Below are 54,993 nucleotides of genomic sequence, written 5' to 3'. Positions count from 1 at the left end.
ACAATCGTTGCACGCTCACGCCAACCTTCCAGGCTCGCACCATGAACATCCAGCCAGACCTCATCGCCCGCGCGCGGCAAGCGCTCGAATCAACCGCCCTGGCCACGCTGGCGCTGGCGCCGCTGGCCATGCAGTCGGCTGAGGCCGTGACGCTGGATACCGGCAATCTCACCGTGGACCGCAGCGGCGCTTATTTCTACAACTCCTCGGGCTATTTCGCTGACTGGCGGGGCCAGCCCACCGGCGCAGCGCAGGTGCAGGCCAACCCGGATGGCTCGACCAAGCTCTTCGGCACCGCCACCGCGAGCCCTGGTCAGTTCCTGGCCCACAACTGCTACACCGACCCCTACACCGGCTGCTCTTGGTATGAGGACCGCGGCATCGCCCTGGTCTGGTCGGGGACCCTGACCAGCCCAGCGGCCGTGGGCGACCGCTTGGCCATCACCGTGGACTTCACGGTGACCCTGCCGGACGTTGGCGGCTCGTGGAGGCTGGGCGCCACGTTGTCGGACAACAACCTGAACAACACCAACGGGTTCTCGTTCGGCAGCGGCAGCGCCAGTGGCTGGGAGTCCGAAGGCGGCACTTACCACGTGCATGGCGTCCTCCTGACCGACCCCATCTACTACCTGCCCGAAGACCCCGCCGCCCCGATCTACTGGGGTGTGGTGCTCAGCGGCACCGCGAACGCCCCGTGGAATGAGCGCTATTACTCCGAGACCTACAACCAACGTGTGACGCCCTACCGCTCGGTCACGCTGACCGTGCCGGACCACTCCATCGACATCACCCACGTCGACGCCAACTACACCTACGACGGCCCGCTCGGCCTGGTCTCGGCGCCGGTCCCCGAGCCCACCACCTGGCTCTTGATGGGCCTGGGGCTGGCCTTCCTCGCGACGCGCTATCGCAGTCAGGATGGCGGTCGCGCCTGAATCCAGGGCTGGCTTGAAGAGCAGCTCGGCGCCGGCAAAGCGCCGGCTGTTGCTGGCGCTGCCGCAATCGCTGTATGACCTGAGCAGCGGCGCTGCTGTCTCCACACGCCTGTTGGTCTACCAACTGGCTGCGGCCGGATGGGCCGTGCACGCCTTGTGCACCTCGGCCACCGAGTCGGGGCAGTTGGGCCTGCCGCCCGAGGGCGCGCGCTGGCCGGCCGTGTGCCGCACAGCGCTGCCGGCTGGCAAGGCTGGGTGGCCCCCACGCTGGCTGATCGACGACGACGGCCTCCAGGTCGAGCTCTGGGAGTTGCCCGCTGGCACCCGCCAGCAGTGGGCCGAGCAGGTGGGTGATGCCTTCGATGCCCGCATCCTGCAGTTGCTGCAGGAGCTTGCGCCCCAGGTCTACCTCAGCTACGGCGCCGAACAGCGCGACCACCGCCTGGCCCAGGCCGCACGCGCCGCAGGCAGCCGCGTCGTGCTGGCCCTGCACAACCTGGCCTATCTGCAACGGCCGCTCCCGGTGCATGACGCCCTGCTCATGCCCTCGGACTGGCTGGCGGCCCGGTATCGCGGCGTCTCGGCACAGCCCTTTGGCACCTTGCTGCCTCCGATGTGGCCGGCCGACACCGCCGTCTCCCGGCATGACCCGGTGTTCTTCACCTTCTTCAACCCGGAGGCGGCCAAAGGCGCCGAGCTGGTGCTGCGCCTGGCGGCTGCCTTGCCCGAGCTGCCCTTTCTCATCGTGGGGGGGCGCGCCGGGCCGGCGGCGGTGGCCGCGCAGGCCCGCGCCATTGGGCTGGACGCTGCGGCGCTGACGAACGTCACGCTCTCGCCCGGCGGCGTGCCGGTGCGCGAGCTGCTGGCCCTCACACGTGCCGTGCTCGTGCCCTCGCTGGTGGAAGAGGCCGCCGGCCGCGTGGCCGCCGAGGCGCTGGCCAATGGCATCCCGGCCTTGGTGTCAGACAGCGGCGCCCTGCCCGAGATCGCGCAGCCAGGCAGCCAGGTGCTTGCGCTGCGCCGGGCCGCAAACGGCCTGGCGCGGGTGGATGCTCAGGCGGTTGAAGACTGGGCCGCTGTGCTGCGCTGCTGGGGCACCGAGGCGGGCTGGCAGGCGGCGGCCGAGCATGCACAGGCCAGCGCCGGGCGCTGGGACGCCGCCGCGCAGACGGCGCGCGCCAACGCGTGGTTCAGCGGCCTGCTGTAAACCTGGCTACGGCCGGCTGGGTGGTGCCCCGGCATCGCCGCCGTCACCCCCCAGTGCCCGCCACAAGCCCACCAGGTTCTGCGCCTGCACGCTTTGCGTCTGCACCAGCGCCTGCTCGGCGGCAAAGGTGGAGCGCTGGGCGTCGAGCAGGTCGAGCGAGTTGGTGATGCCGGCGTCAAAGCGCGCCTGGGCCAGGGTGGTGCGACGGCGCTCGGCGCTGAGCTGGGCGAGCTGGGCCTCACGCTGCTCGGCCAGCAGGCCGCGGGCGGCCAGGGCGTCGGCGACCTCGCGGAAGGCGGTCTGGATGCCCTTTTCGTACTGGGCCAGCGCGGTCTCGCGGGCGGCGCGCACCTGGGCCAGATTGGCGCGGTTGCGGCCGGCGTCAAAGAGCGGCATCACCAGCTGGGGCGCAAAGCTCCAGGCCGAGTGCTTGAAGAGGTCGGAGAGGTCGCCGCTGGCGCGGCCCACGCTGCCGGTGAGGGTGATGCGCGGGTAGAAGGCGGCGCGGGCGGCGTCGATGTTGGCGTCGGCGGCCTGGAGCTGGGCTTCGAGCTGGCGCAGGTCGGGGCGGCGCTGCAGCACGCTGCTGTCGATGCCGGCGGGCAGCTCGGTCAGCGGGGCCAGGTCTTCGAGCCGGCCCAAGGGGGGAGGCAGGTCGGTCGGCAGGGCGCTGCCGACCAGCAGCACCAGGGCGTTCTCGTCGAGCGCCTGCTGGCGTCGCACCTGGGCCAGGGCCACGCGCGCGGCTTCCAGCAGGGACTCGGCGGCGCGCAGGTCCAGCTCGCTGGCCACGCCGCGCTCAAAGCGCTGGCGCGTGAGGCGCAGCGAGGCCTCGCGGCCGGTCAGGGTGTCCTGGCTGATGCGGCGCAGCGCGGCATCGCTCTGCAGCGCGATCTCGGCATTGACGACGCTGGCGATCAGGCTGGTGCGCACCGCTTGCTGAGCGCTGCTGGAGGCCAGCACCTGGGCCGCAGCGGCAGCGTCGAGGCCGCGCAGGCGGCCGAAGACGTCGAGCTCGTAGCCGCTGACCTGCAGGCCGGCGGTGTAGAGGCTGCTGATGCCGCCGCTGGCCGTGGGCTGGCGTGAGCCGGTGAGGCCGGCGTTGACCGTGGGCCAGAGGTCGGCGCCGCGCGCGGCTGCCACGGCACGGGCGCTCTCGACATTGAGGGCCGCAATGCGCAGGTCGCGGTTGTTTTGCAGCGCCAGCTGGATCAGCGCAGGCAGGCGCGCGCCCTGGAAGGCCTGGGCCCAAGGCAGGCCGGGTGTGGCGGCCTGCGGGGGCTTGCCAATCTGGGCGGCCGGCAGGGCGGCGGGCAGGGCCTCTTGGGCGCTGGTGTGGCGGGGCTCGGCGCCGGGGCCGAGCGCGCAGGCAGTCAGCAGCAAGGCCGGCAACAAGAGCAGGGCGGGGCGGCGCATCAGGCGTCTCCTTCGCGGGTGGGGGCTGCTGGGTGGGCTGCTCCAGTGGTCTCGGCATCGGGCTCGTGCGCATCAAAGCGCCGTTGCCGCTCGCTGCCCGGGAACAGGCGCCGCGTGACGACAAAGAACACCGGCACCAGCAGCACCGCGAGCATCGTGGCCGTCAGCATGCCGCCGAGCACGCCGGTGCCGATGGCGCGCTGGCTGGCCGAGCCCGCGCCACTGGCCAGCACCAGGGGCATGACCCCGAGCATGAAGGCCAGCGAGGTCATCAGGATGGGCCTGAAGCGCAAATGCGCCGCCTCGCGCACGGACTCGACAAGGCCATGGCCGCGCGCATGCAACTCCTTGGCGAACTCGATGATCAGCACCGCGTTCTTGGCCGCGAGGCCGATGATGGTGATCATGCCGACCTTGAAGTAGACGTCGTTCTCCAGCCCGCGCAGGTCAGCGCCCAGCACGACCCCGAGCACGCCGAGCGGCACCACCAGCAGCACGGCGAGCGGGATGGACCAGCTCTCGTACAGCGCCGCGAGGCACAGGAAGACCGACAGCAGCGAGAAGCCGAACAGGATCACCGCCGTGGAGCCCGACAGCTTTTCCTCGCGCGAGATGCCCGTCCACTCGTAGGCAAAGCCGGGCGGCAGCTCGGCGGCGATGCGTTCCATCTCGGCCATGGCGGCGCCGGTGCTCACGCCCTTGGCAGGCTCGCCCGCGATGCGGATGGCCGGGTAGCCGTTGTAGCGGATGGTTTGCACCGGGCCGGTCACCCAGCGCGTGCTGGCAAAGCTGGCCAGCGGCACGGGCTGGCCGGCGCCGTTCAGCACATGGAGCTGCAGCAGGTCCTCGGGCCGCATGCGCGCCTCGGCCTCGGCTTGCACGACCACACGCTGCATGCGGCCGGCGTTGGGGAAGTCTCCCACATAGCTGGAACCGAGCGAGGTGCCCAGCACCGCATTGAGCGCGGCGATGGACACGCCCTGGGCCAGGGCCTTCTCGCGGTCGATGTCGAGCTGCAGTTGCGAGGCGTCTTCCAGGCCGTCGGGCCGCACGGCAGCCAGCAGCGGGCTCTTGGCCGCGGCCGCCAGCAACTGGCCGCGCGCGGCCAGCAGCTCGGCGCGCGAGTGGTCGCCGCGGTCCTGCAGCCGGAAGGCAAAGCCATTGGCGCGCCCCAGGTCGCGGATGGGCGGCGGGCTGACCGGGAAGATCACCGCGTCGCGGATCTTGGACAGCGCCGGGAAGGACCGTGCCACCAGCGCCTGTGCGCTGTGCTCGTCGCCCTTGCGCTCGTTCCAGTGCTTGAGGCTGACGAAGCCCAGCGCCGCGTTCTGCCCCGAGCCGGCAAAGCTGAAGCCGACCACGCTGATCATGTTCTCGACCTCAGGCTGCTTGAGCATGAAGTCCTCGACCTGCTGCATCACCGCCAGCGTGCGCTGCTGCGCCGCGCCGGGCGGCAACTGCACATTGACGAGGATGTTGCCCTGGTCCTCGTTCGGCACGAAGGAGGTGGGCAGGCGCAGGAAGACCCAAGACGCCGCAACAATCACCGCCAGGTAGACGATGGCCGCGCGGCCGGTGTGCTGCACCAGCGTGCCCACCCAGCCCTCGTAGCGCGCGGCCAGGCGCCCAAAGCCCCGGTTGAAGCGGCCGAAGAAGCCGCGCTTTTCCAGGTGGTGGCCGGCCGCCACGGGCTTGAGCAGCGTGGCGCACAGCGCCGGCGTGAGCGTCAGCGCCATGAAGGCCGAGAAGGCAACGCTGCTCACCATCACGGCCGCAAACTGCCGGTAGATGTTGCCGATGGCACCGCCAAAGAAGGCCAGCGGCACGAAGACCGAGATCAGCACCACCGTCACGCCGACGATGGCGCCGGAGATCTGGCCCATGGCCTTGCGCGTGGCGGCCAAGGGCGGCAGGCCCTCGGTGCTCATCACGCGCTCGACGTTCTCGACCACCACGATGGCGTCGTCCACCACGATGCCGATCACCAGCACCATGCCGAACATGGTCAGCACATTGATCGAGAAGCCCAGCGCCAGCAGCGTGGCAAAGCTACCCAGCAGGGCCACGGGCACGACGAGGGTGGGGATCAGCGTGTAGCGGATGTTCTGCAGGAACAGGTACATCACCAGGAAGACCAGCAGCACCGCTTCCAGCAGCGTCTCGACGACCTGCGAGATCGACAGATCAATGAAGAGCGAGCTGTCGTAGGGGATGGTGGCCTTCACGCCCTCGGGGAAGTAGGGGCGCAGCTCCTCGACACGCTGCTTGAGCAGCTTGGCCGTGGCCAGGGCATTGGCGCCCGGCGCGGGCAAGACGCCGATGCCGACCGAGGCCTTGCCATTGATGCGCGTGGTGCGGCCGGCATAGCTCTGGGCGCCCAGCTCGATGCGGGCCACGTCGCGCAGGCGCACGGCCGAGCCGTCGGGATTGGCGCGCAGCACGATGCCGCCGAACTGCTCGACCGTGCTGAGCTGCCCGCGCACCACCACGGTGGCGTAGAGCCGCTGGGCATCGACATTGGGCAGGTCACCCAGCGTGCCCGAATCGACCTGGGCGTTCTGCGCCCGGATCGCCTCGTTCACGTCGGCCGGCGAGAGCCGGTAGCCCACGAGCTTGGCTGGGTCCAGCCAGATGCGCATCGCGCGCTCGGCGCCAAACAAATTGGCCTGGCCCACGCCCGGCACGCGCTGGATCTCGGGCAGCACGTTGCGGGCCGTGTAGTCGCCCAGCTCGAACACGTCGCGCGAGCCGGTGTCGCTCGACAAGATGATGAAGAGCAGGAAATTGGGGTTGGCCTTGTCTACCCGCACGCCCTGCTGCACCACGCTGGACGGCAGGCGCGGCGTGGCACGGGCCAGGCGGTTTTGCACGTCCACCTGGGCCAGGTCGGGGCTGATGGCGGGGTCGTAGGACAGGGTGATGGAGCCGCTGCCGTCCGACTGGGCCACGGCCTCCATGTAGAGCAGGCCGGGCGAGCCGTTCATCTCGCGCTCGATGGGCGCGATGACGGCGTCCTCCAGCGTGCGGGCGCTGGCGCCGGGGTAGACGACCGACAGCACGATGGACGGCGGCGCCACCGGCGGGTATTGGTTGATGGGCAGCTGCGTGACGGCAACACCGCCGAGCACGGCGATGAAGAGCGCGATCACCCAGGCGAAGACCGGGCGATGGATGAAGAACTGGGCCATTGCCGCTCCTCAGCGCGACGCGGCGGAGGCAGGCGCCGAGGCGGCCGCTGGCGCAGCGGCAATCGCGCCCGTGGGCACCCAAGGCACAGCACGCACCTTGGCCCCCGGCTTGACGCGCTGCAGGCCGTCCACCACCACGCGGTCACCCGCCTTGAGGCCCGACATCACCAGTGCGCGGCCCGGCTGGCCGGGGCCGGTCTGCACCGGCTGGACGCTGAGCTGCTCATCGCTGCCCACCACCAGCACCGTGTCGCCCTTGGGGCTGCGGGCCACGGCCTGGTCGGGCAGCCACAGGCCACCGGGCACCTCGGCCTGCGCCACGCGGACGCGCACGTAGAGGCCTGGCAGCAGCTGGCCCTTGGGGTTGGGCACCTCGGCCCGCAGGGCGATCTGGCCCGAGCTGGGGTCCACGCTCAGGTCCGAGAACAGCAGCTTGCCGCGCAGCGGGTAGGGGCTGCCGTTGTCCATCAGCACCTGCACGGCGGCGGCGTCCTTGCCGCCGGCGCGCTGCAGCCGGCCCTGGGCCAGGGCCTCGCGCAGGCGCATCACCTCGGCGGCGGGTTGCGTGAAGTTGACGTAGATCGGGTCGATCTGCTGCACCACGGCCAGGGGCGTGGCCTCGCCTTGGCCCACCAGGGCGCCTTCGGTCACCAGGGCGCGGCCGATGCGGCCGCTGATGGGTGAGGTGACGCTGGCATAGCCTAGGTTGATGCTGGCCGTTTGCACGGCGGCCTTGGCGGCGGCGACCTCGGCCTTGGATTGCTGGAAGGCCGCCTGCGCGCTCAGCGCCTCTTGCTGGCTGACGGCCTGGGTGCTGACGAGCTGGGCATAGCGCTCGGCCAGTGCCTGGGTCTGGGTGAGGTTGGCCTCGGCCTTGGCTTGCGCGGCCCGGGCACTGTCGAGCTGCGCCTTGTAGGGGGCGGCGTCGATCGCAAAGAGCGGCTGGCCGGCCTTGACGTCGCTGCCCTCTAGGAACAGGCGCTTGTCCAGGATGCCGGCGGCGCGGGCGCGCACCTGGGCCACGCGGTAGGCCTCCAGGCGCCCCGGCAGCTCGGCCACCAGCTCGGCAGCGCCGGGCTGTACGGGCACGACGCCCACCTCGGGCGGCGGCGGGGCCTTGGGGGCGGCCGCAGGTGCACTGCTGCCGCCGCTACAGGCACTCAGCAGCAGGCCAAGGGCGCCCAGGCAGAGGCTCAGGCGAGGGGAGAAACGCAGCAAGGCGCCCACAGGGGCGCGGCAAGGCAGAGGCATGGCAGCTTCAGGGGCAGGGGTGGTGGGCACGGGCCGCAGGACGCGGCCGGCGCCGCCACTCTAGCGCGCCCTAGTGAAGCAGTGTGAAGCTGGGGCCATCAGCCCGCCAACGCGGGCTCAGTGGCGGACCAGCGCCGCACGCGGCCGGCGGCGCAGCGCGCGGTGCAGCAGCACCAGGCTGGCCAGGGCCGTCAGCGTGAGCCACAGGCTGCCGGGCTCGGGCACGCGCTGGCTCAGGCGCACGTTGTCCAAGTTGCCACCCAGGGTGTCGCTGCGGCCCACGGCGCTGAAGCTCAGCACATTGGGGCCGCTTTGGGCCACCACGCTGAAGCGGTGCTCGCTCCAGAGATTGCCCGCGCCGCCGTCACCGGTGAGCGTGCCGCCCAGTTGCAGGCCGTTCCAGTAGACCTGGATGCCATTGGTCGCGGCAGCCTGGAACTCACGCGGCGCGTACCAAAAGCTCAGGTCATAGGCCAGGCCGGCGGCCAGGCCGTTCAGGGTCTGGCCGATGGTGGTGTTGCCGTTGGTGTCTAGCTCCAGGTAGTTGCCGCCGTCCTGCGCGGCGCCGGCCACGTTGTTACGGACCTCGAAACCAGTGCCCGGCCCGGCCAGCCAGGTCCAGCCTGGCATGCTGTTCACCTGTGCCCAGGAGCCATTGCCCACCGGCGTGGCCTCGAAGCTGCCATTGACCAGCAGGTTGGTCGGCACCGGCGCAGCCTGCGCGGTGAGGCTGGCGGCCAGCAGCGTGAAGAGGGCGAGGGCACGACGCATGGAGAACTTCCCATCGAGGCAGTGACGATGGCGCTGATTCTGGAAGTCCCCCTCGGAAACCCTGCGTGCAGACGGCACACCCCGCCACCGCACCCCCCGGGAGCTGGTGGGGTGGGTGTGATGCATGGCACGGAATGCCGCTAGCCGTTTGGCGTGGCACGTGCGGCGGCTTGGGCGGCCAGCTCGGCCCGCATGCGCTTGAGCTTCTCGCGCGGGTCTTCGCGGCCCGAGCCTTCGTGCAACTTCATCTCGGCGATGAAGCGGCTCGGGATGCCGGCGATGGTCTCGCGGCCCTTCTTGCGGCGGCGCAGGGTCGAGACGGCGAGCGTCTGGCGGGCGCGGGTGATGCCGACGTACATCAGCCGGCGCTCTTCCTGCAGGCGCTCGGGCGTCATGTCGTCGTCCTCGACCTTGAAGGGCAGCAGGCCCTCGTTGACGCCGGCCAGCAGCACGTGCGGCCACTCAAGGCCTTTGGAAGCGTGCAGCGTGGTGAGGGTGACCTGGTCCTGCTCGTCGCCGCGCTCGGCGATGCTGAGGATGATGCTGATGGTCTGGGCCACTTGCAGCACGGTCTGCTTCTCGCTCTCCTGGCCGCCATCCTCGGGCAGGCCGCCGCAGCGCTTGGCGATCCAGTCGATGAAGTCGATCACATTGCTCCAGCGCGCGGCGGCGACCTTCTCGTTCTCTTCGCTGTCCGTCAGGTGCTGCTCGTAGCCGATGTCGAGCAGCCACTCCATCAGCAGGGTGCGGGCGGCCTCGTGGCCTTCCGCGTGCCGGGCGCGGTACTCCAGGTCGTTCACGTAGCGGCCAAACTCGTGCAGCGAGCCGATGGCGCGGGTCGAGAGCGCGGAGCTGAGCGACTCGGCAAACAGGGCCTCGAACATGCTGCACTTCCACTTGGCCGCGAACTCGCCCAAGCTGCCCAGCGTCTGGTGCCCGATGCCGCGCTTGGGCGTGGAGACGGCGCGCAAAAAGGCCGGGTCGTCGTCCTGGTTGACCAGCAAGCGCAGCCAGGCGCACAGGTCCTTGATCTCCGCCCGGTCAAAGAAGCTCTGGCCGCCCGAGACCTTGTACGGGATCTGCGCGCGGCGCAGCGCCTGCTCAAAGATGCGGGCCTGGTGGTTGGCGCGGTAGAGGATGGCGAAGTCGCTGTAGTTGGGCGCCTTGCCCTCGGCGCGCAGCGCATTGATGCGGGCCACCGCGCGCTCGGCCTCGTGCTCCTCCCCGTCGCACTCCAGCAAGGCAATGGGCTCGCCATCGCCGTACTCGCTCCAGAGCTTTTTCTCGTAGATCTTGGGGTTGCCGGCGATGACGTTGTTGGCCGCGCGCAGGATGGCGCCGGTGGAGCGGTAGTTCTGCTCCAGCGGGATGACCTTCAGCAGCGGGTAGTCCGAGGGCAGGCGCTTGAGGTTCTCGATCGTGGCCCCGCGCCAGCCGTAGATGGACTGGTCGTCGTCGCCCACGGCGGTGAACATGCCGCGATCGCCCACCAGCGATTTCAGCAGCTCGTACTGCACGGCATTGGTGTCCTGGTACTCGTCCACCAGCACGTAGCGCAACTTGTCCTGCCACTTTGCGCGGGCTTCCGCGTCGGTGGTCAGCAGCTTGAGCGGCAACTGGATCAGGTCGTCAAAGTCCACCGCCTGGTAGGCGGCGAGGCGCTCTTGGTAGCGCGTCATCACGGCGGCAGCGGCGCGCTCGTTGTCGTTCTTGGCGGCAGCGGCGGCCTGCGCGGCGTTCAGGCCCTGGTTCTTCCAGAGAGAGATCGTCCACTGCCACTGGCGGGCGGTGTTGATGTCGGTGGTGCCGCCGGCATCCTTGAGCACCGAGAGCACGTCGTCGCTGTCGAGGATGGAGAACTGCTCCTTGAGCCCGAGCCGCGAGCCCTCTTCGCGCAGCAGGCGCACGCCCAAGGAGTGGAAGGTAGAAATGGCCAAGTCCTTGGCGGCTTTGGGGCCGACCAAGGACTTGGCTCGTTCGCGCATTTCTTGCGCGGCTTTATTGGTGAACGTGATCGCCGCGATCTGCCGAGGCAGATAGCCGCCCTCCAGCAGCCGGGCGATCTTCGTCGTGATGACACGCGTTTTGCCCGAGCCCGCCCCGGCAATGACGAGGCAGGGGCCGCTCAGATGATGAACGGCTTCTAGCTGGGCTGGATTGAGACTGGCAGGCGGGGACGACGACATGGGCGCGGCATCATGCCACCCCGGGTCGCGACACCCTTAACCGCCGGTACGGGGGAGGTCGGTTTCTTCGAAACCAAAGAATTCGCAGAACAGTTGGTAGAGGGACATGGCTGGCTCCGGTGCGTTGAACTCGGAACCAACTTTCCTCCCTAGAACCGAAGTCGAATACCTAGCAACCTGTACAGGTCGTTGCCCTCAAAGGATGCCCAGGTTGACGCACTTGAGCACCGCCTGGTGCTTGCTGGCCACGTCCAGTTTGCGCATGGCGTTCTGCAAATGGAAGTTCACCGCCGAGGCGCTGATCGACAGGATCTGCCCGGTCACGTAGGCGCTCTTCCCATCCATCGTCCATCTCAGGCACTCAAGCTCACGAGGGGTGAGGTTCGGCCTGGGCTCGGGTGCCTCCAGCTCGTCGTCAAAGATCTGCTGCGCGGCGTACTGCGCGTGGACCGCGAGGAGCTGCAGGTCTGCCAGCATTCGAGTCAGCTTTGACTCGCTACGCGGCAGGTTCTTCGGGCGATCAACGCCCAACAAGAAATGGCGGTCGTTGGGCAGATGCAAGCCGACAGAGATCCCCGTGCAGTAGCCAAACGGAGCTTGCTCTTCCCACAGGTCGCCAGCCCCTGCGTCGGCGTACAGCTTCTGGTCGTAAATGAAAGGCACGCTCGACTGCATCAAGCGGTGCAACACGGGGTCGGTGCGCGCCTGATCGAGATTTCTTGAGATTTCGAGAAATGCTGCCGGTGTGTTGGCGACCGAGCGAATCACGACATCCGGAGCGTTGAAAGGTCCCTTCATCAACACCGCCGAAACCAGCCCAAATTCCATGCGCTCCGCCATGCGCACGAGCTGGTTTTGCAGCTCCGGCGCCGAGGTCGCGAGGCCAACGTTGGTGTAGTCCTGGAGTCGGATCTCCATGAGTCTCGTTTGGCAAGGTTGCTAGGTTGCCGCTGGGGGCGGGGCTTCTCAAACTCCCCCTCACCTCGACATCAAAGAAGGAGGTCGTATGTCGAAGTTTTCGCTCAACGATGTTATCTCTTGGGGAGAGACATCAGAGCCCATTTTGTTTAATGGCCCCTGGACTGCGTGCTTGCGTCACGTCCAGACGCAAGGCCTGGCACCTGATGGCGAGCCCTCGCGGGCAGAGGGCATCACGGTGTGGGAAGCGCGCTGGCATGGGCGGCGCGTGGGCCTGGCCTGGCGCTGGCTGCGGCGCGGGCATCGGGTGGTGGCGCTGGCCGACCCGATGCAGATCGCCGCCAATGTGCCGCTGGCTTGGGCGGATGGCCTCGTGCTGCCGGCCGAGCGTGCCATCGTGGAGCTGAACAACATCGTGCACGGCCTGGCCTGGCAGGCCCAGGTGTGCCACGAGTTGGATGGCGGGGCGCAGCCGCGTCGTGCGCGTGTGGCCCTGCGGCCGGGCGAGCACCGGCGCCCCGAGGTGGTGGCTTCTAGCGCAGACCTGCTATCCCCTGCGTGACGGCGGGTTGCGGCGCGGCTGCGTAAGCTGCGGGTTTTGATCCAAGGGGGGCTCAAGGCCCCCCACTCGTTTCATATGCCCACCCTGTTTGACCCTGCCCGCTTCGGCGACATCGCGCTCGCCAACCGCATCGTGATGGCCCCGCTGACGCGCAACCGCTCGCCGGGCCAGGTGATTCCGCCGCTGGCGGCGACCTATTACGCGCAGCGTGCAACCGCTGGTCTCCTGATCAGCGAGGCCACACAGATCCGGCCCGATGGGCAGGGCTATTTCGACACCCCCGGCATCCACTGCCCCGAGCAGATCGCCGCCTGGCGCGTGGTGACGGACGCCGTGCACGCCGCTGGTGGCCGCATCGTGGCCCAGCTCTGGCACGTGGGGCGCATCTCGGTGCGCGCGCTGCAGCCTGCTGAAGCCGCGCCGGTGTCGTCCACCACGCGCGCCGCCCAGACGCGCACCTATGTGCGCCGTGGCGAGCTGGTGCCGGTGGACGCGCCGCGCGCCCTGGCCCTGGAGGAGCTGCCGCAACTGGTGGCCGACTATGCGCAGGCCGCGCGCAATGCCATCGCGGCGGGCTTTGATGGCGTGGAGATCCATGCCGCCAACGGCTATCTGCTGGCGCAGTTCCTGAGCGACAGCACCAATGACCGCAACGACGCCTATGGCGGCCCCATCGAGCACCGCGCGCGGCTACTGGTGGAGGTGATGCAGGCGGTGTGCGCGGCCATTGGCTCCGCGCGCACCGGCATCCGCCTCTCGCCGGTGACACCGGCCAATGACATCGGTCAGGACAGCGACCCGCAGGCGCTCTACAACTACGTGGGCGAGCAACTGGGCCGGCTCCAACTGGCCTTCGTGCACGTGATCGAAGGCGCCACGGGCGGCCCGCGTGACAACGCACCGTTTGACTACCAAGCCCTGCGCCAACGCTGCCAGGCGCCCTGGATCGTCAACAACGGCTACACGCGCGAGCTGGCGATGGTGACCCTGGCCGAGGGCCTGGCGGACGCGGTGGCCTTTGGCCGTCCCTTCATCGCCAACCCCGACCTGGTCGAGCGCATCCGCCGCGACGCACCCTGGGCCGCCGTCAAGCGCGAGACGCTGTACGGCGGCATGGAAGAGGGCTACACCGACTACCCGGCGCTCGCGGGCTGACCGCCAGGTTCTGTCCGCCGCCGCTCGCCGGAGGCGGGTGGCGCCTTGGGGCGCGGCGGCGTTGGGGCGGGGCGCGCGTAGTCGGCCGGTGGCTTCATCCAGGCCGCGTCGGGCTCGCCGCGCTTGAGCTTCTCCAGCCGGTAGATGACGTCGCCGCTGCGCGGGTCGCTGTCGCGGCTGGAGACCACGAGCATCAGCTCGGGGCTGCGCCAGACTTCGCGGGTGCTGACGATGGGGCGCTCATTGCCGATCTTGCCGGCCTCCAGCGTCCAGGTGGTGCGCTCGCCGTTGACCTTGACGCCGTCGATCTCCTTGGGCGGCAGCGCGGTGGTGACGGCCTGGCCGCGCGGCAGCAGGTTGGCCAGTCCACCCAGATCGCCCAGCGGCAACGGCGGCGTTGGCGGCAGTGGGGGCATGGGCGGCATCGGTGCCTGCATGCGTGGCAGGTCAGACAGGCGCAGCACGCGCACATCGCGCCGGGTCTCGACCCCGCTGGCGCCAGGCGCGGCCGGCGTCACGGTGTCGCTCTCGATCACGACGCCAGGCTCGCCGCCGGGGCGCACGACGCGGCGTTCCACCCGCAACTGACCTGGCTGGCCCGGTTGACCTGGTTGAGCGGGCTCGCCCATGACACCCCGCCTGGCCTGCTCGGCGATCTCCTTGGCCCATTCGCGCCAGCGCTCGGCCTGCTCACGGATGGCCTGGGGTGCCAAGGGCGCTGTGCCGTTGGCGGTGAAGACCTGGGTATGGATGGCCAGGCGCCGCGCGGTCTTGGCCTCGGGGTCGAGCACCCAGCTCTCCTTGGCCACCGGGTCGTTGAGGTAGATGAGGCGCGCGCCGCCCTCGCGCTGCAGCTCGCGCCGCGTGCGGCCTTCGCCGTCGCGGCAGAGTTGGGTGCTTTGCTTCTTGCTGATGCGGTTGCCGTCGGCCAGTGTCTGGACGCGCTCATGAACGGCGGTGGCGCAGTAGGGCGCGCCCTTGACGACGCCTTCCGTCACGAGTTCATGCCAAGCCAGGGCCGTGGCGCCTTCGCTGCCCAGCAGTTCGAGCTGCGGCGCCGGGCCCTGGGCCAGCAGCGGCAGGGTCAGCGTGAGGCGGTGGGGCGCCTCCAGCGGCAAGGGAGGTGGTGGGGCTGGCGTTGCCTCGGGCGTTTGGGATGTCTGGGATGTCTGGGACGTCTGGGACGTCTGGGACGTCTGGGCGCGCAGGCTCAGGGGCGCGCAGGCCAGCGCCAACAGGGTGGCACTCAGGGCGGCATGCAGCACGGTGGGTCGAATCGCGGCAGGGCGGGACATGGGAACAACTCCTTCAGGGCAGGATGCGGACAGCCAGCAGGCGTCCGGTGGAGGGGTGGACCATCAGCTCGGCGCGCAGGCTTTCGTCGGCGCGTGAGGCGTCAAAGGGCAGGCCCAGCTGCGCCAGTTGCTGGCGTGGCAGCTCGGCCGGCATCAGCCAGACGGGCAGCTCGCGCTGCTCGGCCAGGGTGCGGCGCCATTCGTCTTGTGAGACCACGGGCATGAAGCCGCTGTCCCAGCCCTGCTGGGCCGCGCGGCGGGGCCCGGGTGGGCCCAGCACCAGCAGCACCAGGGCGGTGGCCAGCAAGCCGGCCGAGGTGGCCAGCCAGCGTTGCCAGCGGTGGGGTGCAATGGCAGCCGCCACCGCCGTGCCAGCAGTGGCGGTGACGGCGGGCGCTGCCGGGCAGGCTGCCTGCAGCTGCGCCAGCACGCGGGCGTCGGCGGCGGGGTCGGGGGCCGCCTGGGCCAGCGTGTGGCGGGCCGTGTCCAGGGCGGCCAGCGCCTCGGGCACCGGGCCGGGCGCGCGGGGCAGGTCGGACAAAGGGTCTGCGTTCATGGTCGTACTCCTTGGGCCCCTAGCACGGTGGCCAGCCGTGTGCGGGCACGGTGCAGGCGGGTGCGCAGCACGTCGTCGCTGACGCCGGCAATGGCGGCGGCCTCGCTGTAGCTGCGCTCCTGCAGGTCCACCAGCACCAGGGCCTCGCGCTGGGTCCAGCTCAGTTGGCGGATGCCGGCCCAGACGCTGCCTTGCAGCTGGCGGCAGGCGAGGTGCTCGCTCAGGTCGGCCGTGGCGAGGACGGCGGCGGTGTCGGTTTCGTCGTCCGGCGGCGGTTCGACAAAGCGGCGGGCCTCGCGGCAGCGGGCCAGCCAGCGGTGGCGGGCAATGCCGGCCAGATAGGCCCCGAGCGTGCCGCGCTGTGGGTCAAAGCCCCCAGGCGTGCGCAGCAGCTCCACAAAGGCGTCTTGCATGGCATCGAGCGCCAGCGCCTCGTCGCTGCCCAGCGCCAGCAGGTAGCGGAAGACGGGCCCCGACTCGCGCCGGTAGAGCCGTGCCTGCGCGGCCGCATCGCCCGCCGCTGCCTCGCGCAGCAGGGCGGCCGGGTCCTCGGCCGTGCCGGGGCCTACGAATCCCAATCGCGTCAGCCAGCTCATTGGGCTAGGAGCGTGGGCGGTAGAAATCCAGGCCCGCGTTGGTCCCGGAAGGGGGGCGAGGCAAGGCGCAGCGCGCAGTGCGGGGTCGCCCCCCGGACAAGCGGTGCAACGCCGAATCGCCCCCCTTCCGGGACCAACCCTTCGGGCCGGCGCGATTTGCGGGGCCACTCGTCGTTGCCGGCTCGTTGTTGGGGCCGATCCAACGCCTCGCCGGCGTCTAGATTGGCCCCGCAAATCGCCCCGGCGCGGGCCTGGATTTCTGCCGCCCACGTTCCTAGCATGGAAGAAGCCTCGTCACCATGCAAGACATGGCGTCGCCGAGCACCCGGCGTTACTTGGTGCTAACCCTGATCATGTTTGAAGGGCGCCGGGCCAGACAGGCGGCTGGGTCAGCGCCACGCTGTGAGCCGGGTGGGCGTATTGGCGCGTGGGCAGCAGCTCGACGCGGCGCCCGCCCAGGTCCATCTGCCCGGCGGCCGCAATCTTGCCGCGCAGGCCGCTGTCGGGCTTGAGGCGCCAGTCCTCGCGGTTGGCGCGCACAAAGGCCTCCCAGTCGGCCTGGTGGTTGTGGTGCGCATCCCAGCCCGCAGCAGGCTCGAAGCTGCGCCGCCCGACGAAGAGGTTGTTGGCCACGTGCACGTCGGTCAGCCCTGCCGCCACCCTCAGCCAGATGCCGCTGGGGCGGTCGTCGATGCAGGTGTTGTGCACCAGCCATAGCGCGTGGGCGCCGCCGCGCAGGCCTTCGGCCCCCACGCTGATCAGGTGCGGGTTCTCGCTGCTGGTGCTTTGCCCGATCAGGTTGCCCATCACCAGGTTCTGGCCGCCGTTCGGGAACTCCAGCTCGTAGCTGGCCCGGCCGCCGATGCCGTCCACCAGGCGGCTGTACAGCACCTGGTTGGTCCGCGCCCGGCTCTTGAGCAAATGGCCCATCAGGCCGCTGTGGAAGTGGCAGCCCGTGACGCCGAGCCGCGCGATCGTGCCCACATAGCAGTTGTGCGTCTGGCCCGTGCCCATGGCGATGCGGCCGAAGTCGCAGTCGATGAGGTCGAGTTCGACGGCGGGGTCGTTGCTCGTCAGCACGCCGTTCTCGTTGTCCTCGAAGCGGCAATCCACCAGGGTCAGCGAGCCGGCCTCCAGGCGGATGCCCGCGCCATTGCGGTCGGGCACGCGGGCGCCGATGAAGTCGAAGCCCTCGATGCGCTGGCGCTGCCCGCGCGTGACGAAGATGCCCTTGCCCTGGGCATGCGCGCCACTGGCGATGAGGCGCACGCGGCCACCGACGGCGCGCAGCGTCAGCTCGTGCTGCGGCCAGGTGGCCACGTCAGCCAGGTAGTCGCCCGCCTCGACCTCGATGAGCGTGCCGTCCGTCGCGGCCTGGGCCGCGCTGGCCAGCGAGCGCAGGGCCTCGCGCGGGCCCACCTTGAGCACCTGCTTTGGCGCCGCCACGGCGCGTGCACCGAGCAGCGCGCCCAGGCCCAGCAGCGCACCGCGCCGCTGCATCAGCGCGCCGCCTTCTTGCGCATCACGGCGCGGAAGTGCTCGTCGATGCGCAGCTCGCGCGGGCCGGGGATCAGCTCGACGCTGTCGCCCGGCGCCAGGCTGCCCTCGCGGTGCACGGCCAGGTAAAAGCCGCAGTAGCCGCTCTGCGCCATCAAGGAGACGGCCTGGGCAAAGCCCATCACGGCAGCGAACTTGAAGCAGGGGATGCGCGGCGCCGTCACGATCAGCTCGCAGTCGGGGAAGCGCAGCCGGTCACCCGCCCAGACCCGGCCTTCCAGCAGGCCGCGCAGGCTCAGGTTCTCGCCCATCGCGCCAAACGGCAACTCGCCCGCCACCTTGGCCTGGCCGCGCACCGTCTGCCAAAACGGATAGTGCTCGGCCGGGTAGGCATAGACGGCCTTGGCCACACCGCCATGCACCGTCAGATCGGCTTGCTCGTCACCCGCCAGACCCTGGGGACCCACGGCCACGCGGCCTGCGTTGGGGCGTTTGCGGATGCCGCTTTGCACCAGGCCCTGCGTGGTGGGCAGCAAGGTGGCCGTGGCCGTGTTGACGCTGAGGAGTTCGATGCTGTTCACCCTGACGAAGCAGGCTTTTGGCCGGGGTTCGCCGGGTTGGCCGGCTCGGTTAGGCGGTGGCGCGCAGCGCGGCCTCGATGTCCTTGCGCAGGCTCTCGGGCGTGTCGTTGGGCGCATAGCGCTTGAGCACGTTGCCGTCCCGGCCAACCAGGAACTTGGTGAAGTTCCATTTGATGGCCTCGGTGCCCAGCAGGCCGGGCCTTTCGTGCTTCAGCAGCTTCCAGACCGGGTGGGCGCCGGCGCCGTTGACCTCGACCTTGCCCATCATCGGGAAGCTGACACCGTAGTTCAGCTCGCAAAAGGACGAGATTTCGTCATTGCTGCCGGGGTCCTGGCCACCGAATTCATTGCTGGGGAAGCCAATCACCACCAGGCCCTGGTCCTTGAAGTCCTTCCACAGCTGCTCCAGGCCCTTGAACTGCGGCGTGAAGCCACAGGCACTGGCCGTGTTGACGATCAACATCACCTGGCCTCGATAGCTGGCAAGATGCACCGTCTCGCCGGTGATGCTGGTGGCCGAGTGGTCATAGAGGCTGTCACTCATCGCGGGGCCTTGGAAGATTGGGGAAAGTCAGGGTTTGTAGCATGGCGCGTCGCGCCTTGCTGCCCCTCCAATCGCGGCAACTTCGGGGAAACCCGCCCGTCCAGCATTTCTGCGTCCTACACGATCATGGATCACTTGGCTTGTTTCACGCCGGCAGACCTCGCCGGGCGCCATGCCCCCGACTTCAGCGCCTTTCGCTGGAAGCTGCTGGCCCAGGGCGATTCGTGGTTTTCTAACGCGCGCTCCAAGCTGAATGCGCACGCCAACCTGCTGCAGGAGCTGGTCTTCAAGGGCCCGGCCCTGGCCGTCAACTGCGCGGGCACGGGCGACGCGCTGTCGCACATGGTCGACTTGGAGGCCAACCCTGACTTTGTCCGCCTGCTGAGCGGCCCTGGCGCGCCGGTGTGGGACGGCGTGCTGCTGTCCGTCGGCGGCAATGACCTGATCGCCGCCGCCCGCACGCCGGCCCACACGGCCGATGGCGTCGAAGTGCCGCTGCACCAGCGCCTGCTGCGCCGCCAGACCGAATGGGGCGCGCCTTCAGCCGGTGTGGCCCGCTACTTCTCTGAGCCCGGCTGGGCCACCTATGCCGAGTACTTCAAGGCCAACGTCAAGCACCTGCTGAGCCTGCGCAACCACGGCCCTTCGGCCGGCAAGCCGGTCTTCATGCACTGCTACGCCGTGCCCATGCCGCGCCCGGCAGGCGCCGAGCCGAGCGACGAGCTGGGCGCCAACGGCCCCTGGCTGCTGCCGGCCCTCAAGGCCTATGGGGTGCCGAGCGCTGATTGGGCGGCCGTCAGCCGTTTGATGGTCTTCCACCTGGCCCAGCTACTCAAGACCATGGCGGCCGACAAGGAACAGTTCCCCGGCCTCTTCGTGTTCGACTCGACCACCGTGCCCCTGGCCCTGGCGGCACCGGGCTCCACCGGCATCAGTGGCGACTGGCACAACGAGATCCACCTCAACCACAGTGGCTGCTTCAAGATTGCCCGGGCCTGGAGCGAGCACATCGAGGCGGTGCTGGAAGGCCGGCATTTGGTGCAGCCGGCCCCGACGGGCCGTCGCGGCCGGGGCTCAGCGCCCCGCTGACTTCCCGCAGTCGTCGCAGCGCGCCAGTTCGAGCAGGTGCTCGACCTCGGCCGCGTGCTGCACCAGATTGCGCTGGTGCCACTGGCGGATCAGCCACATCGTGCCGGCCACGGCCACGCCAAACGCCGTGATGGCCGCAAAGGCCGAGAGGCCGAAGCGCGTCATGCCGGTGTAGAAGGCCCCGAGGCCCAGGATGCAGGCCTGCTCGTTGAAGTTCTGCACCGCGATGCTGCGGCCCGCGCCCATCAGGTTGTGACCCCGGTGCTGGAGCAGGGCGTTCATCGGCACCACCAGGTAGCCGCCGATGCCGCCCAGCAGGATCAGGAAGGGCGCCGCGACCCAGACATTGGTGATCCAGTTCATCGTGATCACGAGCACGCCCATGCCGATGCCCAGCGGGATCACGCTGGTCGCTTTGTCCAGCCGCACCGCCACCGACGCCACCACCGCGCCCACCGCGGTGCCGATGGCCACCACGCCGACGAGTGACGACGCCTGCGTCGTGCCATAGCCCAGCGCTGCCAGCGCCCAGGCCAGCACGATGTAGCGCAGGTTGCCGCTCACGCCCCAGAACAGCGTCGTCGTGGCCAGCGAGATCTGGCCCAGTTTGTCCTGCCACAGCCGGGTGTTGCACTGCGAGAAGTCGCGGACCAGGGCGATCAGGCTGTGTGCCACCGGTTGCAGCGGCGCCGAGGTGCGCGGGATGCGCAGGTTGAACAGCGCGGCGATCACATACAGGCCGACCAGGCTGGCAATGGCCGCCTCGGGCGGCGTGTCGATGCCGGTGTCGATCAAGGGCAGGTCAAAGCCCAGCAGCATTGCCGAGAGCTTGGCGCCCACCAGTTGGCCGCCCAGCAGCACGCCGAGGATGATGGACGCGATGGTCAGGCCCTCGATCCAGCCATTGGCCTTGACCAGCTGCGAGGGCGGCAGCAGCTCGGTCAGGATGCCGTACTTGGCCGGCGAGTAGGCGGCAGCCCCGAGGCCCACGATGGCATAGGCCGCCAGCGGGTGGGTGCCGAACAGCATCATCAAACAGCCCACCACCTTGATGCTGTTCGAATAGAACATCACCTTGCCCTTGGGGATCGCGTCCGCAAAGGCGCCGACAAAGGGCGCCAGCACGACGTAGAAGAGGGCGAACATGGGCACCAGGGCGGCGCGCTGCCACTCGGCGGCGCCGGAGGTGCGCAGCAGTTCGACGGCGGCGACGAAGAGCGCGTTGTCAGCCAGCGAGCTGAAAAACTGCGCCGCCATGATCGTGTAGAAGCCTCGCTTCATGGGGCCTGTGCGCGGTGGGGACTGAGGTGGGAGACGGCGCGGGCCGACACAAAACGGGGAAACGGCGCGGGTTATAGCACGCGACCCTTTCGCCACGCCCCGCCTGAATGGCGGGGCAGCAGGGCAATCCGCCCCGCTCATCCCAGCGGGCAGAATGGCCCGATGCCCCGCCCCATCGAAGCGCTCGTCCACCCGGCAGCCCTCGCCCACAACCTGGCCCGGGCCCGCGCGCAGGCGCCCAATGCGCGGGTCTGGGCGGTGGTCAAGGCCCGCGCCTATGGGCATGGCATTGAGCGCGCCTTCGAAGGCCTGCGCGCCGCTGATGGCTTTGCCTGCCTCGACCTCGCCGAGGCCCAGCAGCTGCGCGAGCTGGACTGGCGCGGCCCCATCCTGTTGCTGGAAGGCGCCTTCGAGCCGCGTGACCTGGAGCTGTGCTCGCGCCTCAAGCTCACCCACGTCGTGCACAGCCCCGCCCAGATCGACTGGCTGGCCATGCACAAGACGCACGAGCCCCACAGCGTCTACCTCAAGCTCAACTCGGGCATGAACCGCCTCGGCTTTGCGCCCACCGCCTTCCGCGCGGCGCATGCCCGGCTCTCGGCCCTGCCCCAGGTGGATGAGATCGGGCTGATGACGCACTTCTCGGACGCCGACGGCCCGCGTCTGGGCCAGGACGGCATTGATCACCAACTCGCCGTGTTCGAGACCGCCACCGAGGGCCTGGCCGGCGAGCGCAGCCTGGCCAACAGCGCCGCCACCCTGCGCCATACCGAGCGCGCCGCGCAGGACTGGGTGCGCCCCGGCATCCTGCTCTACGGCAGCGCGCCCGACTTCCCCGCCCACGACGCGGCCCACTGGGACCTGCGCCCGGCCATGAGCCTGCGCTCCCAGGTCATCGGCGTGCAGACGCTCCAGCCGGGCGACACGGTGGGCTACGGCAGCAGCTTTACCGCCCAGGCCCCGATGCGCATCGGCACCGTGGCCTGCGGCTATGCCGACGGCTACCCCCGCCACGCCGGCACCGGCACGCCCGTGCTGGTGGACGGCCAGCGCACCCGCACCCTGGGCCGCGTGTCCATGGACATGCTGGCCGTGGACCTGACCGAGCTGTCCGCCAGCGGCTGGGGCAGCGAGGTCACGCTCTGGGGCGAATCCGCGCGCGGGGCCGTGCTGTCCATCGACGAGGTCGCCCACGCGGCGGGCACCATCGGCTATGAGCTGATGTGCGCCGTCACCGCGCGGGTGCCCATGCGCGTGGCGTGAAGCTGCATGCGGCTCGTTTGGCACCCGCACCCTGACGAGCTCGACTGGAGCGCCATCCGCGCCAGCGGCCCCGGCGGGCAGAACGTCAACAAGGTCAGCAATGCCGTCCATTTGCGCTTCGACATCCGCAGCTCCTCCCTGCCCGATGCCGTCAAGCAGCGCCTGCTGCAGTGGCCCGATCAGCGCATCACCGCCGAGGGCGTGGTCGTCATCAAGGCGCAGGACGCCCGCAGCCTGGAGCGCAACCGCGCTGATGCTGTCGAGCGCCTGATCGAACTCGTCCAGGCCGCCGCCCACGTGCCCAAGACGCGCCGCGCCACCAAGCCCACCTATGGCTCGCAGCAGCGGCGCCTGGAGTCCAAGTCCAAGCGCGGCAGCATCAAGGCCGGGCGGCGCAGCAGGCCCGACTTCTAGGCGCCGCGCGCCCGCCGGCTGAACAGCAGCGGCAAGGTCAGGCTGTAGACGAGCGCGGCCACGATCCAGGCACACCCGGGCCAGCTCGACTGGGTGGCTGCAAAGCCTGCCGTCACCACCAGCGGCCCCGCAACGCCGATGAGGCTGGTGAGGCTGGCCAGCGTGCCCTGCAGCTCACCCTGGTGTTGCTCGTCGACTTGGCGCGACTGCATCGCCTGCAAGGCCGGCAGGGTCAGCCCGCCGATTGCGAAGAGCGGCAGCAGGGCGAACGGCATCCAAGCCATCGTGGCCAGACCCATGCCGATGAAGCCCAGCGCATCGGCCACGATGCCAGCCAGCAGCGCGCGCCGCTCGCCCAGCTTCTCGACCATCGGGCCGGTGACGAAGGCCTGCGACACCGCATGCAGCCCGCCATAGCAGGCCAGCGACAGCCCGGCCACCCAGGTACTCCAGCCGTAGCGATCCTGCCCGTACAGGATCCACAGCGAACCCGGCACCTGCGACACCAGCGCCACCACGGCAAACACGCCCACCAGCGGAAGCAGCGCCGGCTTGCCCTGCAGGCGGTGCAGCGACGAGAACGCGTTGAGCTTGGCCAACTCCAGGCGCGTTGTGCGGTGCTGGTTGGACTCGGGCAGCGCGAACCACGCGAGCGCCAGGTTCAGCGCGTTCATCACGGCCGCCGCAACAAAGGGTGCGCGCAGCGACCACTCGCCAAACGCGCCGCCGATCAGCGGCCCGACCACGAAGCCCAGCCCCATGGCGGCGCCCATCTGGCCGAAGCGCTTGGCGCGGTCCGCCTCGGGTGTGATGTCGGTCAGGTAGGCCGTCCCCACGGCCATGCTGGCGCCGGTGATGCCCGACAGCACGCGGCCCACGTACAACCAGGCCATGCTCGGCGCCAGTGCCATCAGCACATAGTCGGCCGCAGCACCGGCCAGCGACACCAGCAGAACCGGCCGGCGGCCAAAGCGGTCACTGAGCGCTCCCAGCACCGGCGAGAACAGGAACTGCATCGCCGCGTAGGCGGCCAGCAGCGCGCCGTAGTGGTGGGTGGTGGCGTCGGCGCCGGCCAGCTCGCGCAGCAGGCCCGGCAGGATGGGGAAGATCAGGCTCATGCCCACGGCGTCCAGCAGCAGGGTCACGAGGATGACGGTCAAGGCTCGATTCAAGTTGCTATCTCTATCGTTGATAGGGAGCATTGTGCATGAGACTCTCTATCATTGCTAGAGACATGACGAACCTGGAACGCCCCGCCCGCTTGAGCCGCGACGATGTCTTGCGCGCCGCGCTGGATCTGCTCAACGAGATCGGCATCGATGCCCTCACCACGCGCAAGCTGGCCGAGCGGCTGGGCGTGCAGTCACCCACGCTGTACTGGCACTTCAAGAACAAGGCCGCGCTGTTGGATGCGATGTCGCAGGCCGTGCTGCTGGAGAGCCGGGCGCGCGAGGCGCCCACGCGGCACGAGCACTGGCAGGAGTGGCTGATGGCTGACGGCCGGAGCTTTCGCCGCGCGCTGCTGGCCTACCGCGATGGCGCGCGGCTGCACGCCGGCACCCGGCCGGGCGAGGCGCAGCGCGAGTCCATCGAGGCGCGGCTGCGGCTGCTGTGTGCCGCCGGGTTCGAACCCGGGCCGGCCACGCTGCTGATGATGTCGGTTGGCCGTTTCGTGGTGGGTTGGGTGCTGGAGGAGCAATCCGCCCAGGCGCCCGAGGCCCCACCCTCGGCCACGCTCGCCGGGCCTGACGCCTCGCAGTACCCGCTGCTGGCTGAGGGGTGGCGCCAGACGGTCGGCAGCGATGCCGACGCGGTGTTCGACGCGGCGCTGCGGCTGCTGATCGGTGGGGCTATGGCAACGCTGAATGAGTCCCCGCAGAAGCGCGCGCCTCGATTCGGGATGGGCAGCTAGGCGCAAAGCACAGCGATACCAGTAGGTATCGCGCGCACCATTGCCAAAGGTGGCAACGACGCAGACCGCCCGAATTCGAGGATGCGCGCGCTGCGAGGGACTCGTTCAGCGGTGCCTTAAGCCGGCCTCGTCGCCACGAACAGGCTGACCAGGGCCAGCCCGATCCCCAAGAGCGCCAGCGGCGTCGCCTGCCAGCCCTCGAACAGGGCCGAGATGCCCAGCGCAATCACCGGCACCGCCACGCCCGTCAGCGCCGCTTTTGCCGGGCCGGTGCGCTCCGCCAGCCGGAAGTAAAACGCGAACGACACCACCGAGCCAAACACCGACAGGTACAGCAGCGCCGCCAGATAGCTGGGCCGCAGGTCCACAAGCGGCGCGCCGGGGTGCAGGCACAGCGCCAGGCCGAGCAACCACAGTGCGCCGTACCCCATGCTCCAGGCCAGTACGCTCAGCAGCGGCAGGCCTTGCGCCATCAAGTGCAGGGTGAAGAAGCTGCCCACCGTCGAGGTGATCACGCCCACCAAACCCAGGCCCAGGCCCAGCGCCGCGTGCGGTCGCGCGCCGGTGGCAGCGATCTCGGGCCAGAAGACCAGCGCCACACCCAGCACCGCGCCGCTGGAGGCCAGCAGGAAGCGCCGCGTGGGCCGCTGGCCCTTGAGCAGCCACACCCCCAGCGCATTGAAGAACACCGCCAGGCAGAACAGCACCGCCACCAGACCGGTCGGGATGTAGCGCTCGGCCTCGTAGATGGACCAGTAGTCGCCCGCGTAGTGCACCAGGCCCGTGGCCAGCAGCCAGGCATGTGCGGTGCGTGGTGCGCGCAGCGTTTGGCCCGCACGCCAGGCCAGCACCGCCAGCAGCGCAGCCGCCAGCGCAAAGCGCCAAGCCAGCGAGGCCAGGGCCGGCACTGGCGAGCCGATTTGGTACAGGATGACGTGCCAGGTGCTGGCCCAGATCAGCACGGGCACTGCAAAGAGCAGGGCCGTGGGCAGCCGGGCCAGCCCTTCAGTCTGCGGCACGCTTGAAACTGGCGAGCAAGGATCCAGCGACGACAAACAGCGAGCCAAAGATGCGGTTCAACAGCCGCACATGCGACTCGCTGTGCAGCGCGGCCAGCACGCGTGAGGCGAGCACGGTGTAGCCGCCCATCACCACCAGGTCGGTGAAGCCCAGCGTCGCACCGATCACCAAGTACTGCGGCGGCAGCGGTGCGTGGAGGTTGAGGAACTGCGGCACCACGGCCAGCAAGAAGACCGTGCCTTTGGGGTTGAGCGCATTGACCACCCAGCCGCGCATCACCAACTGCCGCCGCGTCACGGTGCGGGCCTCATCGCTGCGCGCCACCAGGGGCTTGGCCGGCGCGCGCCACTGCTGCACGCCCAGGTAGATCAGGTAGGCCACGCCGGCCCACTTGATGACGGCAAAGGCTGTCTCCGAGGTGGCGATCAAGGCGCCCAGGCCGGCGCCCACCAGCAGCACCTGGGTCCAGATGCCCAGGATCAGCCCGAAGGTCATGAAATAGCCGCGCCGGAAGCCATGCGTCAGCCCCGCGCTCATTGCCGCCACCGCCCCCGCGCCCGGCGAGATGCTGATGGCCCAGCAGGCGGCAAACAAGGTCAACCAGGTGGTGAATTCCATGGCGCGGCTCCGGTGGCAAGGGCAGGGCGATGAGTGTCCTACATTGCCCCCATGCTCCGCGCCTTGTTCGCCCTGCCCCGCAGCGTCTGGCTGATTGGGCTCATCAGCCTCGTCAACGACAGCGCCAGCGAGATGATGTACCCGCTCATCCCGCTCTACCTGTCGAGCGTGCTGATGGCCGGCCCCAAGGCCCTGGGCCTGATCGAGGGCATTGCCGAGGCTGTGTCCAGCCTGCTCAAGCTGGTCAGCGGCGTTTGGGCCGACCGCACCGGGCGAAGCAAGCCTTGGATCGTTGCGGGCTACGGGGTGGCAGGCCTGGCGCGGCCGCTGCTGGCTTTTGTGAGCGTGTGGCCCTTGCTCCTGCTGCTGCGCGTGTTGGACCGCATTGGCAAAGCGGTGCGTGCGGCGCCGCGCGATGCGTTGCTGGCCGCGAGCATCGGGCCCGGGCAGCGCGGGCTGGCCTTTGGGCTGCACCGGGCGCTGGACAACACCGGCGCCGTCATCGGCCCCTTGATCGCAGCGGCGTTGCTGGCGGCCGGGGTGCCGCTGCAGCAGGTCTTCCTGTGGGCGCTGCTGCCGGGGGCGGCTTGTTTGCTGCTGTCGCTCAATCTGCGCGAGTCCGGCGCGCCGCCGCACCCCGAGGCGCGCATCGACTGGCAATGGCGCGCGCTGCCGCCGCAGCTGCGCCGCTACCTGCTGGTGGTGGGGCTGTTCACGCTGGGCAACTCCAGCAACATGTTCCTCTTCCTGCGCGCCAAGGAGTTGGGCGTGAGCGAGGCGCAGGTGCCGCTGCTGTGGGCGGCGGTGTCCGCCGTGGCGGCGCTGCTGTCGGTGCCGCTTGGGTCTCTGTCTGACCGTGTCGGGCGCGCCCGCCTGCTCACGGTGGGCTATCTCGCCTACGCGGCCTTCTACCTGGCCATGGCCTTCTTTGCCGAGCCGGGCTGGCGGCTCTACGCGCTGTTTGCCGCCTACGGCGTCTTCATGGCGGCCACCGAGGGTGTCGAGCGCGCGCTGCTGGCCGACCTGGCCCCGGCCCATCAGCGCGGCACGGCCTTTGGCTGGCTCAACCTCATCTTCGGCGCCGTGCTGCTGCCGGCCTCGGTGGTGTTTGGCTGGCTGTGGGAGGGCCTGTCGGCCGCCTGGGCCTTTGGCTTCTCGGCCGCTTGTGCCACGGGAGCGGCGCTGCTGCTCATGAGCTGGGCACGCCCAGGGAAAGGTCTGCCCGCATGAAAGCTCGCCCGGATGTGGCGCTGTCCAACTCCACGCGCCGCTGGCTGCAAACGCATCGCTGGATGCGTCTGCACGTGCTGCTGCTGGCCCTGTGCTGCCTGGCCGTGCTGTGGGGCACAGCCGTCGGGCTGCGCCTGTGGGGCGTTGACTCCCTGGCGCTGCGCTATGGCGTGAGCACGGCGGTGGGCTATGGCGTCTACCTGCTGCTGCTGCGCCTGTGGGCGGCCTGGCTGCTGCGGCGCGAGGCCGACCTGGCCAGCGAGGTGGGCAATGGCTTCGATGCGCTGGAGCTGGGCGTGGACGTGGGCCTGGACGTTGCGCAGGGTTTGGCTGGCGGGCTCGATGGCCTGGGCTCGGCGGTCGGGGCGGCGGCCGAGGCCGAAGAAGCGGCCCTGGTGCTGGTGCCGCTGGCCGTGGTGGTCACCGTGGTGCTGGGCCTGGCTTTTTTGCTGGGCACCGGCGTGCTGGCGCTGTTTGGCGTGGAGGTGCTGCTGGGCGTGTCGGTCGAGGTGGCCCTGGCTTCGGCCGCCGCCGGCCTGGCCTGGCGCCACCAGCGGGACTTCAGCCGCCAGGGCTGGCTGGCCTGTGCCCTCTCGCACACCTGGCCGGGTGCGCTGGCCTTGTGTGTGGCCGGCGTGCTGATGGGCGTGGCGCTCGACAACTGGGTGCCGGAGGCCCAGAGCCTGCCCGACGCGGTGCGGCTGCTGCGGGTGCGCTGAGTCCACAATCGCGCCCGCCATGGCCAAAGACAAGACCACCTTCACCTGTTCCGACTGCGGCGCCAGCACGCCGCGCTGGCTGGGCAAGTGCCCGAGCTGCGGGGCCTGGAACACCCTGGTCGAGAGCGTGGCCGAGACGCCGGGCGCGGGCAAGAACCGCTACCAGTCGCTGGCCAAGAGCCAGCCGGTGGCGACGCTCTCGGAGATCGAGGCGACCGACTTCGAGCGCACGCCCACGGGCCTGGAGGAGCTGGACCGGGTGCTGGGCGGCGGCATCGTGGCCGGGGGCGTGGTGCTGATTGGCGGCGACCCGGGCATCGGCAAGTCCACCTTGCTGCTGCAGGCGGTGGAGTCGCTGTCTCAGCAAGTCAAGGTGCTGTACGTGACGGGTGAGGAAAGCGGCGCGCAGGTCGCGATGCGATCGCGTCGGCTCGGGCTCTCAGGCAGCAAGGTGCGCGTGCTGGCCGAAATCAACCTGGAGAAGATCCAGGCCACTCTGGAGGCCGAGGCGCCCGACTTCTGCGTGATCGACTCCATCCAGACGCTGTACTCCGAGCAGCTCAGCTCCGCGCCGGGCTCGGTGGCCCAGGTGCGCGAGTGCGCGGCGCAGCTGACGCGCACCGCCAAGGCCACCGGTTGCAGCCTGGTGCTGGTGGGCCATGTCACCAAGGAAGGCGCGCTGGCCGGCCCGCGCGTGCTGGAGCACATCGTGGACACGGTGCTGTACTTCGAGGGCGACACGCACTCCAGCTTCCGCCTGGTGCGCGCCATCAAGAACCGTTTTGGCGCGGTGAACGAGATCGGCGTCTTCGCGATGACCGAGAAGGGCCTCAAGGGCGTGACCAACCCGAGCGCCATCTTCCTCTCGACCCACGCCGAGCCCGTGCCGGGCAGCTGTGTGCTGGTGACCCTGGAAGGCACGCGGCCCTTGCTCGTCGAACTGCAAGCCCTGGTGGACAGCGGCGGCGTCAGCCCCCGGCGCCTCTCGGTGGGCCTGGAGCGCGACCGGCTGGCCATGCTGCTGGCCGTGCTGCACCGCCATGCGGGCGTGGCCACGGGCGACCAGGACGTGTTCGTCAACGCCGTGGGCGGCGTGCGCATCAGCGAGCCCGCGGCCGACTTGGCCGTCTTGCTGGCGATTCAAAGCTCCTTGCGCGGCAAGGCCCTGCCGCGCGGTTTCATCGCCTTCGGCGAGGTGGGCCTGGCCGGCGAGGTGCGCCCCGCGCCGCGTGGGCAAGAGCGACTCAAGGAGGCTGCCAAGCTGGGCTTCAGCGTCGCCATCGTCCCCAAGGCCAATGCGCCCAAGAAGCCCATCGAGGGCTTGACGCTGCATGCCGTGGACCGGATCGAGGAAGCCATCACGGTTCTGCGGGGGCTGGGTTGATCCCGAGTCACGCGAGCGCCCACTTCGCTGCAAGTCTGCTTAGCATCCGCAGACGTCCATCCTGGAGCCCCTCCATGCCCGACTACTCCGAGCTTCGTCAACACGTGCGCACCGACCTACCCGGTGCCCAGCACGATGCCGATTCGTTGCCGGGCTGGGTGTTCAAACCGGTCACCTTTGGCAAGGGCCCCGCAGGCCTGGTGCTCAACCTCAGCGATGGCGGCATCCAGCTGATGACCAGCCCGCAGGAGCCGCTGGAAGACGGCCGCTACGAGGTCGTGCTGCTGCTCGGCAAGGCCGATGTGGAGCCGCAGGACGACGAGCAGATGTACTTCTCCAACGCCATCGTCGAGCGCGCCTGGTCGCGCCCGGCCGATCGCATGGGCATCGTGCACGGCATGCGCTTCATCTCGTCCGATTCGTCGGCCGAGAAGTTCCTGCGCGAGCACCAGCAGGCGCTGGAAAACGGCCAGTGGGTGCGCTGCGTGCTGCTCAAGGTCGAGGGCTGATGCCGCTGCCGCAGCCGCCGTACTACGCGGTCATCTTCACCAGCCAGCGCACCGCCGTCGATGCCGGCTATGGCTCGACGGCCGACCGCATGGTCGAACTGGCGGCCCAGCAACCGGGCTACCTAGGCGCCGAGAGCGCACGTGGGGCCGATGGGCTCGGCATCACCGTCTCCTACTGGGCCAGCGAGGCCGACATCGCCGCCTGGCGCCGCAACGCCGAGCACCAGATCGCCCGCGACACCGGTCGGCGGGACTGGTACGCCCACTACACGCTGCGTGTGGCCAAGGTCGAGCGCGCCTACGAGTGGCAGCGCGAAGACGGGCCCCAGGATCCGCAGGCATGAACCCTTGGGTCGGGATCGGGCTGGCCTTGCTGGCCCTGGTGGGCGGCGGCCTGCTGCTGGGCTGGCAGGGCGTCATCTTCGCCACCACGGGCATCGTCTTTTGGCTGCTGCTGCAGATGTCGCGCCTGATGCGCGTGATGAAGCAAGCCGGCGCCGCGCCCATCGGCAGCGTGGCCAATGCCGTGATGTTCCATGCCAAGCTGCAGGCGGGCCTGAAGCTCGTGGACCTGCTGGCCTTGGCCGGTAGCCTCGGGCGCAAGCTCGACGGCGAGGGCAAGCGCTACGCCTGGCAAGACCCCCAGGGCGACTGCGTCGAGTTGCGCCTGGAGAAGGGCAAGCTCGTCGAGTGGCGATTGGAGCGCGCCGCTGAATCTGCCACCGAGGCCAGCGCCGAAGCGGAGGCGGGCTCCTAAAATCGCGGACTTTCCTCAATCCCGCTGGAGCCCCGCCGATGTCCGCCCCCCTTCCCCTGCACGACCGTGACGGCAAGATCTGGATGGACGGCGAGCTCGTCGACTGGCGCGACGCCAAGATCCACGTCCTGACCCACACCCTGCACTACGGCTGCGGCGCCTTCGAGGGCGTGCGCGCCTACGAGACCCCGGCTGGCACGGCGATCTTCCGCCTGCAGGAGCACACCCAGCGCCTCTTCAACAGCGCCAAGATCCTGCGCATGAAGATCCCCTTCACGCCCGAGCAGGTCAACCAGGCCCAGCGTGACGTGATCAAGGCCAACGGCCTCAAGTCCGGCTACCTGCGCCCCCTGACCTGGATCGGCTCCGAGAAGCTCGGCGTCAGCCCCAAGGGCAACAAGGTGCACCTGATGGTCGCCGCCTGGGCCTGGGGCGCCTACCTGGGCGAAGAGGGCATGAAGCGCGGCATCCGCGTCAAGACCAGCTCCTTCACGCGCCACCACGTCAACATCACCATGACCCAGGCCAAGACGGTGTCCAACTACACCAACTCCATCCTGGCCAACATGGAAGCCACCGACGACGGCTACGACGAGGCCCTGCTGCTCGACGCCTCCGGTTTCGTCTCCGAAGGCGCGGGTGAAAACCTCTTCGTCATCAAGAACGGCACCGTTTACACCCCCGACCTCTCGGCCGGCGCGCTCAACGGCATCACCCGCAACACCATCTTCCACATCTGCAAGGACCTGGGGCTCCCGCTCGTCGAGAAGCGCATCACCCGCGACGAGGTCTACATCTGCGACGAGGCCTTCTTCACGGGCACCGCCGCCGAAGTGACCCCCATCCGCGAGCTCGACCGCGTCGAAATCGGCATCGGCTCGCGCGGCCCGATCACCGAGAAAATCCAGAAGGCCTTCTTCGACATCGTCGGCGGCCAGAACCTCAAGTACGCCGACTGGCTCACTGTCTGCTGAAAGTCCTGACCATGTCCAAAGCACCTGCTGTTGTTGAAGTCACCGCCCACGACGTCCAAGGCCCCGGCGTCGTGGCCTGCCCCAACCCCAAAATGCCCCTCTGGAGCAACCACCCCCGCGTCTTCATCGACGTGACGCACGGCGAGGGCAAGTGCCCCTACTGCGGCACTGAGTACAAGCTCAAGGCGGGCGAGGTGGTGGGCGGGCACCACTGAGGTTGTTTTGATCGCGGCCTCGGGATGGGGTCGCGTTTTTGGGTGCTTGCGCACGCGCCAGGCGCCACCCGGCAGGGGCTCCTGCTGGAGCGGTCGCTGCTGCGCAGCGACTCCACTGCGGTGCTCGCCACTCGGGCGTGCCGCCGAATTCACTTCGCTACGCTCCGTTCAAACAAGCGGCGGCAAGTCAGACCTTGATGCGCGCTGCGCGCGCCGCCCTCGGGCCTGCGCTCCTCGTCGCTCCAAAAGTCGCCCCTGGCGGGTGGCGCCTGTCGCTGGAGTGGGCGTCGCACCCATCGCAGGTCTTGCGGCGTTCGCTACCGTTGAAGCAGCGCCCTCGCATTCCTCGCCCCCCTGCGCCTCGAATCCAAGTCCGCCTCCAGCGCCCGCTCAGCAGCAGACAGCGGCTTGACCTGCCCGCTGGCCAGCGCGGCCTGATCGAGGTTCTCGCCCCAGGTGCGGCCGGCTTTCAGTTGGATCGGGGCGGCGAGGCCGTCGAGGAAGTTGGCGGGGAGCCAGGGCATGGTTTGGGCCAGGATGAGGGCGGCGCGGGGTTTGATGGTGGGGTCGCCGATGCGGCCGCGTTGGCCCCAGGTGACGGGCTGGTCCGCGCTCGCGCCAGTGAGGAACTGGGGCGTGATGGCGAAGTCGCGGTAGATGCCGTGGCGCAGCTGCATGAGGGCTTCCTCGGCCAGCATGGCGGCGTCTTCGCGGGGAACGGGTTGGCCGCTTGGCCAGGAGTAGTTGTAGTCGTCGGTGACGTTGTCCGCACTGAAGAACGCGGCGATGTCGGACGGTGTGTAGGCGCGCTGGGTGGCGGTGGCGGTCTCGCCAAAGAACTGCACGCGGCCGAGGTCGACCATGGGCTGGGACTTGAAGGGCAGCTGGGCACGCAGCATCTCGGACGCGGTGTTGGCGGGCGTGGCCTGGTAGACGCGCAGGCTGCCGTTGAGCAGGGTGTGGAGGCGCGAGGGCAGGAAGTCGTTGGCGTGGGTGAGCTCGTGATACAGCAAGCTGCCCAGGGCGCCGACGAGGTCGGCCGTGCTGCGCGAGCCGCGCTCCAGCACAGGGGTGCGGCCACCGGCGCTCTGGTTGTTCTTCACGTAGCGCCAGAGCGTGGCGTAGGCGAGGCTGTCGCCGTAGCTGGCGCGCGGGTCGGGGGTCTCGCTGACGGTGTCGCGCTCTTGTGGGGTGGTCCAGAGGTAGCTGGCGTCGAGGTAGATGGCGCCGGTGGCGCTCCAGTAGAAGGCCGGGCGCACACGGCCGCCGATGACGATGGCGGTGGTGGCGTTCAGCAAGCGGCGGAAGTCGCCGGCCGTGTCCTGCTCGCGCAGGAAGGCCTCGAAGCGTTGGCCCATCCAGTCGTTGGAGACGAGCACGCGGGCCATGACCTGCTCGACCGTGGGCAGGGCGCCTTGCGTCTCCTGGCCCAGCACGGGCAGGCGGCCCATGTTGCAGAGGTTGCTGCTGTCGAGGCCGGGGCGGTAGACGCAGTCACGCAGTGCGGCGGCGTGCGGGGTGGTGGCCAGGTAGGGGTAGACGCGGGACGCGGGGTCGCTGCTGTCGAAAAGGGCCTGGGCCGCCATGGCGGGGCCGGGCTGGACGAGCAGCAGGAAGTCCTGCGTCCAGCGTTGCCCGTCGGGCAGGCTGGCGCTGGCGCGCAGGCGCAGCTGGGTGTCTTGGCTGACGTTGGGGGCGGTGAACAGCAGGCGCCAGGCATTGGTGTCGCCGAGCAGGGCGGCGGGGCCCTCGACCTGGCTCCATTGCACGGTGGCGCCGTCGTAGTCGGCCACGGCCAGGCCTGTTACCCAAGCGCGCACCGAGGTCTTGCCGCCGGCCCAGACCGAGGGCTCGCCACGGATGAGCATTTGGGTGGGCGTGCTGGCGGCGGTGGCGGTGAGGGTGGCGTCGCCGCTGTAGCGGGTGCCGTTCGCATCGGTGAACTCGACGCTCAAGCCGTAGCTGCCGGCGCTGGGCGGCTCCACGCTGAGCGCGGCGGAGCGGGCGCTCGTCAGGCTGAGGCTGGTGCCGGCGGTCTGGCGCCACTGCACGGTGTCGATGGGGTTGCTGCTGGCGCAGGCGAGCAGGGCGACTTCCTGGTTCTGGCCGGCAGGGGCTGCCGCCGGCAGCGCGAGGCGGGCGACCGAGCCGCTCTGGCATTGCGCGCTCAGGGCCGGTGGGCCGCTTGGGGTGGGTGTCGGGGTGGGTGTGCTGCTGGACCCGCCCCCTCCGCCCCCGCCGCCCCCGCCGCAGGCGGCCAGGCTGAGGCTGATGGACAAGATGGCGATGCGGCGGCGCATGGTCGCGTTCACGTGATGTCTCTCCCATGTTTTGGGGCGCACTGTAACGGCGCAGTTTGGGGGTGAGCGGGCGCAGCGCGGGGCCGGGTTCTTAGAATGCTGCAATGCCCCGCCCCGCCGCCAAGACCGCCGCGCTGCTCGCCTCGCCCGATGACACGGAGACGCAGTTCTACGAGGCCTTGCAGCACGCTGACCTGGACCGCCTGATGCAGCTCTGGGCTGACGAAGACGAAGTTGCCTGCGTCCACCCCGGCGGGCCGCGCCTGGTGGGCCTGGAGGCCATCCGGGCCGGCTTCGAGCAGGTGTTTGGCAATGGCGCCATCCCCGTGCACCCGGAGCGCGTGCGGCGCCTGCAGTCGGGCGACTGTGCCATCCACCACGTGCTGGAGCGCGTGCAGGTGGGCGACCCGGCGGCCCGTACCTCCACGGTGGCCTGGGTCATCGCCACCAATGTCTTCCTCAAGACGGCCCTGGGCTGGCGCCTGGTGCTGCACCACGCCAGCCCCGGCAGCGCGGGTGACGTGCAGGAGCTGATGTCCGACGGCGACACCCTGCATTGAGCGCCGCCCTGCACTACCGCGCCCCACGTTGGCTGCCCGGCGGGCATGCGCAAACCATCTGGCCCGCACTGTTCTCGCGCACCCACGCGGGCGGCCCGCTGGCCTGGCGCCGAGAGCGCTGGGACACGCCGGACGGCGATTTCATCGATGTCGACTTCCTGCCCGCAGCGCGCCCCGATGCGCCGCTGCTGGTGCTCTTCCACGGCCTGGAGGGCGACCGGCACAGTCACTCCAGCCGCTCGTTTGCCGGTGCCGCGCGGGCGCTCGGTTGGCAGCTGGCGCTGCCGCACTTCCGCGGTTGCTCGGGCGAGCTGAACCGCGCGCCGCGCGCCTACCACTCGGGCGACCACGAAGAGATCGACTGGATCCTGCAGCGCTTGCGGCAGCAGCACGGCCGGCCGCTGTATGCGGTGGGCATCTCGCTCGGCGGGAATGCGCTGATGCGCTGGGCCGGCGAGCAGGGCGATGCGGCCCAGGGTACGGTGCAGGCGGTGGCCTCGGTGTGCTCGCCGCTCGACCTGGCGGCCTGTGGCGTGGCCATCGACCAGGGCTTCAACCGGCTGGTCTATGCCCGGCGCTTCCTGCGCACCATGGTCCCGAAGTCCCTGCGCAAGCTGCAGCAGTACCCCGGCCTCTTTGATGGCGAGCGCCTGCGCCGCGCCACCACCATCCGCGAGTTCGACGACGCCTTCACCGCGCCCCTGCACGGTTTTGCCGGGGTGGACGACTACTACGCCCGTGCGTCGGCGCGGCCGCATCTGCACCGCATCCGCGTGCCGGCGCTGGCGCTCAATGCGCGCAATGACCCCTTCGTGCCGGCGCACAGCCTGCCCCGGCCAGTCGAGGCCGGCGCGCACGTCACCCTCTGGCAACCTTTACAGGGTGGCCATGTAGGGTTTGCTTCTGGCTTGCCGCCCGGGCATATTCGCAGCCTGCCTGAGCAGGTGCTGGAGTGGCTCCAGCGCGCGACGGCCGGGAGCTAGCGATGGTGGATGAGCTCGTTCAGGCGGCGCTGCGCAAATGGCCCAATGTCCCCCACTGCTACGACTGGCTGGCGCTCGACGCCCGCGGCGACTGGTACATGCGCGATGAGCGCGTGCAGCACGCCGGGCACTTCCCGCAGGTCAAGGGCAGCCGCATTGAGCACGACAAGCTGCTCGCCTTCATCGGCCGCAACTACCTGTGTGACGACGAGGGCTGCTGGTTCTTCCAGAACGGCCCGCAGCGCGTGTATGTCGAGCTCGAAACCACGCCCTGGATCTGGCGGCTGCAGCCCGATGGCAGCGTGCTCAGCCACACCGGCCGGCTCGCCACGGTGGAGGACAGCCGCATCGACGAGACCGGCCGGCTCTATCTGGTGACCGACCTCGGCTTCGGCCTCGTCCACAGCCTCGACATGAGTCAGGCGGCCGAGTTTGTCGAGCGCGGCATCTGGCGCCCTGAGCCCGGCGTGGCCGCCAAATGGCCCAAGCGCTATGGCTTCGTCCGCCGCCCGCAGCCGCCGCAGCAACGCGCGCAGCCAGAAAGCAAAAGGGTCGCCTGAGGCGACCCTTTCAGCACGGTCCGAGCGCCGCTCAGGGGGCCGAGGCAGCAGCGGCCGGGGCCTTGGGTTCGTCGAACTTGGCACCGCCCTGGTTGGCCATGTAGACCACGGCACGGCCGATTTCAAAGTCGCTGAAGTCGCCGCCACCTTGGGCGCCCATGGCGTTCTTGCCCTTGAGGGCCGAGTTCAGCAGCGCTTCGAAACCCGTCTTGATGCGCGGGCCCCAGGCGGCGGCATCGCCCACCTTGGGAGCGCCGGCAGCGCCGGTGGCGTGGCAGGCCGAGCACTGGGCCTGGAAGACCTGCTCGCCCGTCTTCATGGCAGCCATGTCGCCGGCGGCCTTGACGGCCACCTTGCCCACCGGCGCCAGGCGCGTGGCCACGGCTTCAGCGGTGAAGGCCTCGGCGCCAGCGCCGGGCTTGGTGTTCGTGGTCACCGAATAGGCCAGCATGATGATGATGATGACCGGCACCACGAAGGCAAAAAACACGGCCCAGGCCAACTGCTTCGGGGTCTTGATCGGGCCGGTGTGGCCTTCTTCGTGATTCGCGTGATCGTGGTCGGCGCTCATGGGGTCCTCTTCGGTTCTGGGGCTCGCCGCAGCAGGGGCCATCGGGTGCAGGCACACCGGGCTGCCGGGCTCTGGCAAACCGCCGGATTATAGAGGGCGGGTCGCCGTCCAGCCCTGCTCCCAGGGGGTCCGCTGCTAGAATGCCCGGCTCTGCGCGCCCGTAGCTCAATGGATAGAGTACTGCCCTCCGAAGGCAGGGGTTGTTGGTTCGATCCCAACCGGGCGCGCCACCCGAACATGGGCTGCCCCAATGTGTGACTTGACCCAAAGTCTGGCCGGATTGGCCAAAGTTAAGTTCACTCCCCTCCCGGCCAACCTTTGCTTCACCGTCGTGTTGCAGTCGCAGCAGTAAGCGGCGAAGTGGCGAACGCCTGAACCAAGGCGCGCCACTTGGGCGATGGCCTTCGAGTAGACGCTCGGTCTGACAGTCGATTCGTCAATTCGGGCTGAACCGATCCGCGCGCCAGCCTAGAGGCGCGCCACGACGTAATTCGCACCGAGTTTGCCGATCCCTTCGGATTCTGGTCCGCTTCTGGTCTGCCTCGTCATCGCCGCCTGCTCTGAAAAGACGGTGATACCAGCCCAGACATTGGCGCTGCCCGCCGAGTCGAAGGCCTCAGCGGCTGGCGCAGCCGTTGTGGCGCCAAAAGTGGCCTGTGCTTCGAGCGACATGCCCAGGCTTGGACAAGTATTCCGCCGTGATGCAACCCGCAGTGGTTGAGGACAACTTCGCGTTCGCCCCGCAGCATGCGCTGCGCGCCACGGTGAACTGCCGGATGGCCGACGGCGACACCACGATGTCAGCCGCGTTCTGAGCGTCAGGGCACAGCTGTTCGTTCGGAATCTCCAGGGATGGCACGGAAGGCATCGTCAGTAAATCGGTCTGCCAGGCTGTCTGACTTGACCGCAAGGTTGAGCCGACTGAGCTTCAGAACCGAAAACTCCGCTTGGCGCTCAAGTAGGCCGATTTCCGCTAGCTGGTCATGTAGAGATGGCCGGGAACTTCCTCGGTCGACTTGCCAGAGTTCACCAGCGTCGGCATAAGCCAGACCAGCTTGCGCTGCATGTTCTGCGGTCCATGCGGCTGTCGGCGCCAGTGCCCCCGGCGCCAGTGGGCGGCAACGGTTCCTGCAGCGCCTGAGGCGGCGGCTCGTTGGTCAAGCTCGGCGGCCAGCTTGCGTCCACAGAGGTGCACCGGCGTGAAGCCAAGCGCGGCGAGCCGAGACTGGATGCGACGTTGCTCGTTGCGGTTGTCAGTCTTGGCCAGGTCCCTGAGCAGGTGCGCTGACGTGTTCTTCGGCCAAACCGTCTCGACGTCCTTCGGATAGGCCGTGAGGTACGCCAGCGAATTCACGATGAGCTTGAGCATCTCCAGATACGCGCGATGCATTGGCTCCAGTCCAGCCAGTTCGGCGGCCGCGCGCGAGCCCTGTGTGGACACCAGTCGCACCCCGTTGTTGGCGGCCAGCTTGTGCGTTGCTTCGTCGAGGTTGGCCATGGGCTCGTCACTGACCTGCTTCCGAAGCGCCTGCATCTTTTCAGCCAGGACCAGTTCAACCGCCTCGCCGAGTGCCATCTTCATGTGCTGGGGGCCGAGGGCTTGGACGTACACCGGCTCGATGTTCACGTCGAACTCGCGGTACCGGTCCAGGTCGGTGGGCGCGGACACGATGCAGAACTGCAGAGCGCGGTCTCCGTCTGGCGCGTTGATTTCCTGGATGTAGGCTCCCTCGGGAGTCCAGGCGGGGTCCGCGGCCAGGTGAGACTGTGGTCCGAAGTGCAGGTAGATGCCCGGGTACGGAACCCGGATGTGCTCGGCAGTGATGTCGTCGACATCAGTGTTCCGGAACATGTCGCTGAGCTGCTGCGGGATGTCGAACACCTGCCGGCCATTGGCGCAGTAGACAGCGTTGAACACAAGCATGTCCACGATGCGGGTGGTCGCACGCGAGTTGCGGCTGGGGCTGTTTATCCGTTGGCGAAGTGGCCGATGGATGATGCTGTAGCCCGGGGGCTGCGACCACGCCTGGGCGAGCAGGTTCAGCTCGTTGACGCTGGGGCTGCCTCGACACTGGCGACCAATCTCAGCGACGCGAGCTGCGAACGGCATCACGCCGCGCATGCGTTCTGGGTGGTACTTCCACGTGGCCAGCGGCTTCAACGGTGGCTCGTCACCCCGCCAGACCTTTTCGTCCACGACTTCGTAGCCAAGTTCAGATTCGCCGGCGCTGGCTATCAGCGACTCGTACTCTGCCCGCGTCAGATTCCAGCATTCCCAGCGCTCCCACATCAGGGTCCGGCCCTGGCGCGAGGGGCAGTTCGTCCACCAGATGTCGAACTGGGCTCGTCCCCCGAACTCCGTCGGTAGCCCGAGCTTGGCCATGTCGGAAACGCTCTGGAAGCAAGCACGCAGGACCATCTCCGGAAGCAACGGCTCCTCGATGCTCGACTCCGGCGCGGAGTTCGCATGGGCCCAGAGCTCGTCCGCCAGCTGCTCCAGCCAATCCTCAAAGTCCTCTTTTGCAACGTGGGTAATAGGCATCCGTCGCTTGCTCCCATCTCGCTCGAAAGGCGAAGTGTGATGCGTGCTCGGCTCAGCTAACAAGACGTCCTTTCGTACAGCGCAAGTCTCTTTACCCTAAGGAAAATCGGGTCGCGCGGACGCAACGAACGACGCACGAAAGGCGCAGTACAGCGGCTGCGCGAGCGAGGTTCCTGGCGCCATCGCGCCTTGACGCATGCGATTCGGCATTCGTAACATGACCTCACGGTTCAAGCCGAACCGCGGGCTCCGGGCGCCCAGCAGTGCACGCACCAGCCATGGCTGGCACGGTGAAGTCCCTGGGATTCAGATTCCGGCTTGATGACCTCTCGGAAGCCGGGCAACGCGTGCCGTCCTTGTGTGCTTTCGCTTTGGAGCTCATCAATGACCATCCCAGACCGTTCGGCGCCTGGCGCTGACGCATACCCGTCCCCTGCTGCCCAAGCCGCTGCGTTACATGCGTTCCTTGCGGTGAAGAACCCTCGGCTGTCTCCCAAGCTGTCCGAAGACGCCATCGCAGCGTTGGCACCCAAGCAGCTCGAGCCTGTGAAGACGCTGGCGCGACGCCTGCGACCCGTGATGGCGCGGCTCGGCGTTCGCATGAAGCACACGCCAGCCCTCGAAGCTGCCGCCCGAATTCAGGGCCAGTCCAGCTGGCACGAGACGCCGGCCGAGTTCCGTGCGCCACCGCGCACGTTCGGCGTTGCGCTCGGCTCCCCGTTCCCTCGTGCGCGTGGAGACTGCGCCGTCGAGAAGCCAGAGGTGGCCGAGGTCCTTGACCGCTCGACTGGCCTGTTCGAGCGGCACTGCGATGTCATCGGCGATGACTGGCCCGCGGCGATGGAGCTGCGCATGGAGGTGCAGACCAACCTCGACGTGAACCCGCGGTTCCTCTGCAGCCAGTGCTTCACGCCCGTCTACCTGGTGTCCCGGCACGATGCGAAGAAGCTGTTTTTCAGGCACACGCTGGAGGACGGTCGCTGCGCAGCGGTAACTCGCGGTCAGCTGTCGCAGGACGAAATCAACGCGCGCAAGTACAACGGCATCAAGGAAAGCTGGCTTCACATCGAGATGAAGCGCTGGATTGTTCAGTGCCTGCAAGCGGATGGCCGTTTCACGGACATCGCCGTCGAGGAGCGATGGACTGGCGAAGTCACGGGCGCTTGGCGCAAGCCCGACGTGCGCGCTGTCTTCAACGGCATCCCCATCGCCTTCGAGGTCCAGTTGTCGACGACCTACCTGAACGTCATCGCGCAACGTCGCGAGTTCTACCGTCAGGAAGGTGGGCTGTTGTTCTGGGTGTTCTCGCAGTTCAGCATGGACGCCCGGAGGCTCACGCAGGACGACGTCTTCTACAACAACAACCGCAACGCGTTCGTGCTCACGTCGGAGACCCGCGACCGGTCGGTGCGGCAGAAGCGGTTCATGCTCGAGTGCGTCTGGGCGGAGCCAACAGCGGACGACGGCGTCGAAGCGCTTCAGCGAGAGACGGTGTCCTTCGACTCACTCACCCTCGACCCAGCGACGCAGCGCGCCTACCACTTCGACTTCGATGGCCAACGCAGCCGCTTGATTCAGCAGGCCTGGCGTGACACCCAGCGCAGGCGCGCGCTGTTGCGGGAGCGCTTCGACGCGTTCTACCTTGCGTACATGCCTGAACGGTCGTTTGACGACCGCGTCTGGCAGGCGCTGTATCGCGACATCACGGCCGAGGGACTCAACTTCCCACATCACCCCGGCTACTTGCCGACAACGCTGCTGAAGGCGCTGTACTCCGCCAAGTACGGCAGGGTCTTCGGCTGGAGCTTCCCGAACTTCATCCAAGTTGCTCACCACATGGTGCCGGGCAACCGGGGGCACCTGCACTATTTCCGGCGAGCGCTGCAGGCCTACAACCGCGCGGACCTCATGCGAAGCGAGGACCACTCGGGCAAGTGGGCGGCCAAGGTGGTCGAGTACAAGGCGGCCATCAAAGCTGGCGACCCCACCTATGCGCCAGACACGGAGTACGACGACTTGGTGGAACTGCTGTTCCCCGAGGTGATGGCTGCGACGCTGTAGCGAGACCCTTGCTTGAGACGCCGCGTCTTGCATCCGGGCGGCGCCGCTGTTACATTTGAGGCCAAGGCCTCGCCGCCTGAGCATCGAGCAGCTCATACCAGCGTCTCCCGTTTTTCCTGTTCCGTTCTACCAACCCCTCCCACGCAAATCTGCCTGGGCGTGGGCCTGTGTAATTTGCTCGACTGGTCCGCGCTGAATCAGGAGCTTTGCCATGGCTGTTGGTATTACCGACCTCGCCCATTCCCTTCGCAAGAACTCTGCTGCGTCTACGGCGGCCATCTCGCTGAGTCACGGTCAGCATCTGGTCTGCGCCGCTCTGGGCTACAAGTCGCTCACGGCATTCCAGGCTGCGCAGAACGCTGAACAAGAGCCACAGTCGCTCGATGGCGTCCCGCACGTGGTGGCCGACTACGACCTGCTCGTTGAGCGAGCGGCGGAACTGAAGTTCCCGCACTCGCAGACCGAGCTGCGCAAGCTGATGGATGCGGCCTTCGCGGAGCGTCTGCCTCGCACGAAGCTGCACAGCAGCTACGACGGCTTGGCGGCAGAGTTCCATGACCTCGTGCAGCACGCCGTGTTCTCGGACGACCGCGTCAACGACGAGATGGCCAACGCCAACGCCAACTACGACGGCGTCGACGAGGTTTACTTGGAGAACGACCTCGAACCGGACAAGGCGACCATCGAGCAGCCGTACACCGAGACCATGCCGGTCCAGGTCACGCTGGGTCTGGACCTTGAGCGCCCGTACAGCGGCCACCAAATCAAGTGCCAAGCTGCAGTGACGACGGTCCGTCTCGGCCGTCGCTGCTTTGAGGCGCCGGAGGTGGAGGTGTTGTCAGCAGTTCTCGACCAGGACTGGGGCGACGACGATGAGGACTCCGCGCCGGTGAAGACCAAGGCGGAGGCCCTCGCAGAAGAGCTGGGCATCTCGGTGGCCGAAGCCGAAGAGCTTGCTGACGCCGAACCGATGGAACTGACCGGCCACTCCGGCGAAAGCTTCTCTGGCTATGAGTTCGACTTCACGCGGTACGCGTCGCCGAAGCTGGCCGCCAAGCTCATGAAGAAGCGCGGCTCGCTGCAGCTTCGTGTTGGACCTTCGTTCTACGACGGTGTCCGCAACGCCGACTTCCCGAACTAAGCGGTAGCTGTACCTGGGCTGCCAGAGGCAGCCTGGGTGCTTTGCTAGCGGCAGGACTGTTGACGCATACAGGTTTTGCGTGGCTTAATTCGCCCCGGCCACCCCGGGGCCAGCAGTTGCGCACCGCGAAAGCGGCACGGCGAAATCCGGCGAGAGAGAGCTAGCCGCCCAGTCGGCCACGAGTGATTCCCCCGTGAGGTCCACTGTGGGCTCGCACGGCAACGCGCAACGCCACATCGCGAGTTCCGCAGGCTCAACCTACGGAGGAAAGCATGGCTTTCATCATCTCGTCGCTCCCCCTCTCGGCCCAAGCAGGTCAGCTCCAGCAGTACCTGACCGGTCTCGGTCACGAACTGTCGGCCACCGCGACTGAAAACGTATGCAGCGTCCTCGGCCTGCACAAGGCCAGCGAGTCCAAGCTTTTCGGCCGCAAGCTCGTCGCTGCCTTGGCAGCGCACGGTGTCGTCATCAAGTACTCGAACGCCCTCGAAGCGCTGTCGCGGATGTGTGGCCAGGCGAACTGGATGCGCATGCTCCAGGCCAGCCTGCCTTTCGATGATGAGCAGCCGCCGGCGCCGGTGCTGTACGCGTTGCAAGCAGCCCGCTACGGCGACGTCTACGTCCAGTTTGAAGGTCACCGCACGCTGTCCGACGTCGCCGACCGCCTGTTGATGCTCGTCGCGGCAGAGTGGCCGACCAACGTCGTCGCGTCGCGCTCCATCCTCGGCATCGGCCCCGAAATGATGGTCCTCGAACTGGAGCACCCGACAGCGCCTTGGTTGCGTTTCCACATCTGCCGCATGGAGGGCTCCCCGGAAGGCGGCGTGCTCACCGACCTGCCGATGCCGGACACGGTCGCGTTCTGCGAGCGCATGACCCGCGCGCTGGAGTACACCTACCCGGGCAACCTGATGTTCAACTCGCTGCGCAGCACCACGCTGCCTGCGGACCACTTCTTCTCTCCGGAGATTCACCGCCTCGCGACGGGCGACAAGGTCATCTGCGCCAGTGACCTCGACTTCCTGCCGCGACTGGATGGACTGCGCCCCACGTCGACCGTCACCCTGTCCAACGGTCTGCTCTCGTTCGATTCGGAGCATGGCCCGATTGAAATCACCCCGGCGTGGACCACCGCGGACGACCCGCGACGGCTGCCCGGTGAGGTCAGCCCTGCAGCGTTCAACAGCTTGCTCACCCGCATCGACCGTTTGCGCCGCATCACGGGCGGCAACCTGTCTGAGCACTTCGCGCGCGTGGTCACCGGCGCCGTGGGTCCGCTGGCCGTTGATGACCACACCATCATCGACTCCAGCACGCTCGAGGCTTCGATGGACGAGGCCAAGTTGACGCCCAAGGACTTGGCGCTGCTGACGGGCCTCCACCAGAACGTGATTCAGCGCGTACTGAAGTACGGCTACGCCCACGAAACCGTCATCCCCAAACTCTCTGAAGCGGTTGGCCTGGTACACCCGAACGCCATGCTCCCCAGCGTTAAGTCAGACGCTATTGGCATGCGCATCGAAGACGGCGCGAGCTTCCTGAAGGCGCTGCGCAAGACCCACATGTGGCGTCGAATTGTTGGTGAGAGCCTGGCAGGCGACGAAGCCCAAGAAGTCGGCCGCATCTGCGAAGCGCTGCAGGAGTACGTCGAGTTGGCCGATTTCCGCATCGACCCGGCCAACATCTCGCCGCCCGAGTATGCGGAGATGGCGGCCAAGCCCATCGACGAGGGTCGGCTGGCCGGGTACATCCAGGAACTGCTGGATGAACTCAAGGAGATGGACGTCGCCGTGGTCGTTACCACGGGAATCCGCTACGCCCGCATGTCGGGAGACTTGGCGGCCATGGACGGCATGCCCCTGCACGAGGCCACGCTGTTCTTCGAACGCGTGAGCTCGCTGCGCTCGCCGGGCAGCACGGCAGCAGCCTGACCATTAACATCGCCCCGGTCTGCGGGCCGGGGCGACTTTTTCCGGTCGCTGCGCGGCTCGAGGGCGAAATGCAAGCGATGACGGGAACTGCACGCGCTTGAAGGCGTCTCGACACGCCCGGCAAGGCGACGCCGACAGCGGCGTTTTACGGAAATCAAGGCTGCCAGTGCGGGCCATCACGCTGAGTACGTAATCCGCTATCGAACCGGCTTTAGCCTAAACAACGCGACGAGGCGACGGTACAGAGGGCTAAGAAGCAACACTACTTCCAAGGCCACTTCCGCCTGCGCTCGATGCCCACACGACGACTGTCCGCCACTCTTCTGCAACTGTCGCTGATCGTGCAGCTGCTCATGCAGTTGGCCAACAACTTCTGCGTGGATGCTTGGGCTGCGGAGGCTGCCGGGATGTTCGTGCCGCCCAGCCTGTTCGGCTAGAACCGCTCCTCGGTGCGGCAAGGGCCCGGTGAAGACAGCAAGCGACAGAGTGCGCCGTCAAAGCGCGTTCGTATCGCGCAGACCAACGACGACGGCGGGCGCAGCGTCGCCCGGCCATTTCCTGTCAAGGTCGAGCGGACCGGACTCGATTCAAGGCGCAGGGAGGATTCCCGGATGAGCGAAACGACGATCAGGTTGATGCCGAGGCCCTCCCTTCAGCGTCCTCGGCATCAAGCCGTTGAGTGACTGCTTTTAGGCCGCGAATTCCATGGGTCTAAAGACTGCAACGAGTCGATCTGCGACGGTCGCAAGCCCCAAGAACGGTCGCTTGGCCATGCTGAGATCAGCCTGCAGCATCTAACGGCCGCTCTTCGTGGCAGACCAGTCGGTCGTAACCTCATCCGGCATGCGCTGATGACCGGTCAGCCGGCGCCCAACGCCGACCCACCAAGATCGCTGCTTGGCAGCGCCCTGCAACCCAACATGCCGCCTACGCGAGCGAGCCCAACAGGCACATCGGGCACGGAGCCGGCAAGTCACCAAGCGAACTCGCGAGGGCGACTTCCCTCTCGGAGCAAGTCGCTGATCCGCACGCCAGCTGCCGCTGCCAGCTTGATGATCGCTAGGATGCTTGTTGGATTGCGCTTGTTGGCCGAGCGCTGCAATTGGATGAAGTGACAGGGGGCCAAGCGTGCGACGCGCAGCACCTCTTTCTGGAGATCAACATTGGCCTTGGCTTTGATCAGGCCGATTGCCCTCTCAAGGTCGGGCAGCCGTGCTGCTTCTCCAAGGCGAGGCATCTCGGCCACCAACTCTGCAAAGAGATCCTCTAGGTGGGTGCCTGGTCCTGGTGGATGTGCGGCCACCGCTTGCTGGCTTCCAACACCGTTGCGGGAGTCCAGCAAGTCGGCACCGCATTGCCTGCACCCGCCAGCATCTGGCAGTGCCATTGCGTCGCCCTGAGCCGAACTAGCGCAGCTTGAACACGTCGACGCCAACGGGGTTCGATGCCTATGACATCGGCTGTGGATGTTTAGGCTCCAAAGCAATCGGTGGTACCTGGGACGTCCTTCCAAATCGTCTTCGCGCCAGCACTCGGTGCACCACACCGGCGCCCAACGAACATGATTGCGAATGGTGATGGTGTGATCGGCCCAGGGCATCCCGATCGCCCCAACCTTTGGCACCCCCGTCAGCCGAGCAAGGCGGACTGCAAAAAGCCCGGGCGTCCTCCCGCGGTAGAGATTGCGTCCAACGTTCAACTCGTATCGCTCCGCGTCGATCTGTGGCAGCGTGCGCACCAGCTCAATGAGATCGGCGGCGCTGACCCTGTGCACTGCCGCAAGACGGCCGACATAGCCCTGAAGTGACTCGCAGTCTGGCGTGCCGACCCCGAGCGGCTCCAGGCAAGACAGGCGCGCCCGAGGTGGGACCGGCTGGTGTGTCCTTCGAGCGTCAAGCATGACTGCCTCCGACGAACCCGCCTGGCACAGCGGGCACCGCATCCCGCGTCGGACTTCGCACACCAACCTCGCGACGTCGACCAGGGGCACTTGATGCTCCAGGCTTCGAGGTGCTTGTCGGTCGGTTGCTGGGTGCCGGCCCAAGCACCAAGGACAGGATGCGGCGATCCGTGTCTGGCGATGCCAGATCCTCACCGGTCTGGATGTCCTCCACGATGCGCTTGATGGCCAAGCCAGAGAGGCGCGTGTGTCGGAAGTCTTCGATCTGCAGATCGGCCCTGCCAGCCATCTTGGCCCGGGACATGGCCCGCGCGCACCAGTCTTTCAGGATGCCGACACAGCCCACCGCGCCCGAGTAGAAGAAGTCGAAGTTCTCGATGGGGTTGGGAACGATCTCTGCACCGCAGCGTTGCAGGAGCCCACTCACGCAACTTGCGAAGTTGTTCTTGTCGGTAGCATCGGACGCACCATAGCGCCCAAAGTGAACGACCTCCGTGCGCCGCGCCAACTGCGCCGAGACCTGCAGATGCACAAGGAGCTGGTAGGTGCCGATCAAGATCAGTTTGACGCCAGCGCTCTGAGCAATCGACTTCAGCACGTCGTACTGGTCCGCAGCACCGCCAGCACGGGCACCCATCAGGATGTGCTGTGCTTCGTCAATGAACCAGTACTTGACCCTACGTCGGCGCAGCTCTTCGACCAGCCGCAGCCGCAGCGTTGCGCCCGTCAAAGATTCACCGACGTTCTTGAACTGACGTTCGCGCGACTCTGGCGTCGGGCGGCGATCCATGGCCAATGGCTCGCCGACCGCGACCAGTGCGTCGTGGTAAAGCACCTTCCAGTCAAAGGCCCTATGGCCAGATGCGATCGCTACCGTCGAGATCACCGGCACCAGGTCGCGGTCTTCGAACATCGCATGCCGCTCGCGGGCCACCACATCGTCGAGGAGTCGATTGGCCAACGTCGACTTGCCGACGCCGGTCGGGCCAACGAGGCAGATCAGCTCGTAGCCCTCGCCGTGGTCGAGCAGGAACTTGAGCTTCTCGAGCGCAGCAGTCTGCTGAGCGTGCTTGATGATGGTCGCGCCAAAACTTCCGGGCGCATGCCGCGCCACGGAAGCCTTGGCCGCCACGACCGTAGGGTTGAGGCGGCCGTGCATCAGAAGAACTCCATCGGCTTGATCACGATGCCCTTGCCGATCGGCTTGGCGGGGCCGATTTGGTCATGCGCTTCGTCCGGCAAGGGGAAATCAGACCCGCCAGCGTCGTACGGCAGGCCCTCCTCGTCCCAGTCTTCCGGAAGAGCGCCCGCAGCGAGTAGGCGTTGGCGTTCTTCTGCGGCCTGGCGGCGTGCAACCAAAACGGTCTGCTGGTCGTACACCTTCTTGAGGAACTGAATCAGCGTGCTGTCCGTCAGACGCTCCTTCTCGACGTCAGACCGCTGTTTGCGCCACTCGGTGGTGAATGCCTGCAACTGCCGCTCGGTGAGCCCCCAGACCAGCTTGGCGTGCCGTGTGCAGGTCAGTCGAACCCACTCACCACTCACAAACGCATACGCCACGCCGAGGTTGCCCGGGTCATAGCGAACCTCCACATCTCTGCCCAAGTAGGCCTGAAAGCCCGGCGACGAGTAGTACAGGTAGTTGATCTTGACCCCGTCTCCCTGAACGCGAGCGGTGCCTTTGCGCGGTGAAGGGCACGTGGCGAGCACGAAATTGCGGTTGTAGGGGACGACATGGATTTCGCGATGACCCGAGAGGGTCCGGGAGCGTTCAAACGTTGTTCGAGGGCTGGCCAGGAGCTCGCGATGTTTAAGGTTGTCGTACACCTCGAAGAGGTATTCCTCGATCAGATCGCAAAGCTCCGAGAACGACCAGATGGCAAACCGATCCGGATCGACGGCCTTTGTCATCTGCCGAACGTTCTTGCGCAGTTGGGTATTGCCCTTGAGGAAGTGGATCAGGTTGGTGTTCAACGTGCCAATGAACCGTTCGACCTGCGCGCCGAACCGAGGCTTGCACGGAGGGCGGTACTGCAGGTTGACGTGATAGCGGCTGCAAAGTGCCTGCAGCCATAGCCCTTGGAACTCCTTGCCGCCGTCCAGCATGAGTGACTCAGGCAGTCGTCCCCACCTTCGAACGCAGTCGCGGATTACACCCATAACGGACCGATAGCTAGGAGGCTCGTAGCTCAAAAAACACGCTAAAACCCGCCTGCTATGGTGGTCCAGCATCAGCGTGGCCCAGACCCGCCCTGCGTTGTCGGTGCTACCTGGGAACATCGTCTCCAGGTCAACCAGCGTGTGGTCGATATGGGCGCGTTGCCAGATGCGGTCGGGCGCCATGGCGAGTGCGAGTTCGGTGGTTCCGACCCGCGCCTCCAGGTTGTAGGCCAGCTTGGCTCCGCCGCGGGCGTTAACCAGCTGATAGGCAGGCAGCCGTCTAACGAATCGAACGAACCACTTGTAGCTCGGCGTTGGGAGCGCCTTCTCCTTGCAAAGGTCGTGGAGGAAGCCCCAGGCCGTTTTGACCCGGACGTTGTCCGGGTTCAGCAGGTGCTTCTTAACGACATCCATTACCAAGTCGACAACTGCCTTGACGATTTTCGGCGTGCGGCTTCCTGACGCCGAGACGCGTGGGATCAGGCCCACGTAGCCGTTGCCGTGCAACCTTTGCGCATCCTTGTACTGGCTGAGATAGCGACGAACGGTACGCCCTTGTGGCGACGCGCGGCGGGACATTAGGAACGGGCGAATGACGTCCATGCGGCGGTTGGCCTCCTCAAGGTCCGTTCGTCTTGAACGGCGGATGACGGCGTCCACGTAGTTCTGGGACTTTGTGCTTGACGTGTCTCCGTCGGCGGCCATCAACTTTCCGCGGCGAGCCAAGTCATGAAGCACATCCAGCGGGAACTCCTCGCTGCGGCCGTTGCACTCCACCATGGCCTGCGAAGCGCCAACGCTGACGATGCGCCAGGGTTGCCCATCCCAGATGACAGATTGGCCGGGTGCAATGACGATCTCGGCTGGTGCGGAGTCGGCAGCGATCAGACCGCGCGGGGCATCAGCGTTCTGATCGCATGCGCGGTATGAGCGCAAGGTATCTTCATCGCGGTACAGGTAGCAATGCTCACCGTTTCGGATGGGAGCTGCCTGCCAGTCGATCACCACGTCGCCGCGGCCGATCGCGAGGTACAGGTGGTCGGCCGTGACGCTGTCAGGGGACTTCTCTAGGAGCGAGTCGATCGAGACCCGTGCCAGACAGTTGACGACTGTCATGACCTGCGCCAGGGCGGTGTCATAGCCAGGGATGTCGCGGGCGCAATCCAGGTAGCGCCCCAGGAACATCATGTTATTCAGCACGATTGGATTGAAGTGATGCTCCGTCCACAGCTCATGGCGCGCACCCAGCTCGCCGGCGGCAGCTTGGGCAGGCGGGCAGACCCAAAGGCCATCGAGAAATGCGTAGTACTCAGGATCGTTGCCGGCCCGCAGATCGACAACCTCTTGACGCTTGCATTCAATGATTTCAATGCCCGTTCGTCGAACGACCAGGAAGTCCGGCGTGTACAGATGGCCCCGCCGTCGCCCATGACGCCGGTAGGTGACTTTGCGTGCTGGCGGCTGATCAAGGAAGAAGAGCACGTCGTCGTCGTACTCCATCTCGATAATCGCAGGCAGCTCGAGCGTCGCGCTCTCGAAGCCGATGCTGACGCCCATTTTTCGGCTTTGGTATCGACCTGACATGCTCTTCGGCGTGCTGCGTACCCTTCGAGATGGCTCGTTGATCGCCTCTCTGATGTAGGTCCGCAGTTCCTGCGAGACGTTGAGCCGATCCAGGTGCGCCCAGAGCTGGGCCAGCAGGCCCGGTCGGTAATGGTGCGATTCGTCCTCAGGGTTCGTGGACTGATTGATGTTCATGATTGCCTTTCGTCTTTGCAAATTGCCCGTTACTGGGCGCTAATGCGCAAGGCGAGCGGCAGCACCGCACCCTCAGCTTGGTCTTGGCGCGTTGTCCGTGGACAACGGCCAGATCCAACTGATGGGGACTGGAGGGAACTGAGGCGCGAAATGCAGCCCCCCGAAGCCCATGAAAATGGACTTCGCTTGCATCAAGCAAGGTGGGGGTCTAGAGTCGAGGCAACCGGTAGGAACTGGTCGCAGACTCAAGGGCCCAAACGCGAGTGCAAATCGTGTTTGGGCCCTCTGCCTTTGTGGGCCGTTGTGGTGCTACTGCTGCGTCTTGCGCCCCTTTCTCTGGATCACATGCTGATCCAGGGAATCCAGGTAATCGATCAGGTCGCTGGTTCTGCAGAACAAGCCCTGTCGATGCGGAATGCGGATGACCTTGAGGTCGAGCTGGCCCCGCTCAACGCTGCGGTCGAAGGCTTCACCGGTCCGGAAGCCGAGTAGCTGCACGAGTTGTTCTCGCGTCAGCAGAGGGCCGTAGGCCTCGAACAGCTGTCGGCAGCCGATTTCTCGCGCCGACTTCTTCTCTGGGTTTGACAGCTCTTCGGTGCCAGCAATGGGTAGATCTTGCGTGTTCACGCCCACAGTCTGCTGTGCGGTTTCGGAGCGATCAAGCCCGAAATCTGCCTCTGGTCCCGACAACGATCGCTGGTCGTTCAAGCCCCGACTCGGCATAGATCGTTTCGCATCTATGCCTACTTACGCAGGCAACTTCGCATTGCCCTGCGGTCTAAAATGTTCTGCCAATAATTGGCAGACATGTCGTCGGCTTCATCGGGGCCCCACCTGTCCCAACAGCGGTTCGAAGTATTTTGGTTGCCTGTTGTTCGAGGGCGACAGGTCGCAACAGGTGCTCCCCAATCTCCGCATGTACCTGCTCCTTGCGCATCTTCAGATCGCCAGTCTGGCCGAGCGACGGATGGCGGAACTGGCCTCAGAGTTGCGCTACGTGCATGGAGGGCAGACAAAGGTGCTGACCGCGAATCAAGCCATCGCCCTGGGTCGGATGTTGAAGCGGACCCGGGACTCAAGAGATGTCCGTGCTTCGGCCCAAAGCATCCGAGAAATTGCCAGCAAGCTGGGATGGAGTCGAACCAACACACAGGCTTGCCTTGCACCGCTGATCAGAGACCAGCTACTGACTGAAGACGGTATCGAGCGGAAGGATGCGCGCGTGCCGCTCTACTGCCTATCGGCAGCGGGCATCGACGTGGCCGGTCGTGCAAGGATGGCGATTGCACGGTGTGATGCCGAGTTGAAGAAGCAGTTTCGGCAGATGGGGCTGGCGGCAGCTCCATCGCAGTTGGAAGGGGCGGCGGAAGGATTGGCGATGGTCTGGATGTTGAATGCGTCGCAAGGGGGCTGATAAGCAAGCGATGGCGGATGCGTGAACTCACTGGCGCTGGCACGAAGCGGCGCCAGTTCACTACCGTCGACAACGCGCTGGTCAGGTCGCGCCCGCGGCGAGCGCGTCAGGACGGCTGTGACGCCTGCAGTCGACGGACAACGCCCACGGCAAGGAGGCCACACAGAAGCAACGCCATGGCTCCTGGCTCAGGGACGGCACCGATCTCCGATATCGTCAGCGAGTACTGGGTAGTCTCCTGGTACACCGTCAACACGAAAGTGCCGAGCAAGAAAGTCGGTGCCGCCTCCGAACCCGAGTACAGCTGAGGACCATCCGTGGACAGCAGGCTGACGGCTGCGTTGAAGTCGTAGAGGCTCAGGCCGCCGCCGCGGGCGTCGTTGAAGAAAGTCAGGTCGGTGACCGCTGTGCTGGCGCCGGAGAAGGTGCCGGACACGTTCCACACGGTGAACGACTCGCCGGAGAAAAAGTCGCCGGGTGTCGGGGTGGCGCTCAGCTGCCAACTGGCGGTGTAGCCGCCGGTAAGCGTGAACTGGTAGCTTGGGGCCGCGTGGGCGGTCGCGCTGCCGAGCAATATGGCGGTCGTGGCCAGTGCCAGGGATCGGATTTTGTTCATGACACCCTCCTTCGGTTGTGAAACTAGAGCTTGCGGAAATGGCCTCGTGCCGAGCCTTTGCCCTCCGCCATGAGGCCGGCCGCCACCAGCCGGAAGCAGGCCTCCTGGACGTCCCACGGGATCTCGCCGAGCTGGTCGGCGACGTCGACGTAGGAGACCAATTCCCGAGGCGGCCAAGCAGCGAGCACACGCCGGGCCAAGTCGGTGAGGTCCAACGAGCGGCCTGGCGAGTTGTCGCTGGCGCCGCCGCCAAAGGTGACGATCTGGTCGCGCCAAATGATGAAGTGCGCCTCGCAGCCCGTGTCACGCCATACCGACGGGAACAGCGTCAGGCCCGTCGCGTTGCGGTAAAGGCGCCAGGCCTTGTCCGCGCGCCGGTCCAGGTTGACGGGGATCTCCTCGCCGCACCCGCAGGGACACTTGATGATGAGCCAGCGGGGCACGCCCCGCTCGATCAGTACAGCATCGCCCGGAGCCTGCAGCAAATCGCTCACGCCCCCGCGTGAGGTGACTTCGGCCTTCAGGTTGATCTTGCTGCGCTTCACGATGACTTCCCTTGTCTGGACGCCAGTCCGAGGATGATGCGTTCGCCGATCGTGTAGGCCAGGGTGCGCAGGGCTTCCCGAGCCGTATCGGGGTGTGTCGGCGGCTTGTCAAACGTCACCCGGTGCCTCTTTGGCACGTTAGCGGCGAAATCTTCCGAGTTGCAGGCCTTCTTCAGGAAGGCAGCGGCAAGCACCAGCGCGTATTGCAGGCGGACCAACTCCATCTGCCGGGCCTGCATGCGGATCTGGCGCACGCAGTCCATGAACCAGGCCGAGCGATCGGCGGGGTCGCAATGGTGGTCTTCCTTCTCGAACGCATCGATCTCGTACAGCGGCAAGATGGAATCCAGGATGCCCTTGGCGCTGCGCGGGTCCTTGACGAAGCCATCGACGAACAAGCCTGCCTCCAAGGACGCAGCGTCGAACAGCAGCGGCGCGTTGGCATTGACGCGCTCCAGGTCGATGATGACAGCGTCATGGCCGCGCACCAGCACGTTGGTCGCGTGTAGGTCGCCATGCACCATGCCCGTTAGGACCGGCGTGCTCGGCGGCAGCGCTTGGATGATCTGGCGCAGGTCGTCCAGCGATGTTCTGGCTTTGAAGGCCTTGCGGCGGTCCAGGCGATGTTTCGGGACCTCGCGGTCGGCCTCTTTGTCGTCTCTAAGCACCTGCAGTGCAAAGTTGGCCAGCGGCGGCTTCTCCGGCCCGGCGGCGCGCCGCCACGGCAGCAGCGTGACGTTGAACAGGTTGGCAATGGCCGCCACACCGCGGCCTTCGCGCGCACTTTCGCAGATCGTCTCCGCGCCCAACACGAAATCGCTGACGATCAGGCCGTGCTCGGCACCGAGCACGCAGCGCTCGCGGCGCAGGCGAGGGCCGAGGTGAAACGGCACGTTTTCGAGCAAGGTCGCACCGTACTTGTGGAACTCGCGGGCGACCTTGACGCGGCCGCCCAGCTTAACGAAAAACTTGTACGGCCACTTGCCGCCCAGCCCCGTGCCGAGGTAGGCGTAGCCTTCATAGGCGCCGACGCCAGACAGGCCATTGCCCTTGCCGAATAACGACACGCGCTCGCAGTTGTCGAACGCGCGCCGGATCAACATCTCGGTCTCATCGTTCAGCGGGACGACCTTGCCATCGACACCCGTGATCTCGATCTTCAGACTCCGGCTCGGCGCCGGACCAGCCTCGTTGTGCACGATGGTGTTGGCCACCTGGTCCCACGTCGCCTTCGGATCGACCAAGCGCACAAACGGCGCATAGACAAAGGGAAGGTCGTGGTCGATCCAGTCGCCGTGGAAGAACCTCTTCTCAGTGCCGTTGAAGCCCGATGGCGTCAGCTTCAGCTCGTTGAGTGCCTCCAGTAGTGCATCCTTCTTGAGACCGTCCTGCGCGTGGCGCACAAAGATACGCACGTCGTGGTTCAGCGCCAGCGCAAAGACCGATAGCTCGTCCTCGATGCGCCGGTAGGCCTTCGTGTCCTGCGTCATCACGATCGCGCAGGTCAGCTCAAAGCAGAACCGTTCGGCCAGGTGTTCAGGCTCCAGTCGGTAGGCCTCGTAGCCGCGGCGCTCCAGCGCCTGGACGGCCTCGTCGGGCATATCGCCCACGAATCCGACCTGGCGGCGCTTGGGACCTGGGCTGAACGCAGTGATGGCCATGTCAGTCCAATCGGGTAAACAGGCGACGGTGATCGCCCCAGGCCAGGGCGCCCTTGCGGGAGCAGATGAAGCAATCCGGATTCGGCGTGCCGCGCACGGAGCGCAGAGCGGGGGTGCGGGCGTTGTACATCAGCCGGGTGGCCTCCAGCGGCGCGCCCACCGCCACGCCCAGCAGCATCGTGACCGCAAGCGACACCACGGTGCCGTTGAGGGACACCACCGACGGAGCCGGTTCGCGGCTACCGAC

The 54,993-nt window shown here is 67.5% G+C and carries 53 protein-coding genes, 1 tRNA gene and 1 pseudogene (1 of these 55 only partly in view); 26 read left to right on the top strand and 29 right to left on the bottom strand.

What is annotated here, in order from left to right:
* Positions 1-41: 41 nt before the first annotated feature.
* Entirely contained in the window at positions 42-935 is an 894-nt protein-coding gene (locus ABDJ85_RS01335; RefSeq protein WP_347702924.1) for a PEP-CTERM sorting domain-containing protein, read from the top strand.
* A gap of 13 nt (positions 936-948) precedes the next feature.
* A complete protein-coding gene (locus ABDJ85_RS01330; protein ID WP_347702923.1) occupies positions 949-2,142 on the top strand; it encodes a glycosyltransferase in 1,194 nt (397 codons plus the stop codon).
* A 6-nt stretch (positions 2,143-2,148) separates the two neighbouring features.
* Here the strand turns inward: ABDJ85_RS01330 and ABDJ85_RS01325 are convergent, their stop codons facing one another.
* The 6 genes from ABDJ85_RS01325 to ABDJ85_RS01300 form a co-directional block, all read right to left on the bottom strand.
* The gene (locus ABDJ85_RS01325) at positions 2,149-3,558 is read right to left on the bottom strand and encodes an efflux transporter outer membrane subunit (RefSeq protein ID WP_347702922.1); all 1,410 of its coding nucleotides are present in this window, start codon (positions 3,556-3,558) and stop codon (positions 2,149-2,151) included.
* On the bottom strand, positions 3,558-6,746 hold the full coding sequence (locus tag ABDJ85_RS01320) for an efflux RND transporter permease subunit (protein ID WP_347702921.1): 3,189 nt from the start codon (positions 6,744-6,746) through the stop codon (positions 3,558-3,560). Before ABDJ85_RS01320 ends, ABDJ85_RS01325 begins: the two co-directional genes overlap by 1 nt.
* A gap of 9 nt (positions 6,747-6,755) precedes the next feature.
* Positions 6,756-7,997 (bottom strand): efflux RND transporter periplasmic adaptor subunit, encoded by a 1,242-nt coding sequence (locus tag ABDJ85_RS01315; RefSeq protein WP_347702920.1) that lies wholly within the window; start codon positions 7,995-7,997, stop codon positions 6,756-6,758.
* A gap of 117 nt (positions 7,998-8,114) precedes the next feature.
* Positions 8,115-8,768 carry a PEP-CTERM sorting domain-containing protein gene (locus tag ABDJ85_RS01310; RefSeq protein WP_347702919.1) on the bottom strand — a complete coding sequence of 218 codons (654 nt, stop codon included), beginning with the start codon at positions 8,766-8,768 and terminating at the stop codon, positions 8,115-8,117.
* 140 nt (positions 8,769-8,908) lie between these two features.
* Positions 8,909-10,954: an ATP-dependent helicase gene (locus tag ABDJ85_RS01305; protein ID WP_347702918.1), complete on the bottom strand. Its 2,046-nt coding sequence runs from the start codon at positions 10,952-10,954 to the stop codon at positions 8,909-8,911.
* Positions 10,955-11,149: 195 nt separating this feature from the next.
* Positions 11,150-11,872, bottom strand: a complete 723-nt coding sequence (locus tag ABDJ85_RS01300; RefSeq protein ID WP_347702917.1) for an autoinducer binding domain-containing protein — start codon at positions 11,870-11,872, stop codon at positions 11,150-11,152.
* Positions 11,873-12,044: 172 nt separating this feature from the next.
* On the opposite strand from ABDJ85_RS01300, the gene ABDJ85_RS01295 reads away from it, so the two are divergent.
* Both ABDJ85_RS01295 and ABDJ85_RS01290 read left to right on the top strand, forming a co-directional pair.
* Complete coding sequence (locus ABDJ85_RS01295; protein WP_347702916.1) at positions 12,045-12,434, top strand: DUF4902 domain-containing protein; 390 nt, start codon at positions 12,045-12,047, stop codon at positions 12,432-12,434.
* A 75-nt stretch (positions 12,435-12,509) separates the two neighbouring features.
* A complete protein-coding gene (locus ABDJ85_RS01290; protein WP_347702915.1) occupies positions 12,510-13,589 on the top strand; it encodes an alkene reductase in 1,080 nt (359 codons plus the stop codon).
* Here the strand turns inward: ABDJ85_RS01290 and ABDJ85_RS01285 are convergent.
* From ABDJ85_RS01285 to ABDJ85_RS01260, 6 genes are all read right to left on the bottom strand, one after another.
* Positions 13,568-14,884, bottom strand: coding sequence for a hypothetical protein (locus ABDJ85_RS01285; RefSeq protein WP_347702914.1), 1,317 nt, complete (start codon positions 14,882-14,884; stop codon positions 13,568-13,570). The two genes, ABDJ85_RS01290 and ABDJ85_RS01285, sit on opposite strands and share 22 nt — an antisense overlap.
* 13 nt (positions 14,885-14,897) lie before the next feature.
* Positions 14,898-15,440 (bottom strand): hypothetical protein, encoded by a 543-nt coding sequence (locus tag ABDJ85_RS01280; RefSeq protein WP_347702913.1) that lies wholly within the window; start codon positions 15,438-15,440, stop codon positions 14,898-14,900.
* A complete protein-coding gene (locus ABDJ85_RS01275) occupies positions 15,437-16,036 on the bottom strand; it encodes an RNA polymerase sigma factor (protein ID WP_347702912.1) in 600 nt (199 codons plus the stop codon). Before ABDJ85_RS01275 ends, ABDJ85_RS01280 begins: the two co-directional genes overlap by 4 nt.
* 351 nt (positions 16,037-16,387) lie before the next feature.
* Positions 16,388-17,536 carry a right-handed parallel beta-helix repeat-containing protein gene (locus tag ABDJ85_RS01270; protein WP_347702911.1) on the bottom strand — a complete coding sequence of 383 codons (1,149 nt, stop codon included), beginning with the start codon at positions 17,534-17,536 and terminating at the stop codon, positions 16,388-16,390.
* Complete coding sequence (locus ABDJ85_RS01265) at positions 17,536-18,114, bottom strand: MOSC domain-containing protein (RefSeq protein WP_430765505.1); 579 nt, start codon at positions 18,112-18,114, stop codon at positions 17,536-17,538. Before ABDJ85_RS01265 ends, ABDJ85_RS01270 begins: the two co-directional genes overlap by 1 nt.
* A 49-nt stretch (positions 18,115-18,163) precedes the next feature.
* The gene (locus ABDJ85_RS01260; protein ID WP_347702910.1) at positions 18,164-18,658 is read right to left on the bottom strand and encodes a glutathione peroxidase; all 495 of its coding nucleotides are present in this window, start codon (positions 18,656-18,658) and stop codon (positions 18,164-18,166) included.
* A 126-nt stretch (positions 18,659-18,784) separates the two neighbouring features.
* On the opposite strand from ABDJ85_RS01260, the gene ABDJ85_RS01255 reads away from it, so the two are divergent.
* On the top strand, positions 18,785-19,747 hold the full coding sequence (locus ABDJ85_RS01255) for a hypothetical protein (protein WP_347702909.1): 963 nt from the start codon (positions 18,785-18,787) through the stop codon (positions 19,745-19,747).
* Here ABDJ85_RS01255 and lplT read toward each other — a convergent pair.
* Complete coding sequence (gene lplT / locus ABDJ85_RS01250; RefSeq protein ID WP_347702908.1) at positions 19,733-21,028, bottom strand: lysophospholipid transporter LplT; 1,296 nt, start codon at positions 21,026-21,028, stop codon at positions 19,733-19,735. The two genes, ABDJ85_RS01255 and lplT, sit on opposite strands and share 15 nt — an antisense overlap.
* A 162-nt stretch (positions 21,029-21,190) precedes the next feature.
* Here lplT and alr point away from each other — a divergent pair, with 162 nt between their 5' ends.
* Both alr and arfB read left to right on the top strand, forming a co-directional pair.
* Positions 21,191-22,291, top strand: coding sequence for an alanine racemase (gene alr / locus ABDJ85_RS01245; protein WP_347702907.1), 1,101 nt, complete (start codon positions 21,191-21,193; stop codon positions 22,289-22,291).
* Positions 22,292-22,297: 6 nt separating this feature from the next.
* On the top strand, positions 22,298-22,705 hold the full coding sequence (arfB, locus tag ABDJ85_RS01240; protein ID WP_347702906.1) for an alternative ribosome rescue aminoacyl-tRNA hydrolase ArfB: 408 nt from the start codon (positions 22,298-22,300) through the stop codon (positions 22,703-22,705).
* Here arfB and tet read toward each other — a convergent pair.
* On the bottom strand, positions 22,702-23,907 hold the full coding sequence (tet, locus tag ABDJ85_RS01235) for a Tet(A)/Tet(B)/Tet(C) family tetracycline efflux MFS transporter (protein WP_347702905.1): 1,206 nt from the start codon (positions 23,905-23,907) through the stop codon (positions 22,702-22,704). The two genes, arfB and tet, sit on opposite strands and share 4 nt — an antisense overlap.
* Positions 23,908-23,939: 32 nt before the next feature.
* Between tet and tetR the strand changes: the two genes are divergently transcribed.
* Positions 23,940-24,617: a tetracycline resistance transcriptional repressor TetR gene (gene tetR / locus ABDJ85_RS01230; protein ID WP_347702904.1), complete on the top strand. Its 678-nt coding sequence runs from the start codon at positions 23,940-23,942 to the stop codon at positions 24,615-24,617.
* Positions 24,618-24,733: 116 nt separating this feature from the next.
* Here tetR and ABDJ85_RS01225 read toward each other — a convergent pair whose 3' ends face one another.
* Together ABDJ85_RS01225 and ABDJ85_RS01220 are read right to left on the bottom strand one after the other, a co-directional pair.
* The gene (locus tag ABDJ85_RS01225) at positions 24,734-25,636 is read right to left on the bottom strand and encodes a DMT family transporter (protein ID WP_347702903.1); all 903 of its coding nucleotides are present in this window, start codon (positions 25,634-25,636) and stop codon (positions 24,734-24,736) included.
* Positions 25,623-26,255: a LysE family transporter gene (locus ABDJ85_RS01220; RefSeq protein ID WP_347702902.1), complete on the bottom strand. Its 633-nt coding sequence runs from the start codon at positions 26,253-26,255 to the stop codon at positions 25,623-25,625. The genes ABDJ85_RS01225 and ABDJ85_RS01220 overlap by 14 nt, the downstream gene beginning before the upstream one ends.
* Positions 26,256-26,306: 51 nt before the next feature.
* Here ABDJ85_RS01220 and ABDJ85_RS01215 point away from each other — a divergent pair, with 51 nt between their 5' ends.
* The 8 genes from ABDJ85_RS01215 to ABDJ85_RS01180 all read left to right on the top strand — a co-directional run bounded on the left by ABDJ85_RS01215 (position 26,307) and on the right by ABDJ85_RS01180 (position 32,043).
* Positions 26,307-27,485: an MFS transporter gene (locus ABDJ85_RS01215; protein ID WP_347702901.1), complete on the top strand. Its 1,179-nt coding sequence runs from the start codon at positions 26,307-26,309 to the stop codon at positions 27,483-27,485.
* On the top strand, positions 27,482-28,204 hold the full coding sequence (locus ABDJ85_RS01210) for a hypothetical protein (protein ID WP_347702900.1): 723 nt from the start codon (positions 27,482-27,484) through the stop codon (positions 28,202-28,204). The genes ABDJ85_RS01215 and ABDJ85_RS01210 overlap by 4 nt, the downstream gene beginning before the upstream one ends.
* Before the next feature lie 19 nt (positions 28,205-28,223).
* Complete coding sequence (radA, locus tag ABDJ85_RS01205; protein ID WP_347702899.1) at positions 28,224-29,588, top strand: DNA repair protein RadA; 1,365 nt, start codon at positions 28,224-28,226, stop codon at positions 29,586-29,588.
* A gap of 74 nt (positions 29,589-29,662) precedes the next feature.
* A complete protein-coding gene (locus ABDJ85_RS01200; protein WP_347702898.1) occupies positions 29,663-30,097 on the top strand; it encodes a PilZ domain-containing protein in 435 nt (144 codons plus the stop codon).
* Positions 30,097-30,441 carry an antibiotic biosynthesis monooxygenase family protein gene (locus ABDJ85_RS01195; RefSeq protein WP_347702897.1) on the top strand — a complete coding sequence of 115 codons (345 nt, stop codon included), beginning with the start codon at positions 30,097-30,099 and terminating at the stop codon, positions 30,439-30,441. The genes ABDJ85_RS01200 and ABDJ85_RS01195 overlap by 1 nt, the downstream gene beginning before the upstream one ends.
* On the top strand, positions 30,438-30,854 hold the full coding sequence (locus ABDJ85_RS01190; RefSeq protein ID WP_347702896.1) for a hypothetical protein: 417 nt from the start codon (positions 30,438-30,440) through the stop codon (positions 30,852-30,854). Before ABDJ85_RS01195 ends, ABDJ85_RS01190 begins: the two co-directional genes overlap by 4 nt.
* A gap of 38 nt (positions 30,855-30,892) precedes the next feature.
* Positions 30,893-31,828, top strand: coding sequence for a branched-chain amino acid transaminase (locus tag ABDJ85_RS01185; RefSeq protein WP_347702895.1), 936 nt, complete (start codon positions 30,893-30,895; stop codon positions 31,826-31,828).
* Positions 31,829-31,839: 11 nt separating this feature from the next.
* Entirely contained in the window at positions 31,840-32,043 is a 204-nt protein-coding gene (locus ABDJ85_RS01180; RefSeq protein ID WP_347702894.1) for a zinc-finger domain-containing protein, read from the top strand.
* Between the two features lie 317 nt (positions 32,044-32,360).
* Here ABDJ85_RS01180 and ABDJ85_RS01175 read toward each other — a convergent pair whose 3' ends face one another.
* Positions 32,361-34,355: a hypothetical protein gene (locus ABDJ85_RS01175; RefSeq protein ID WP_347702893.1), complete on the bottom strand. Its 1,995-nt coding sequence runs from the start codon at positions 34,353-34,355 to the stop codon at positions 32,361-32,363.
* A gap of 92 nt (positions 34,356-34,447) precedes the next feature.
* On the opposite strand from ABDJ85_RS01175, the gene ABDJ85_RS01170 reads away from it, so the two are divergent.
* Genes ABDJ85_RS01170 through ABDJ85_RS01160 form a run of 3 tightly spaced genes read left to right on the top strand, consistent with a single transcriptional unit; the run spans position 34,448 to position 36,446 of the window.
* Complete coding sequence (locus ABDJ85_RS01170) at positions 34,448-34,903, top strand: YybH family protein (RefSeq protein WP_347702892.1); 456 nt, start codon at positions 34,448-34,450, stop codon at positions 34,901-34,903.
* Positions 34,904-34,911: 8 nt separating this feature from the next.
* Positions 34,912-35,886, top strand: coding sequence for a YheT family hydrolase (locus ABDJ85_RS01165; protein ID WP_347703814.1), 975 nt, complete (start codon positions 34,912-34,914; stop codon positions 35,884-35,886).
* Between the two features lie 5 nt (positions 35,887-35,891).
* Positions 35,892-36,446 carry a DUF2946 family protein gene (locus tag ABDJ85_RS01160; RefSeq protein ID WP_347702891.1) on the top strand — a complete coding sequence of 185 codons (555 nt, stop codon included), beginning with the start codon at positions 35,892-35,894 and terminating at the stop codon, positions 36,444-36,446.
* Between the two features lie 31 nt (positions 36,447-36,477).
* Here the strand turns inward: ABDJ85_RS01160 and ABDJ85_RS01155 are convergent, their stop codons facing one another.
* A complete protein-coding gene (locus ABDJ85_RS01155; protein WP_347702890.1) occupies positions 36,478-37,017 on the bottom strand; it encodes a c-type cytochrome in 540 nt (179 codons plus the stop codon).
* Positions 37,018-37,171: 154 nt separating this feature from the next.
* Between ABDJ85_RS01155 and ABDJ85_RS01150 the strand changes: the two genes are divergently transcribed.
* Positions 37,172-37,247, top strand: a tRNA-Arg gene (locus tag ABDJ85_RS01150).
* A gap of 238 nt (positions 37,248-37,485) precedes the next feature.
* Here the strand turns inward: ABDJ85_RS01150 and ABDJ85_RS01145 are convergent.
* A complete protein-coding gene (locus ABDJ85_RS01145; RefSeq protein ID WP_347702889.1) occupies positions 37,486-37,689 on the bottom strand; it encodes a hypothetical protein in 204 nt (67 codons plus the stop codon).
* 8 nt (positions 37,690-37,697) lie between these two features.
* Between ABDJ85_RS01145 and ABDJ85_RS01140 the strand changes: the two genes are divergently transcribed.
* Entirely contained in the window at positions 37,698-37,832 is a 135-nt protein-coding gene (locus ABDJ85_RS01140) for a hypothetical protein (protein ID WP_347702888.1), read from the top strand.
* Between the two features lie 158 nt (positions 37,833-37,990).
* Here ABDJ85_RS01140 and ABDJ85_RS01135 read toward each other — a convergent pair whose 3' ends face one another.
* Entirely contained in the window at positions 37,991-39,559 is a 1,569-nt protein-coding gene (locus ABDJ85_RS01135) for an AcrVA2 family anti-CRISPR protein (RefSeq protein WP_347702887.1), read from the bottom strand.
* A gap of 384 nt (positions 39,560-39,943) precedes the next feature.
* Between ABDJ85_RS01135 and ABDJ85_RS01130 the strand changes: the two genes are divergently transcribed.
* The 4 genes from ABDJ85_RS01130 to ABDJ85_RS01115 all read left to right on the top strand — a co-directional run bounded on the left by ABDJ85_RS01130 (position 39,944) and on the right by ABDJ85_RS01115 (position 45,129).
* Positions 39,944-41,620: a DUF6035 family protein gene (locus tag ABDJ85_RS01130; protein ID WP_347702886.1), complete on the top strand. Its 1,677-nt coding sequence runs from the start codon at positions 39,944-39,946 to the stop codon at positions 41,618-41,620.
* Between the two features lie 211 nt (positions 41,621-41,831).
* The gene (locus ABDJ85_RS01125; RefSeq protein WP_347702885.1) at positions 41,832-42,761 is read left to right on the top strand and encodes a hypothetical protein; all 930 of its coding nucleotides are present in this window, start codon (positions 41,832-41,834) and stop codon (positions 42,759-42,761) included.
* A 272-nt stretch (positions 42,762-43,033) separates the two neighbouring features.
* Positions 43,034-44,692 (top strand): hypothetical protein, encoded by a 1,659-nt coding sequence (locus ABDJ85_RS01120; protein WP_347702884.1) that lies wholly within the window; start codon positions 43,034-43,036, stop codon positions 44,690-44,692.
* A gap of 293 nt (positions 44,693-44,985) precedes the next feature.
* On the top strand, positions 44,986-45,129 hold the full coding sequence (locus tag ABDJ85_RS01115) for a hypothetical protein (protein ID WP_347702883.1): 144 nt from the start codon (positions 44,986-44,988) through the stop codon (positions 45,127-45,129).
* A 536-nt stretch (positions 45,130-45,665) separates the two neighbouring features.
* Here ABDJ85_RS01115 and ABDJ85_RS01110 read toward each other — a convergent pair.
* The 5 genes and pseudogenes from ABDJ85_RS01110 to ABDJ85_RS01095 all read right to left on the bottom strand — a co-directional run bounded on the left by ABDJ85_RS01110 (position 45,666) and on the right by ABDJ85_RS01095 (position 51,218).
* Positions 45,666-46,034 (bottom strand): hypothetical protein, encoded by a 369-nt coding sequence (locus ABDJ85_RS01110; protein WP_347702882.1) that lies wholly within the window; start codon positions 46,032-46,034, stop codon positions 45,666-45,668.
* A 102-nt stretch (positions 46,035-46,136) separates the two neighbouring features.
* A pseudogene (locus ABDJ85_RS20320) lies at positions 46,137-46,592 on the bottom strand (TniQ family protein); the annotation flags it as partial.
* Positions 46,585-47,751, bottom strand: a complete 1,167-nt coding sequence (locus ABDJ85_RS01105) for an AAA family ATPase (protein ID WP_347702881.1) — start codon at positions 47,749-47,751, stop codon at positions 46,585-46,587. The pseudogene ABDJ85_RS20320 and the gene ABDJ85_RS01105, both read right to left, overlap by 8 nt.
* Positions 47,751-50,510 carry a Mu transposase C-terminal domain-containing protein gene (locus ABDJ85_RS01100; RefSeq protein WP_347702880.1) on the bottom strand — a complete coding sequence of 920 codons (2,760 nt, stop codon included), beginning with the start codon at positions 50,508-50,510 and terminating at the stop codon, positions 47,751-47,753. Before ABDJ85_RS01100 ends, ABDJ85_RS01105 begins: the two co-directional genes overlap by 1 nt.
* A 309-nt stretch (positions 50,511-50,819) precedes the next feature.
* Positions 50,820-51,218 carry a hypothetical protein gene (locus ABDJ85_RS01095; protein WP_347702879.1) on the bottom strand — a complete coding sequence of 133 codons (399 nt, stop codon included), beginning with the start codon at positions 51,216-51,218 and terminating at the stop codon, positions 50,820-50,822.
* A 208-nt stretch (positions 51,219-51,426) separates the two neighbouring features.
* Between ABDJ85_RS01095 and ABDJ85_RS01090 the strand changes: the two genes are divergently transcribed.
* Positions 51,427-51,924, top strand: coding sequence for a hypothetical protein (locus tag ABDJ85_RS01090; protein ID WP_347702878.1), 498 nt, complete (start codon positions 51,427-51,429; stop codon positions 51,922-51,924).
* 106 nt (positions 51,925-52,030) lie between these two features.
* On the opposite strand, the gene ABDJ85_RS01085 is transcribed toward ABDJ85_RS01090, so the two are convergent.
* The 4 genes in view from ABDJ85_RS01085 to ABDJ85_RS01070 are tightly spaced (at most 23 nt apart) and all read right to left on the bottom strand, a layout consistent with a single transcriptional unit that may run on beyond the window.
* Positions 52,031-52,540, bottom strand: coding sequence for a PEP-CTERM sorting domain-containing protein (locus ABDJ85_RS01085; protein WP_347702877.1), 510 nt, complete (start codon positions 52,538-52,540; stop codon positions 52,031-52,033).
* A gap of 23 nt (positions 52,541-52,563) precedes the next feature.
* A complete protein-coding gene (locus ABDJ85_RS01080) occupies positions 52,564-53,085 on the bottom strand; it encodes a ubiquitination-like system serine protease family protein (protein WP_347702876.1) in 522 nt (173 codons plus the stop codon).
* Entirely contained in the window at positions 53,082-54,746 is a 1,665-nt protein-coding gene (locus ABDJ85_RS01075) for a phosphotransferase (RefSeq protein WP_347702875.1), read from the bottom strand. The genes ABDJ85_RS01080 and ABDJ85_RS01075 overlap by 4 nt, the downstream gene beginning before the upstream one ends.
* A 1-nt stretch (position 54,747) precedes the next feature.
* Positions 54,748-54,993, bottom strand: the 3' end of a protein-coding gene (locus ABDJ85_RS01070; protein ID WP_347702874.1) for a HesA/MoeB/ThiF family protein. Its footprint extends 1,092 nt past the window's final position; 246 of the gene's 1,338 nt are visible here — the last part of the coding sequence; the start codon falls outside the window, past its right edge; its stop codon occupies positions 54,748-54,750.

This window comes from Roseateles paludis (assembly GCF_039872745.1).
Classification (GTDB): domain Bacteria; phylum Pseudomonadota; class Gammaproteobacteria; order Burkholderiales; family Burkholderiaceae_C; genus Pelomonas; species Pelomonas paludis.
Note: the sequence above shows the minus strand (reverse complement) of the source record. Positions and strands in the feature narration are given on the sequence as shown.

Coding starts and splice junctions, on each gene's coding strand:
- ABDJ85_RS01335 (WP_347702924.1), top strand. CDS start 42: ATGAACATCCAGCCAGACCTCATCGCCCGCGCGCGGCAAGCGCTCGAA.
- ABDJ85_RS01325 (WP_347702922.1), bottom strand. CDS start 3,558: ATGCGCCGCCCCGCCCTGCTCTTGTTGCCGGCCTTGCTGCTGACTGCC.
- ABDJ85_RS01320 (WP_347702921.1), bottom strand. CDS start 6,746: ATGGCCCAGTTCTTCATCCATCGCCCGGTCTTCGCCTGGGTGATCGCG.
- ABDJ85_RS01315 (WP_347702920.1), bottom strand. CDS start 7,997: ATGCCTCTGCCTTGCCGCGCCCCTGTGGGCGCCTTGCTGCGTTTCTCC.
- ABDJ85_RS01310 (WP_347702919.1), bottom strand. CDS start 8,768: ATGCGTCGTGCCCTCGCCCTCTTCACGCTGCTGGCCGCCAGCCTCACC.
- ABDJ85_RS01305 (WP_347702918.1), bottom strand. CDS start 10,954: ATGTCGTCGTCCCCGCCTGCCAGTCTCAATCCAGCCCAGCTAGAAGCC.
- ABDJ85_RS01300 (WP_347702917.1), bottom strand. CDS start 11,872: ATGGAGATCCGACTCCAGGACTACACCAACGTTGGCCTCGCGACCTCG.
- ABDJ85_RS01290 (WP_347702915.1), top strand. CDS start 12,510: ATGCCCACCCTGTTTGACCCTGCCCGCTTCGGCGACATCGCGCTCGCC.
- ABDJ85_RS01285 (WP_347702914.1), bottom strand. CDS start 14,884: ATGTCCCGCCCTGCCGCGATTCGACCCACCGTGCTGCATGCCGCCCTG.
- ABDJ85_RS01280 (WP_347702913.1), bottom strand. CDS start 15,440: ATGAACGCAGACCCTTTGTCCGACCTGCCCCGCGCGCCCGGCCCGGTG.
- ABDJ85_RS01275 (WP_347702912.1), bottom strand. CDS start 16,036: ATGAGCTGGCTGACGCGATTGGGATTCGTAGGCCCCGGCACGGCCGAG.
- ABDJ85_RS01270 (WP_347702911.1), bottom strand. CDS start 17,536: ATGCAGCGGCGCGGTGCGCTGCTGGGCCTGGGCGCGCTGCTCGGTGCA.
- ABDJ85_RS01260 (WP_347702910.1), bottom strand. CDS start 18,658: ATGAGTGACAGCCTCTATGACCACTCGGCCACCAGCATCACCGGCGAG.
- ABDJ85_RS01255 (WP_347702909.1), top strand. CDS start 18,785: ATGGATCACTTGGCTTGTTTCACGCCGGCAGACCTCGCCGGGCGCCAT.
- lplT (WP_347702908.1), bottom strand. CDS start 21,028: ATGAAGCGAGGCTTCTACACGATCATGGCGGCGCAGTTTTTCAGCTCG.
- alr (WP_347702907.1), top strand. CDS start 21,191: ATGCCCCGCCCCATCGAAGCGCTCGTCCACCCGGCAGCCCTCGCCCAC.
- arfB (WP_347702906.1), top strand. CDS start 22,298: ATGCGGCTCGTTTGGCACCCGCACCCTGACGAGCTCGACTGGAGCGCC.
- tet (WP_347702905.1), bottom strand. CDS start 23,907: ATGCTCCCTATCAACGATAGAGATAGCAACTTGAATCGAGCCTTGACC.
- tetR (WP_347702904.1), top strand. CDS start 23,940: ATGACGAACCTGGAACGCCCCGCCCGCTTGAGCCGCGACGATGTCTTG.
- ABDJ85_RS01220 (WP_347702902.1), bottom strand. CDS start 26,255: ATGGAATTCACCACCTGGTTGACCTTGTTTGCCGCCTGCTGGGCCATC.
- ABDJ85_RS01215 (WP_347702901.1), top strand. CDS start 26,307: ATGCTCCGCGCCTTGTTCGCCCTGCCCCGCAGCGTCTGGCTGATTGGG.
- ABDJ85_RS01210 (WP_347702900.1), top strand. CDS start 27,482: ATGAAAGCTCGCCCGGATGTGGCGCTGTCCAACTCCACGCGCCGCTGG.
- radA (WP_347702899.1), top strand. CDS start 28,224: ATGGCCAAAGACAAGACCACCTTCACCTGTTCCGACTGCGGCGCCAGC.
- ABDJ85_RS01200 (WP_347702898.1), top strand. CDS start 29,663: ATGCCCGACTACTCCGAGCTTCGTCAACACGTGCGCACCGACCTACCC.
- ABDJ85_RS01195 (WP_347702897.1), top strand. CDS start 30,097: ATGCCGCTGCCGCAGCCGCCGTACTACGCGGTCATCTTCACCAGCCAG.
- ABDJ85_RS01190 (WP_347702896.1), top strand. CDS start 30,438: ATGAACCCTTGGGTCGGGATCGGGCTGGCCTTGCTGGCCCTGGTGGGC.
- ABDJ85_RS01185 (WP_347702895.1), top strand. CDS start 30,893: ATGTCCGCCCCCCTTCCCCTGCACGACCGTGACGGCAAGATCTGGATG.
- ABDJ85_RS01180 (WP_347702894.1), top strand. CDS start 31,840: ATGTCCAAAGCACCTGCTGTTGTTGAAGTCACCGCCCACGACGTCCAA.
- ABDJ85_RS01170 (WP_347702892.1), top strand. CDS start 34,448: ATGCCCCGCCCCGCCGCCAAGACCGCCGCGCTGCTCGCCTCGCCCGAT.
- ABDJ85_RS01155 (WP_347702890.1), bottom strand. CDS start 37,017: ATGAGCGCCGACCACGATCACGCGAATCACGAAGAAGGCCACACCGGC.
- ABDJ85_RS01145 (WP_347702889.1), bottom strand. CDS start 37,689: ATGTCGCTCGAAGCACAGGCCACTTTTGGCGCCACAACGGCTGCGCCA.
- ABDJ85_RS01135 (WP_347702887.1), bottom strand. CDS start 39,559: ATGCCTATTACCCACGTTGCAAAAGAGGACTTTGAGGATTGGCTGGAG.
- ABDJ85_RS01130 (WP_347702886.1), top strand. CDS start 39,944: ATGACCATCCCAGACCGTTCGGCGCCTGGCGCTGACGCATACCCGTCC.
- ABDJ85_RS01125 (WP_347702885.1), top strand. CDS start 41,832: ATGGCTGTTGGTATTACCGACCTCGCCCATTCCCTTCGCAAGAACTCT.
- ABDJ85_RS01120 (WP_347702884.1), top strand. CDS start 43,034: ATGGCTTTCATCATCTCGTCGCTCCCCCTCTCGGCCCAAGCAGGTCAG.
- ABDJ85_RS01115 (WP_347702883.1), top strand. CDS start 44,986: ATGCCCACACGACGACTGTCCGCCACTCTTCTGCAACTGTCGCTGATC.
- ABDJ85_RS01105 (WP_347702881.1), bottom strand. CDS start 47,751: ATGCACGGCCGCCTCAACCCTACGGTCGTGGCGGCCAAGGCTTCCGTG.
- ABDJ85_RS01100 (WP_347702880.1), bottom strand. CDS start 50,510: ATGAACATCAATCAGTCCACGAACCCTGAGGACGAATCGCACCATTAC.
- ABDJ85_RS01090 (WP_347702878.1), top strand. CDS start 51,427: ATGTACCTGCTCCTTGCGCATCTTCAGATCGCCAGTCTGGCCGAGCGA.
- ABDJ85_RS01085 (WP_347702877.1), bottom strand. CDS start 52,540: ATGAACAAAATCCGATCCCTGGCACTGGCCACGACCGCCATATTGCTC.
- ABDJ85_RS01075 (WP_347702875.1), bottom strand. CDS start 54,746: ATGGCCATCACTGCGTTCAGCCCAGGTCCCAAGCGCCGCCAGGTCGGA.